Genomic DNA, 57,671 nt, shown 5'->3' on the forward strand with positions numbered 1-57,671 from the left:
CGCCGCGGAGATCGGATCGGCTGTTGCGGCCGCGGTGTCCACGTTGCCGGTCGAGTTGCGCATGGAGGCGGGCACGAAGTTCGCCAGTGAACTCACGCGCATAGGCGCTCATGAAAACGCCCGGTCTGGAAATCAGGACTGGAAAATATCGACAGGACAGGCGCGATGAGTGATTACTGGGGCTGGTTCGGCGTGCGTGGGCGCATGGTGCCGATCAAGGGCGCGCAGGCAGGGCTTCCCGTGACGCCCTCACGGGAGGGGCGAGCATTCGTTCCTCCGCGAGGGCTGCCGAGGTATCAGGTCGCCCCGCACGCTGCGCGCTCGTGGGGCATCACTCTGTCGCGCTGGTCGGATCCGTCGCTTGTGTCGCTGCTGCGTCACGCGGCGATGGGGACGTTGCTCGATCCGTGCTACCTCTACACGGCCGACTCGGCTGCTGTGAACCTACTGTCAGATTCGGTCGCCAATCCCTATGCGCTCGATAACCCTCTGGGGGCCTCACTCGGGGGCACATCGATCCCTCTGCGTGAGGGCGACCAGCGGGTTGCGGTGTGGACGCGCGGGGCAGCGTCGCCGTGGACCGAGGTTCCGATCCTGCCGGGCGTGCAGTATCAACTCTCCGCCACGACGGACGGGTCGGGCGCGCTGTTTGACTATGCGTTTTACGGCAGCACAAGCGGCCTTGGATCTGGATCGCTTTCGTCGGCATCGGCCGGGTCGTTCCACCGATCGAGCGTGCAGTTCACCTCCCCTGCGGGCGTGGCGTACATGCGCCTTCGTCGGGCGGCCGGTTCCTCGGCGATGGTGAGTGGCCCGCGTCTGGTCGAGGTTGGGCGCATCGAGGCTGGGGACGACTGGTACGAGCCTGGCATGGGCGTGCCGATGGTGCAGGTAGAAGATCCGCAGTACGTCATCCAGTCCACCGCTGGCGGCCGCGTCAAGGTCGATTTCACTGTTAATCTGCGGGAGGTGCAGGCGTGACAGCCCAGCCAATAGCAGAGGTCACGCTCGACAACGGTGCCACGGTCGACGCTTTCGAGCCGAGCGCCTGGGACGTCTCGCGCTCAGTCGCGGCGTGGGGGCTGCCCGGTCAGGCGCTCGTGCCGACTGGGGTTGGGACCGGCAGTGGCTCGTGCACGATAGAGGATCTGGCGGCGCCCGGTCTGTGGGGCATGTCATGGCTCGTGCGCCCTGGCGTCGCGGTCAAGGTGCAGGGCTCGCACGACACCTTTGGGCTCGTGTCAGACGCTCGATGGCCACTACTCAGCGGCGTCGTGCGATCCCTGTCTGCCGATGGGATTGACTCACGGGTTCGCACGCTGGCAATCGAGGACGAGACTACGGCGCTGAATCGACCGGCGTTGGTGCGCGAGGCTTTCGTGGCTGGTCCCGCCGGCTCTGTGATCGATGCTGCGTACCTGGTGGATCAAGCGGTCCGCAGCGCCGGGTATCGGCAGGCACCTCCGACACTCGGGTCCACGTTGCTATCACTGCCAATGGCCGGATGTGCTGCCCCTGAAGTCGGCACATCGGACGCTGGCACCACGGCGGCGACATGGACCACAGTCGCAGGGCGTATCGCGGTCTCTGGTTTCCCGGAGAATGCCTACACCTTCGCCGGACCGAATCCGACAAGTGTCCCCCTGCGGCTGTCGGTCATCGCGGCCGGACAGTGCCAGTTCGGGCTGTACGCCTACACCTCCACAGTGCCGACCACGCCGACCGTCATTCTCCGGCGCGGATATGCCGGCGACACCTGGCAAGCCTCGCGCGACGGCGGATCAACGTGGCAGATCATCGATGGCGTTGCTGATGGCGGGCTCACTGAGATTCTGATTACCTGGGTCTCATCCACGCAGATCCAGGTCAAATCGCGCAGTTATGGAAACTACAGCGAGGTTCAGTCGGCGCCCGAGTGGGGAACGACATGGACGCTTACCGGCGCCGCAGTCACGGGCAATGCCTGGCGCAAAGCCACTGCATCCGGCACATTCTCCGGCCTGCAGATCTTCACCGGGGACAACATCAACACCTGGACGCCGCCGACCGCGATCATTGAAGCGTCCGGCGTTGGGTTGAGCGCGGCACTGATACCCAAGGACATCAAAGCCTGGGATCTCGCACAGCAGGTCACCAAGGCGTCGGCGGCGGCGCTGTGGCGGGACGAACGCGGGAGGGTGCGGTTCCGGCCCCGCTCGTCGATCACCTCGCAGGCATCGAGCGAGACCGTCAATGCCATGACAGACCTCGGCGAATTGTCGTGGAGCGCGTCCGTCGAGGATCACGCCGACCGGCTCGAAGTCACCTACACCCCGCCGGTCACCGCTACGGTCGCCAATGGCTCGCTACCCGTCTGGGAGGCAACCGAGGTTATCGTCGTCCCCGCTGGCGGCACAGTGGTCATCGAGGAGGCGCTGGAGGTCGCGGCGAAGAGCCTCGCTGCCTGGGCCATGGCACCCATCACGCCTGGCTCCACAATCCCCTCAACCGGCTCGGTTTGGGGCGCATCGGACGCGCCAAAAGGTGGCACGCGAGTATCAAGCGGCATCACCGTCACATCGACGCTGATCTCCCCACAGCGACTGCGCGTAACGATCGTCTCGACTCGCGGCACCCCGACGTACATGTGCGACATCAACGGCTCGCCCGTGCTGATTCAGCGGGCGAATCAGACCATCGCAGCGGGCGATAGCGCCACCTACTCACTCGGCGCTACGGCAATCGATGCCCAGGTGCCGGCATCAATCGACGGCGGGCTGTTCATTCAGTCGGCTAGTGCTGCGACAACGTTCGGGGCGGACATTTGGGCCGCACTACAGGCCGGGGTTAACCGCCCGGTGTTTCAAGGTCTCGAAGTGTGGCCGCACGCTGGCCGGACGCTACTCAGCATCATCACCATCACCGACAAGGCGACACCGAACACCGCATACATCTGCCTCATCATCGGCATCCGGAACTCAGGATCTGCCGGCGTGTGGCAGCAATATCTCGATCTAGCCGTCCTCGCGACGCAGACCATCTAGGAGGCCCTGGTGGGCACATCTAATCCAGGCCGCATGGACGAGCGGGAGATGACTCGCAACGCCAAATCAGCCGCAGCCGACGCGCAGGCAACAGCCGACGCTGCCCAGTCCGCAGCCAGCGCTGTGACAACCCTCGCCGAGGGTCTCATCACGCGCTCGCCCCTGCCCCCATCGGGCGACGGCGTGGCAGATGGCGCGCTCTGGCTCGAATACGGCGCCGAGGGTGTCATCACGCATCAGTGGGACGCGGACTCGGAATCGTGGGAGATTCCGAGCGCCGATCCGGTCATGCTCGCCTCGGCCATCATCGGGCATCTTGCAGCCGGGGTCATCGACACCACCGAGGTGACAGTCAAGTCTGGCGACTCCGGTGCCCGCATGCAGATGCTCGGGAACCTGCTGCGGTTTTTCGATTCGACTGGCACGCTGACCGCAGAGATCGGCGGGAACGACGGACGTGCAAGTCTGGGAAACGCATCGGTTGTCGGGGATATATGGTCTGGTGGAGGCGTTGGTATCCCGGGCACGAGCATGGGTCTAGTCGAGTTCCGAAGCGCGCCCATTGTCGGCGCTCTATATGCGAGGATCCTCGCGGATTCAGCGTCATTGCTAATCCACTCACTCGCGGGCGATCTCGGTCTTAGAGCGGAGGGCCGGGTTAACATCGGCGGACCAGCCGGCGTTGAGATCGATGGCGAGAGCTCGGGCGTGAATATCAACCACCCGATCCTCGGCGGCACGCTTGACATTTCCGCCATCACAAACAAGGACGCCATCCGAAACTCACTCGGCCTCGGCAACACCACCGGCCCTGTCCCGGTAGCAAACGGCGGCACCGGCAACGCGACCGGCCAGGCACCTTCAGCCACCGTCCTCGCCACCTCGCGCACGATTCAGACCAACCTCGCGTCCACGTCCGCCGCGAGTTTTAACGGGTCTGCGAATGCCACTCCGGGCGTGACTGGCACCCTCCCGATCGCGAATGGCGGCACCGGGGCGACGACGGCGGCGGGGATTCGGGCGGCGATTGGGGCCGCCGTGCAGGAGGCTGACTTCTCCGGCACCATCACGCTCACATCAGCGGCCGGTGGACTGAGCGGGGTTTTCACGCTCCCCTCGGGCATGACGCAGAGCAACACCTTGATTCATGTCAGCAAGCAGGGCGGCGGCCTGGCGAAGTACATCCCGTACGTCAACTGGGTTTCCTCAACGACATTCCAGATCGGTCTCTACTCCGGCGACGGCACATCCGCGTCGGGAAATGTGGCCGTCGCCGCCTACGCTCGGAGGATTTCGTGACCGACGCTGTGGCAGTCCAGACCATAGTCACCGTAGGCGGCATCGTGATGCTGCTCATTCAGCAGCGCCGTCAGGGCAAGCGGATTAGTCGCATCGACGATCAGACCTCGAACTCGCACTCGGAGACCGAGTTCCCGAACCTGCGCGACGAAGTGACTGCGATCCGCGAGGACACTAGGGCGACACGCGGCATCGTGCATGGCCTCGAACGCAGAGTCGGAGGGGTCGAGGCCCACTTGCAAGACCTCGGACGGCACGACGACTCAATCGAGGACACCATTCGTCGCAAGGAAGCCGCCGCGTCGCGCGACCTCAAAGCCGCCGTCGAGGAACGCAATGCTCAGATCGCCGAACTCACGCGCACCATCCCGATCATCGTCCGCGAGGCCATCGGCGCCCACGTCGGCGCGTGTCCACTGAGGCATCCCGGAGACGACATCCCCACCGCCTAACCCAATCCGCCACCGAGCGGGTTTTTTTATGCCCAAGGAGGCAAGCGTGGCAGTGTCCATGAACGGCTGGAAAGTCGACCCCCTCATCACCCGCATCACCGCAGCAGGCAAAGCGGCATGGGTCCGACGTGGCGACGTCGCTCGCCTGATCCGCTGGCTCGGCATCGCCTACGCGCTCGAGGTCGAACCGCTCCTGAGCTTCAACGGGTGGCGGTCAGCGGCCCTGAATGCGAGCACCGGCACCCCGGTGCAGAACAGCAATCACCGCAGCGCCACGGCCATCGACATCAACGGCGGCAAGTACCCGTACGAGTACACGCACCGCCCGTCGTGGAAAGATCCCGTTCCAGCCGCGATTAAGGCCAAGATCCGCAAGGTGCTCGTGCGCGTCCCTGAGATCGGTTGGGGTGCCGACTTCGCCAGCCCGTACCGCGACCCCATGCACTACGAGATCCGCAATGGCGTCTCGGCCGCGAAGATCAAGGCCCGGCTCGATGTGCTCGGAGTCGGCTGGTGGCACGTGCATCAGGCGACCACCGGCAACGCGAAAGCCTGCCTCTACAAGACCCGCGAGACCGGCAAGGCCAACATCACCCGGCGCCGAGGAATCGGCCGCAACCTCTACATCGTCTACGTCACCCCGGATCGCGTCTGGGCCATGACGAAAAAGGGCGACTGGATCAAGACCTCAAAACTCACGAAAGGCAAGAAATGACCCCCATCTGGCTCCGTGCCGCAGCAATCCGCGCCACCAAGACCATCGCGCAAACCGCCGTCGCCCTCATCGGCACCGGCGCGATCGGCGTGCTGGACGTGAACTGGACCGCTGTCGTTTCCGCGTCGGTCCTCGCCGGCATCGTCTCCCTGCTGACGTCGCTGGCCGGGCTCCCCGAGGCGCCGGACGGGGATAGCGTCTGATGCTCTGGTCCTACGCCCTGGCCGCAGTGGGCATCACCGGCATCTGGCTCGCTGGCCGCCGCAGTTTCTGGGGTTGGGCACTTGGAGTGGCAGCACAAGCGCTCTGGATCATCTACGCCGTAGTCACTGGACAGTACGGATTCATCCTGTCCGCACTGGCCTACGCCGCGATCTACGCACGCAACTGGTTCTCATGGTCAAGGAAGGCGCCCAGCGATGCCGACGCCTAACGACCCTGAGCCCTACGAGTGCCCCGAGTGCGGCGAGCCGTACAGTTCCTACTCCGCCGCTGATGCTTGCTGCCGGGATTGACTGCCTTCCGCGCGATGAGTGACATTGTGCGCCGAGATCATCACTGATCGCGGACTTCGCACACAACCGCCCCCACCTGGCTTCGGCTGGGTGGGGGCGGTTTCGTTATCCCCGAAACTTCTCCACAACCCCGCTCCCACCGCGCGCACCCACTCGCCCGCACGCACGATCGACCCATGGACTACCTGCTGCTGCTCAGTGACCGCATCGCCGCCGACTGCGATGGATGCGTCGAGGAGGTCGACTTTGCGTTGTGGGAGTGGGAGGTGGGTTAGGCCTCGATCTCGGGTAGCGCCGCCGACAAGGCTGCGGACATCGCTCGCTTGATCTTGATGCCTCGACCCGGCATGAGGTGCCCATAGCGGTCATATGTCGTCTGAATCGACTCATGGCCGAGCGCGTACTGCACCTCTTGAGGCGTCGCCCCGCTGGCGATCATCCACGACGCGGCGGTGTGGCGAGCGTCGTGGATGCGCAGTGGCTTGCCAATCTTCATCGACTTTTCTGCGGGCTGCAGTCCGTGCCACATCGTCCCGCGAGCGGGCTCCCATTCCGCTGGGCGATCAGGCCATCCGCGGAGTCCGTTTGCCAACCTCACCGCCGGCACCCACACGTCTGGGTAGAACGTCGAGTGTTTAATCCTCCCGCCGCGCGCCGTCGTGAAAAGCAAATCAGACGGCGCTTTCGACTGCCGAGCCTCCTCACAGTAGGCAACTAATGCATCGGGCATTTCGACCGTTCGGCGCCCGCGCTTTGTCTTAGGCGGGCCGACAATCCATCCTCCCGGCACCTTCTTCCACGCCCTCGATATACGCAGCGACTCGGACTGCGAGTCGTAGTCGCCCACCTGAATCGCCGTCGCCTCAGAGAATCGCATCCCCGTGCCGAAGAGCGCCGCCGTGAATGCGTGATACTGCACCGGCATGCATCCCAGGAGGACGGCGAACTCGTCGGGCGTGAGGAATGACATCTCCTCCTGAACGTCGTCCTTGCGCAGTTGAGAGTGCGCGCAGGGGTTGGACGATAGGTCAACACTCGAGTCGCGGACTGCGTGCTCAAGCACGGATGACAGCAGGCCGTGTTTGTTGCGGATTGTCTTAGCAGATGCACCAGCTCGCTCGAGGTCGCGCAGCCATTGGCGCACGGAGCGCTCGGTCACCATGTCGATCGGGAGTGCGCCGATCTTTCGCCAGTCCCGTCGAATCTCGCGCTTGTAGCGGTGCCGAGTGCCCTCGCCAATGCCACTGCGCTCCTCGATGTTCGCGAGCGCATACTCGCTCAGGGTGACGGTATTCGTCCCGCCATCTTCTGTAGCCTCCAACACCTCCACGGCGGCCTCGATGCCGATGTTGTCTACGAGCTTGATCCATCGATCGCGCGCCGCGGCGTCGGGAAACGTCGCTGACCGCTGTTTCTTGCCAACCCGGAAAAGAGCCTGCCAGGCGACAGTCCCATCGGCCCGCATCCGCTGTCTTGGTGATGCCATCCCAATCCCCTTACCTATGTTGACGGCGTCAACACTTTCGCCGCGAAAGACGGCCAAATACCGTCTGAAACAACCGCAGAGGGTTGGCGGGTTTGGCTTGATATCTAGCGTAATCCGGCGCGTTGACAGACTCAAGTGGATAGGGGTTCGAATCCCCCATCCTCCGCAGATGGTCATGACCCTGGGCATGCTTTTCGCCCAGGGTCATGACCATTTTTGGGTGCTGCGGGATTCGGGAGGAGCGAGCGTCAGCGAGCGACGGCTCCCCCATCCTCCGCAATGTGATGAAACCCCGCCTTGTGCGGGGTTTCGTCACATATTGGGTTGAGCGGGATTCGGGAGGAGGGCCGTCAGGCCCGACGGAGTCCCCCATCCTCCGCAGATGGTCATGACCCTGGGCATGCTTTTCGCCCAGGGTCATGACCATTTTTGGGTGCTGCGGGATTCGGGAGGAGCGAGCGGATCCCGCAGAGCACCCGTTAGGGCTGCCCGACACCCGATACATCGTGTGCTCAACAACCACAACCGGCGCTCCCATCGTCCAACACGCGGCTGCACGCGTATCCAGATCCACGAGAGACACGCAGCCGGATACACGAGGGGTAAGGGACCTACGGCGTATTGGGCTGCCCATGCGGGACACCACAATGTGGGAGTACATTTCACACCAAACGCTCCCGATGAAGTGAGGCGACCATGGCGAGTTCGAATTCTCGCGTGCTGACAAACCGGATGGGCCATTGGCTCTCCTCTTTCGGCAACGCCGTCGTGAGGCGCAAGCCGGTGGAGCAGTCGCTCCTAGCCATGCAGGATCCGACCCGATCCCTCAAGCGGGAACTCACCGCGATGGACCTCGCGATCCTCGGTGTCGCGGTCGCGGTCGGCGCGGGCATCTTCTCGGTCGGGGCGACCGCAGCGGCCAACTACGCGGGCCCCGGCGTCATCCTGTCGTTCGTGATCGCAGCGGTCGTGTGCGGCCTGGCGGTAATGTGCTACGCCGAGTTCGCGTCCACGCTGCCGGTGTCGGGCTCCGCCTACACGTACTCGTACACGACGATGGGCGAACTCATCGCGTGGATCATCGGATGGGACCTGATCCTGGAGATGCTGCTCGCGGGCTCGGTGATCGCCAAGTTCTGGGGCGTGTACCTGGCGGACGCATTCCGCCTCTTCCACGTGGAGATTCCGCTGACCTTCACAGTCTTCGGGATCGAGGCGACGTGGGGGCCGATCCTGATCGTGGGCATCTTCACGACTCTGCTGGTTCTGGGCACCAAGCTCAGCACGCGCGTGACGAACATCTTCACGATCATCAAGGTCGGCATCACGCTGTTCGTGATCGTCGCGGGCATCGGATACATCAAGGTGGCGAACTACACGCCGTTCATCCCTGCGTCACAGCCTGCCGAGCACAAGTCGACGCTCGAACAGCCCCTCTTCGCCTTCCTGTCCGGCCTGAACCCATCCACGTTCGGGTTCGTGGGCGTGCTGTCGGCAGCGGCGCTCGTGTTCTTCGCGTTCATCGGCTTCGATGTCGTGGCCACCACCGCCGAGGAGGCGAAGGATCCGCAGCGCACCCTGCCCCGGGGAATCCTGGGCGGGCTCGCGATCGTCTCAGTGCTCTACATCCTCGTCACGCTCGTGGTGACGGGCATGGTCTCGTACAAGGATCTCGCCGCGAGCGGCACCCCCTCACTGACGACGGCCTTCGAACTGGTCGGCGCGACGTGGGCGGGCAAAGTTATCTCGATCGGCATCCTGTTCGGACTGACCACGGTCGTGATGGTGCTCCTGCTCGGCCTGACGCGCATCGTCTTCTCGATGAGCCGCGACGGCCTGCTTCCTCGTGGCATGTCCAAGACCTCGGAGCGCTATCGGACGCCCGCTCGTCTGCAGATCGGCGTGGGCATCATCGTGGCGCTGATCGCCGGGGTCGCCAAGGTCGAGTTGCTCGAGGAGATGATCAACATCGGCACCCTGTCGGCGTTCGTGCTGGTCAGTTTCGGCATCCCGATCCTGCGGCGTACGCGTCCCGACCTCAAGCGCGGATTCCGAGTCCCATTCTCGCCGTGGCTACCGATCGCCGCGGGCGTGGCCTGCCTGTGGCTCATGACGAACCTGACGGTCGTCACGTGGGCTCGCTTCCTCGTCTGGCTCCTCGTGGGCTTCACCATCTGGTTCTGCTATGGGCGCCGCCACTCCGTGGCAGGCCAGCAGGACATGGCCGCATCAGGACGCCCCTCAGAGGTCGGCTGACCCTCGGGAATGGACGCTACTCCTCGAAGTAGGTCTGCAGGATCAGCGTGGTCTGCGTCGAGACGGGAACGGTCGAGTGAATCTCGTTGAGCAGTTCTTCGAGCTCGGTCGGAGAGCCGGTGCGCACCAGCAGCATGTAACTGGGCGCGCCTGCGATCGAGTAACACGATTCGACGCCGGCGATCTCGGCCAGCTTGTCCGGTATCTCCGACTGCCGTGAGTAGTCGAGCGGCGTGATGGAGACGAACGCCGAGATAGGCCGCCCCAGAGCCTCGTGGTTGACGACCGCCCGGTAGCGCTCGATCACCCCGCGGCGTTCAAGTTTCTGCACGCGCGATTGCACGGCGGACACCGACAGCCCTGTTTCCTGCGACAGTTTCGATAGCGTCGCCCTGCCATCGGCGACCAGTGCCGAAAGGATTGCGCTGTCGATCTCGTCCACGGAACCCTCGGCCGCGCTACGCTGCGGACGGGCGGGCTCGGAAGTGCGGGAGGCCATGCCGGAAGCCTACCGGCTGGGGTCGCCGAGCGATCGGGCGAATTCCACGATGCGGGCCATCCCGCTCGCGATGTCATCCTCGTTGCCGGCGTAGGAGATCCGGACGAACCCGTCTCCGGCGCTGCCGAATGCCTCGCCGGGGATGACCGCGACGTGGAACTCGTCCAGGAGGCGTTCGCTGAATTCGCGCGATCCAAGGCCGGTCCCGCGCACGTCGACGAACGCGTAGAAGGCGCCCTCGGGGGCGACCAGGCGCAGTTCGGGGCAGTCGCGTAGCGCGTCGATCACGATCTGGCGGCGCCGCGCATACTGGGCGCGCATCTCGTCCACCTCGGTCTGCAGGCCTGTCAGTGCAGCGACGGCCGCATACTGGGCGGGTGCGTTGTTGGACGAGTTGATCGTCTCCGCGATCTTCGACGTCTCGGCGATCAGGTCCGCCGGGCCGAGCATGTAGCCGATGCGCCACCCCGTCATCGCGTAAGTCTTGGAGAGCGAGTCAACGACGACGGTGCGTTCCTTCATCCCTGGGATGGCGGCGATGCTGGCCGCGCTGGGGGTTTTCCCGAGGGCTTTCGAGGACGAGTTCTCCGTCGCTTCACCGTAGACGAACGGGTGGTAGACCTCGTCCGATATCACCCAGAGGCCATGGTCACGGCACACGTCGCCGATGCGGGCCAGTTCGCTGGCGGGAGTGACGGCGCCGGTGGGGTTGGAGGGCGAGTTGATGATGATGGCGCGGGTGCGATCGGTGATGGCCGCGGCGATGTCGTCGGCGTCCATCCGCATAGCGTTCTCGGCGCGCAAGGCGACGTGCACGGGCGTGGCCGAAGCAAGGACGATCTGCGCGTCATACGAGGCGAAGTGTGGTGTGCAGAGAAGGATCTCGTCACCGGGATCGGCGATGGCACGCAAGGCCAGGTAGAGGCCGAGGGTAGCCCCAGGTACGGCCTGGATCTCGCTCGCCGGATCGTACGTGAGCCCTTTGACTCGCTGGGAGTAGCCGGCGATGGCGCGGCGCAGTTCGGGAATGCCGAGGACGTTGGTGTAGTGGGTGCGTCCCTGGCTGATGGCGACCTGGCCCGCCTGCGCCACGTGGTGTGGCGCGGTGAAGCTCGGCTCGCCCACCGCGAAGGAGATGACGTCCTCGTAGCGCTCCAGGCGGTCGAAGACGTCGCGGATGCCGGATCGGGGTGAAGCAGATGCCGCGGCGGAAAGACGGGCACGCTTCGGAGCCTTTTGCAACATTCATTCCCCCTTGATCGAGGTTTACCGTATTATTTCCTTCCCTAGGTTACTACTGACGTATTTCTTGCACGTTACGCTGCGGCGTTGATCGCATCACACTTCGGGCACGATCCGCGCCCTCACCCCCGAATGGAAGAACCGGGCTGAGTACAATCGCCGTATGATCTTCCGTGCGATCGGCGAGGACCGTCCTTACCCCGACCACGGTCTGTCGACGCCGCGGCAGTGGTCCGACGTCGCCCCGCGACAGGTGCGACTCGACCAGTTGGTGACGACCAAGCGAACCCTCGATCTTGATACGCTTCTGTCCGAGGATTCCACCTTCTATGGCGACCTGTTCGCCCACGTGGTGGAGTACAAGGGAGTCATGTACCTCGAGGATGGGCTACACCGAGCGTTGCGCGCTGCGCTTCAGCAGCGGCAACTGTTGCACGCTCGGGTGCTCGTGCTCGACGCACGCTAGTAGGGAGTTTGGTGGCCACCAACGACAAGCAGCCCGTCGACCCTGTGGTTCGGGCGCGCCGGCAACGCATTCGCCGTAAGCGAGCGCGCCAATCGGTCGTCTTCGGTGTGCTCATCGCGGCCATGGCGCTAGCGGCTCTGGGCGCGGTCGCCATCTACAACGGTGCGGTATCGATGCCGTTCGCGCGGGGCTTCTCGTCCACCGTGATTCCCGCCGACGATCCGATCGTGCCGGCGTGCCTCGTCGAGGGCAAGGAAAAGCCGATCGGCTATAAGAAGGTACGCGTCCGCGTCTACAACGCCTCCGAACGCCGCGGGCTCGCCGCGACTACAGCGAAGTCGCTGGAAGAGCGCGGCTTCACGATCCTGGCGACTGGCAACGTGAAAACCGGCGTGCAGAACGCCAAGATCGCCTACGGTGCCAAGGGTGTTGGCCGCGCCTACACGCTGGCCGCGCAGATCCCCGGCGTCGTGCTGCAATACGACGCCCGCACGAACGCGCAGATCGATCTGACCGTCGGGCAGGGATTCGACGGGCTCATCCCGGAGGACGAGGTCAAGCTCGAGACCGGCGTGCCCATGAACAACCTCCCGGGCTGCCAGCCGCTCGCCGAGTTGACCCCGGCGCCCGCACCCGCATCCGCCGCGCCGACCGAGGACGCCACCGCCAGCAGCTGACGCGCCATCCGCCATGAGCCCGGGACTGCGCCGGGTTAGGCGCCTCATCGACTCAATCTCACCGCATGGCCCGGATTCAAGGCGGGCATTGCGGAGCGTCCATCACGCCAACCTCGCATCCCGCGCCGGCGATACTACGGGCAAACAGGGTGTCGATCGGGACGTGCGATCCGCATGCGGGCACACCAACGAACCCGACCGGGCCGCAGCCGGGCCACCGAGCCACACCCGCGAGCAGCTACACCACCGGCATGAAGGCCGCACCTACCACCGGCCCTAACACCGACACGCGCGACAAGACGACCCACACCCGCAACAAAATGACAAACGCCCGAACCCACGTTTCGTGGGTTCGGGCGTCCGGGATGTCCTGCGACATCGCAATGGCGGTAGCGGTGGGAGCCGTCACTCGCTGACGCTCGCTCCTCACATTTGGCGGGCGCTCTGCAGAACAGTCGGAACGAGCAAGTGTGGCGACACGTCAAGCAACTGATACTTCAGTTCAAGAGCCAGGAAGTGAACCCTGTCTAGCCTGAACCTTCGTCACGGCTCATTGTGCGCACCTAGTAGCGATCCTTCCTGGAAGAGCGGCCGCCGTCCGACAGGCGCGTTTCTATCGAGATCCCTGCGGGCTCACCGGAGCCTCACGCCGTCGACGGACTGGCTTGGTGTTGAGCCAGAAGCCTTCGATAAGGACGAAGCATCCGATAACTGATTGCATAGCACCGATGGTCACCCAATCTGCGTACGCAAGTGTCACGAACACCGCTACGACGGCACTGACGATCATGGTGGCAATAACGCTCGAACGCTCGGCGGCTCGGCTACGCGCAAGCAGTGGTACTACCACTAGGTGCACCACTGAAAGGACTGCCAGTAGCAGTAGGTACGTGCGAGGAACGTGCGTTGCGATGAACGGCAAAATAGCCGGTAAGACTACGGCCGTTCGGATCAACGCAGCCCATTGGACCCAAGTCATCATTTGCAGTAACCACCCGACTAGATGTCCGGAACATAAGCGATAGCATGAATGTACTTCACTTTGAGACACATCCCGCGAATATCGGCACGGTTCGCCTGCTCGACGATCGCGCCGATTGCCAAACTGCAGGTGGCTCCACCCGCTTTCGTAATTGCTCCGATCGCTACATTGGCACCGAGCGCTCCCGCGCTCGGGTCTGTCCGATATACGGTGTGTGGGTCCGGCGGTTTTCATTAGTGAGTGGTTCTCTCGAACCGTCCGGCGAAGGTGATCGGATGCGCGTTGAGCGCTGGTTTCCACCTGATCACCCAGCGTGCTCTCCCGCCGCCGGTGGGTTCAAGCGACCTCGTCACGAGATAGAGACGTTTCAGCGCAGCAGCCTCGTTGGGGAAATGCCCGCGCGCCCGGACCGCGCGCCGGTACCGGGCGTTGATCGATTCGATCGCGTTCGTGGTGCAGATCACTCGGCGGATTTCGACATGTATTCCAGGAACGCACGCGTTCTCCGCCCAGGACGATCACCCGCTCGAAGGACCCGTCACGATCTCCAGGAACCATGATCTCCACGGGCCCGATTTCGGTGAGCAAGGTCTTCACGCGCGTCCCGTTGCGCATATCCTCCGCGATCGGGGTCCCGCCGTGCTCATGACCGAGATGCTCGGTCAGCTCCGCTTCCAACGCCGTCTCGAGCACACTGTTCGTGAGCTGGCTGAGCATGCCACCCGGCCCGGCAAACTCACACCCTATTCCTTCGCTTGCGCGAGCAAACGCGCCGCGAGCTCCTTCTGATCGATGATCTCCTCAGTCACAGGATCAATCATCTCCTCGTCAACGACGATATCGGTCGTGTCAGCCACGGCCATCTCCTTTCGGATCAGACCGGACCCTCACACACCGTTATTAAGACAGTCCCGAAACCAGAGGTCACGCCCACGGCAACCTCAAGACGCTAGGAGACGAGAAAACCCCCGGCGAACTTGCGTTCACCGGGGGTTCCAACGTGTACTACTTGGCGGTAGCGGTGGGAGCCGTCACTCGCTGACGCTCGCTCCTCCCAAATCCCCCTCCGTCAGATAAATGTGAGGAGCCCGCCCCTGACGGGACGGGCTCCTCACATTTGGCGGTAGCGGTGGGATTTGAACCCACGGTGGACTTTCACCCACACACGCTTTCGAGGCGTGCTCCTTAGGCCGCTCGGACACGCTACCTTGCGCCCGCTAGACTACCGCGAAACCCCTCGGAATTCCCAATCGACCATCTTTCAGCCCTCTGCAAATCGGCTAGACCTGCGAAAACGGCTACGTTCGATGCTCGGAGAAGAACTCGCGGAGCAAGGAGGAGCACTCGTCCTCGCGCACCTGGGCCACCACCTCGACGAAGTGATTCATACGGCGATCGCGTACCAGATCCCACACCGATCCGCAGGCGCCCATCTTGTCGTCCCACGCGCCGAAGACAACCCGCCGAACCCGCGATAGCAGGATCGCTCCGGCGCACATCGCACAGGGTTCGAGGGTCACGACCAGCGTGGCATCATCGAGGCGCCACGTGCCGCGCACGGCGGCGGCTTCGCGCAGTGCGACCACCTCGGCGTGCCCCGCCGGATCGTGAGCCGCCTCGCGCACGTTATACCCGCGCCCGATCACCTCGCCGTCCGCCGCCACCACCACAGCACCCACGGGGACATCCCCCTGAGTGGCCGCTGTCCGTGCCAGCGCGAGGGCCTCGTCCATAACGGCGCTCTGCATCCCGCCATCCGCACCCAGGTCCGCCGAAGTCACCACACAAGTGTGACACCGGCCCAAAGTCGCGGCGGCGGGGGCGCGCGGGGCGGTACGGTTGACGCATGGAACTTCACGTGGCCGACCACCCGCTCATCGCCCACAAGCTGACCGTCCTGCGCGACGTCAACACGGATTCCCCGACATTTCGCCGGCTCGTCGAGGAGCTCGTGGCCCTCCTCGCCTATGAGGCAACGCGCGAAGTGCGGGTCGAGACCGTCGAGGTCACCACACCCGTTGCGACGACCACCGGAACCCACATCTCCACGCCGCGACCGCTGGTCGTACCGATCCTGCGCGCGGGATTGGGCATGCTCGAAGGCATGTCGAAACTCCTGCCGACCGCGGAGGTTGGCTTCCTCGGCATGCTCCGGGATGAGACGACCCTCGAGGCCGTCACCTACGCCAACCGCCTACCGCAAGACATTACTGGTCGCCAGACCTTCCTCCTCGACCCGATGCTCGCCACCGGCGGGACGCTGATCATGGCGATCGACTACCTGCTCGAACTCGGTGCCAAGGACGTGACGGCCATCTGCCTGCTCGCCGCGCCGGAAGGTATTGACGCCGTGCGGCAGTCCGTCGGCGATCGCGCCGAGGTAAAGATCGTCGTCGCCGCTGTAGACGAGAGGCTGAACGCGAAGGGCTACATCGTCCCGGGCCTGGGCGATGCGGGCGACCGCCTGTACGGCGTGGTGGACTGAGGGGCTGGACGAGTTCCCCCGCGCGCCCAGCCGGACGGCTCGGTCCGCCACGGGGTGCCCAATCAAGACGGCACCCCGGAGGGGCTCGACGACTCACGTCGTCTCCACCTCCGGGGCACCATCAATATTGAACCACGAAACACTTCTCAAGAATTAGCGAAGGAAATGGTTCCCTAATTCGTGGGATGTGCGCCGGGAGTTCTTAGCGCGTCTCGAATGTCAGACAGCCCGCGTGTGTAACGTCGTCGGGGCCGGCGCCGATCCGAACGGTCGAGGCGTGGCACTCGAGCGAACTGTTGTGAGTGCAGTTGGAGCGGTGGCACGCGCCTACCTCGGCCACCACGCGATCCAGGCCGCCTTTGATTCCCAAGGGGATGAAGGTGGCGCACGACGTCGATCCCGACGACTGCGCAATGGTCACCGCACCCGCGTGGCACGAGTGCTCGCTGTTGTACGAGCAGCCGGCGACAGAACACTCTGAGATGTGGGGAAGATCCGCGACAGTGGACATGATTGCCTCCTGGTTGTTCGACATATGACGATCTTTCAACCAAGATAAACCGGTATTCAAATTCCCGCTAGGAAGGTAGGCCGCACTAACTTTCCGCAAAATATCAACGAAATACGCGACGCAATTGTTGCGTAATTGCGAAATTAACCCTCGCCGCCTAGTCGCGGCGGCGCGCTTCGCGATGCGGGTGCGCCTCGATGACGCCACGGATCGTGACGCGGCGTGTCCGCTTCTGCTGCTCACTGCGCAACACCGTCACATCACCCTGGGCCCCGGCCTCGAAGATACGGCTGCCGGGTTCGCGCGTGAGCAGCAAATCGATGTGGCCGCGCAGGCGTGCGACCTCCGATTCGAGGGCGAGGATGCGTCGGATGCCCGCCAGGTTGATCCCCTCGTCCTTGCTCAGTCGCTGGATTTCCCGCAACGTGGCCACGTCGCGCAACGAATAGCGACGCCCTTTGCCCGCGGTGCGGCGCGGGGAAACCAACCCCAGCCGGTCGTACTGGCGCAGTGTCTGCGGGTGCATTCCAGCGAGTTCCGCGGCGCGCGAGATGACGAAGATGGGAACGCCGAGCTGCTCGTCCGAAAAACGCACGCCGCCGTCGGGCCCGAACTGATCGGGCCCGCGGCGGCTGTCATCGGCGTTCATCAGGTCACAACCGAGCTTGCTCTCGCAACGATTCACGGACATCGGTACCGTCCGTAGCGGCGGAGAACTGCTCTATCGCCTCGCGTGCCGCATCGTCGAGGCGCTGTGGCACGACGATCTGGACGGTGGCGAGCAGGTCGCCAGTGCCCTTCGGCGTCTCGATTCCGCGGCCCTTGACACGCAGCACGCGACCAGATGGCGTGCCCGGCGCGACCTTGACTTTGACGGTCTTGCCGTCAAGCGTCGGCACCTCGATGGTCGCACCCAGCGCAGCCTCCGGGAACGTCACGGGGACGTTCACGCGCAAATTGCGGCCCTCGATAGAGAACACGGGGTGCGTCTCGACACTGACAGTAATGATCAGGTCGCCCGCGCCGCCGCCGTTCCGTCCGGGCTCGCCCTTGCCCCGCAGGCGGATCTTCTGGCCATCGTGCACTCCGGCAGGGATGCGCGCCTTGATATTGCGGCCGCCGACGGACAGTTCCGCTGTCGAGCCCGACACGGCCTGCCGGAACGGCAACGTGACCCTAGCCGTCAGGTCGCGGCCGTTCTGGGGCGGCGCGGCACGGAAACCGCCACCAAAGCCGCCACCGCCGAACATGCCACCCAGGATGTCCTCGAAGCCGCCGCCACCGGAGGTGGAGAATCGGACGTTGCCGCCCTGTCCCCCGCCGCCACCGCCGAACATGCCGCCGAGGAAATCCTCGAATCCGGCACCTCCAGCACCACCGGCACCGCCCGGACCGGCAGCGAAGCGCGGCCCGCCCCCGGCCATCTGGCGAACGGCGTCGTACTGCTGGCGCTCCTTCTGGTCGGAGAGCACGGCATAAGCCTCGGAGATGTCCTTGAACTTGGCCTCGGCCGCCGTATCACCCTGATGCTGGTCGGGGTGATACTTGCGGGCGAGTTTGCGGTATGCCTTCTTGATGGCGGCATCGTCCGCATCCCGCGAGACGCCCAGCGCGGCGTAGAAGTCCTTCTCCAGCCAGTCTTGCCCGGTCATGGCGCCTCCCTTCCATTCACTTCACCAGCGAACGCGTTGTCCTGTTTTATCACTGTTGCGGGCCGGATACCGCCACCTGGGCGGCACGCACGACCTTGTCTCCGATCTTGTATCCGGGCGCGATCACGTGGGTGACGGTGATCGCCGCAGCGTCCTCGTCCGGCTGGTGCATGAGCGCCTCGTGCAGGGTCGGATCGAACTCCTCCCCCACCGCGCCGAACGACTCGACCTCGAACTTGCCCAGGGCTGCGACCAACTTGTCAGCGATCGCCGCGAAGGGGCCCTCGAGTTCCTCGTGCTGCCGCGCCCGCGCAAGGTCATCGAGCGCCGGCAGGAGCGCAGTCAGCACGTCCTCGACCCCGCGCGTGCGGGCCGCCTGCTGGTCGCGCAACGAACGGTTGCGGTAGTTCGTGAAACTAGCGCGTTCGCGCTGCAGGTCCTCAAGGAGCTCGTCCGCGCGCTGCTGCGCGGCGGCCAGTTCATCCGAGGGTGGCTCGAAGTCGAGGTGTTCGATGGAGTCCTCGTCCACCTCGCCACCGCCCGGGGCGGACCCGGCCTTATCGGCCGAGCCCGCGCCCTCGCGTACGTCCCCCGTCTCGGGGTCGAAGCGGCGGTTGTCTACGAAGTGGAACGGAGCCTCGTCCTCATTGGGGTCGTGGCCCTGGTTCTCTTCACTCACTTGGACTCATCCTCGTCATCGACGATCTCGGCGTCCACGACGTCCTCGTCCGAGGCGAACCCGGCACCGGCCGCAGCCGAGGCATCGGCATCTGCCGCGCCCTGGTCGCCAGCCGCCTGCTCGGCCTCGGCGCTGGCGTAGAGCGCCTCGCCGATCTTCTGCGCGGACGTGCTCAGCGCCTCCGCCTTGGCCTTGATGGCCTCCGCGTCGTCGCCCTCAAGAGCCGTCTTCAACTCGGCGATGGCGGCCTCGACCTCGGTCTTGACGTCGGCCGGGATCTTCTCGTCGTTGTCCTTGATGAGCTTCTCAGTCGAGTACGCGAGCGCCTCGGCCTGGTTGCGGGCCTCCGCTTCCTCGCGACGCTGCTTGTCCTCGGCCGCGTGCTCCTCGGCCTCCTTGACCATGCGGTCGATGTCTTCCTTCGGCAGCGCCGAGCCACCGGTGATCGTCATCGACTGCTCCTTGCCCGTGCCACGGTCCTTGGCGGACACGTGCACGATGCCGTTGGCGTCGATGTCGAAGGTGACCTCGATCTGCGGCATTCCGCGCGGCGCCGGGGCGATGCCGGTCAGGTCGAACGTGCCGAGCGGCTTGTTGTCCCGTGCGAACTCACGCTCGCCCTGGAACACCTGGATCAGGACGCTCGACTGGTTGTCCTCGGCCGTCGAGAAGATCTCGGAACGCTTGGTCGGAATCGCCGTGTTGCGCTCGATCAGCTTGGTCATGACGCCACCCTTGGTCTCGATGCCGAGGCTCAGGGGCGTGACGTCGATGAGCAGCACGTCCTTACGCTCACCCTTGATGACGCCGGCCTGCAGGGCAGCGCCGACGGCGACGACCTCATCGGGGTTGACGCCCTTGTTGGGCTCCTGTCCGCCGGTGAGCTCCTTGACGACCTCGGTCACGGCCGGCATACGGGTCGAGCCACCGACGAGCACGACGTGGTCGATGTCCGACACGGAGATCCCTGCGTCGCGGATGACGGCGTGGAACGGCGCCTTCGTGCGCTCGATCAGGTCCGCGGTCAGCTGCTGGAACTGCGCGCGGGTCAAGGTCGTGTCCAGGTGGATCGGCCCGTTCTCGCTCATCGACAGGTACTGCATCGAGATGTTGGTGCTCGTGGCGCTCGAGAGTTCCTTCTTGGCCTGCTCGGCCGCCTCGCGCAGACGCTGCAGCGCGATCTTGTCCTTGGACAGGTCGACGCCGTAGTTGTTCTTCACTTCCTTGATCAGGTGCTCGACGATGCGGTTGTCCCAGTCGTCGCCGCCGAGGCGGTTGTCACCCGAGGTCGCGCGGACCTGAATGGTCGAGAACTCGTCCTCGTCCTTGCCGACTTCGAGAAGCGAGACATCGAACGTACCGCCACCGAGGTCGAAGACCAGGATGAGCTCGTCCTCCTTGCCCTTCTCCAGGCCATACGCGAGCGCTGCGGCGGTCGGCTCGTTGACGATGCGCAGGACGTTGAGCCCGGCGATCTGTCCGGCGTCCTTGGTGGCCTGACGCTCGGCGTCGTTGAAGTATGCGGGGACGGTGATGACCGCGTCCGTGACGGGTTCACCGAGGTATTCCTCGGCGTCGCGCTTGAGCTTGCCGAGGACGCGCGCGGAGATCTCCTGCGCGGTGTAGTTCTTGCCGTCGATCTCCTGCGACCAGTCCGTGCCCATGTGGCGCTTGACGGAACTGATGGTGCGGTCGACGTTGGTCACTGCCTGGCGCTTGGCGATTTCGCCGACGAGCACCTCGCCGGTCTTGGAGAAGGCCACGACGGACGGGGTGGTCCGCGCGCCCTCCGCGTTGGCGATGACCGTGGGCTCGCCGCCTTCGAGTACTGCTACGACCGAGTTGGTGGTTCCGAGGTCGATTCCTACTGCACGTGCCATGTGTGTTGCACTCCTTCTTTGTGGGCCCGGGGGTGAATTGGGCCGCCCTGCGTTTCGCGGGCGACATCCCGGGCTCCTTGAGTCTCCATCACTCAACCTACGCCTTGAGTCTAACGGGCGCAAGTTTCGCTACTCAAAACTTGAGTCTATCTGGCTCAACCTTGCGATGGCCCGGTTTATTCCGTTATCCACAGGCTCATTTTCCTCGCGCGGAACGGCGCGGGCGGCGCATAGACTTCCCGCATGCCGTTACCGACGCCGTGGTCCGCCATCCTCCCCGACGCGCGGCGCTACCCATCGCCGCACAACTCGCAGCCGATCAAGGTTCGCGTGATCGATCAGGCCGTGGCGCGTGTCTACTACGACCTGGACCTGGGACTGCCGGCGGAGAACTTCGGCATCCCCTTCGCGCACGTCTGCGCGGGGGTGTTCCTGGAAACCCTCACCGTCGCGGCCGCCGGGCACGGGTATCGCGCAGCCATCCAGATCGTCGATCAGGAGATGGACTTCGGCGCCACCAGCCGGCTCCATCCCCTCGCCCTCGTTACGCTTTCCCCTGAAGCGGCGGAGCACTCGTCCACGGAAAACCTCACAGCGCTGCGTACCCGCCGGACCTCGCGCCGCCCCTACCAGAACCGGCTCGTCGATAGCGCCGTCATCGAGCGCGTCACCGCGCTGGCGGCCGCAGCGGGGCAGTCGTTCGACACCACGAGCGATCAGGCGACCGTCGACACGATCATCCGCGTCAACCAGGAAACCCTGTTCGACGACCTGCAGAACGACGCGGTGCACGAGGAGATCCTCACCTGGATCCGCACGTCGAAATCGCGCGCGGCAACTACCGGCGACGGCCTCAGCGCAGAGACCATGCTCATGCCGGGGCCGATCCTGGGGTTCGCCATGCGCCACCGCGAGATCTGGCAATGGCCGCTGATCGGCGCGCTGATTCGCGGGATCTACCTGCGCACCATGCGCGGCGTCCGGCAGCTCGGCTGGCTGACGGGGGACTTCGGCGGCCCGGCGGACTACATGCGCGCCGGACGCGCGTTCATGCGGATCTGGCTCGCATTCGAACGCGCCGGGGTGTCCCTCCACCCCTTCGGCACGGTCATCACCAACCCGAAGTCGCACCACAACTTCGTCACAACCGTCGGCGCGGACGAGCCCCCCGGCACGCTCGTGTGGATGCTGTTCCGGTTCGGCTACTCCAAGACCCCGCCTCTTGCCCATCGCAGGCCTCTCGAATCGATGCTCATCGAACACGATCCCGGCCCGCTCCCCGACGAACGGATGGCCCCGCTGTGAAACCCCTCATCTACGCATTCGTCTGGGCGCAGGACATCGTCGTCAAATCCCTCACCTATTCGGTCTACACGCACAAATTCCTGTTGGCACCCGGCATTGAGCCGTTGCGCTGGCGCCTGGGGCGGTGGCGCGCATTTCGCACGTTCGAACTGACCGCCAGGAAGTCGCCCGCCTACGCCGACTTCCTCAGGCGGCGCGGAATCACCGGCCGCCTGCCGTTCTTCACGGGCCGGGACGAGGCCTTCGCCGCCATTCCCGAAATGGACAAGGACAACTACATCCGCGCATATTCGATCCCCGACCGTTGCCTCGGCGGGAAACTGCCTCGCCGCGGGGTGGTCGTGGACGAGTCCTCCGGCTCCTCGGGAACCCCGACGAGCTGGGTGCGCGGATCCGCGGAGCGGCGCGCCACGCGCCAACTGCTGCAGGTCGGTTTCGCCCGCACGGCCAAGCGCCTCACCAAGCAGCCGTTCGTGATCAACGCCTTCTCGCTGGGGGCGTGGGCCACCGGCATGAACGTGTCCGCGAGCCTCACCGACATGACGCTCATCAAGTCGTGCGGGCCGGATCGCGACAAGATCATCGCGACGATGAAGGAGTTCGGGCCGAACTTCACGTACATCATCACTAGCTACCCGCCCTTCCTCAAGGGTCTGCTGGAGGACACGCGCCTGGACTGGGCCGAGTACGACGTGGTGTGCGCATTCGGCGGCGAGGGGATCTCGGAGTCCATGCGGGATCGCATCATGGAATCGGCGAACGCCGTCTTCGGCTCCTACGGCGCCAGCGACCTCGAGATCAACATCTCCATCGAGACCGAGTTCACCATTGCCCTGCGCCGCGCCATCGCGTCAGATCCCGCGCTCGCCGCCGAGCTGACGCTCATGGACGAGTACGGCGTCCTGCCGAGCATCTTCCAGTTCAACCCGTTCGACTACCTGATCGAGACCAACGATGCAGGCGAGATCGTCGTCACCATCACGCGCAAGGAGAACATCAACCCGCGCATCCGGTACAACATCCACGACCGCGGGCACGTCGCTCGAATGCGCGATGTCGTGCCCGTCCTTCGCAAGTACGGTCACCAGGAGGTGATCGCCGAGAAGTTCCTGGACCTGCCGATCCTCTTCCACTACGGGCGATCCGACCTGTCCGTCGACTACAACGGCGCGGTCGTGCCGCCCGATGCCCTGCGCGATGTCATCAACGGCGATGCGGAGCTTCTGCCGGCGGTCGAGAATCACCGGCTCGTCTCCTACGAGGACTACGCCGGGAATCGCCAGCTCCACATAGCGCTGCAGTTGTCTCCGGGCGGGGTTGTTGTGGACGAGTCCTCCGCCGCGGCGCGCGTCTTCGCGGCGCTTCGCGCGGAGAACGGCGACTTTAACAACGCCATCAAGACCAGCGCCCCCGGAACGGAGCCGACTCTGGCGTTCTACGCCTTCCGCACGGGCGTGTTCGCCGAGGACGGCGCCAAGTTGAAGAACGAATACGTGTGGCATCTGGATGCTGCCGAGGCAGCCGAGGTCGGCATGCGCGCGGGGGTCACGGCAAGCCGCGACTTCCAGCGGCCAACCTCGTAGCGTTCCGTTATCGGGTGCCGCGCCGGATGGCATCCGGGTGCTGGCCGGTTCACCCACACATATTTCAGTTCACCGCGGTGTATTTCACACCCCGAACGGAACTTTCATGGGGCGAACCGGCGTTCGCCTCGGCACGCCGGCTTCGTCGAGTAATCGGGCAAGCCGTTTCAGATCACGAAGATCGGCCCACGTCGCACGGATCACGCGTATTCCGAGGCTACGAATGCGGTGCTCGCGACGCCGTTCCTCGACGAACACGTCGTGCGGGGCCTTGCCTGCGAGCATTCTGGCATCCGCGTACTTGGCCATGCCGTCGAATTCCAGGAGCACGCGCACGTCCTCCCAATAGAAGTCTCCGCGTCCAATGAAGCCGTCGCCGTCCATGAACACCTGTTGCAACGACGGCGCCGCGAAACCTAACAGGTGAATCATGGCCCGGCATATCGACTCACCGCCGGACTCTGAACGAGGATCGGCCAGTTCAACCACCTTCCTCGCCGTGACGATTCCCTTGCGCCGCGGATTCCGCTGAACGAGGTCGCGTAGGGCGTCGTCCGTGGCCGGCAGTTTGCGAAACGCCGCATCAGCGCACGCGAGCCCGATCCACAGAGGTCGATCGCAGGCGACATCCAACAGCGTCTGCGCCATCGAGGTGACCCGGACACCGTCAACAAGCACGCTCCTGCCGTCGCTGGGAACATTCCGCGTTTGAATCAGACCCGTGGAATAGGCCTTCTTCGCGCCCTCGACCAGTGTCTGCAGTCTCCTCGGTGGACGACCAGACCATGGCAGTCCGTGCAGGATCGCCGCCGTCGCGTGGTTGAAGCACAGGCGCGGGTTCCTCAGCGCGACAGCGCGCGCGAGTGCCGCATGCCGTTGCGTCCTCGTCATGTCGTTCCAACGTTTCGTCCATGCGTAGTACCCATGGGCAACTCGCACGAGTGTTCTGTGTTTCACCAGCGAATCGATCGCGACGCGCTCCGTCCGTCTTGTCACCAACTCGGACACGTGCACGATCGGACGTTCCGCTGCATCAAGGATCGCCAAAACCTGATCCGAAGCAGGGTGCTCTGCGCGACGGTTCGCGTTTCTGTCGTCTTTCTCTGCCATCTCACCAGAATCGAGGCTCACTGCTGTCAACCCGCGCCTTCGAGACCAGATGTGGACAACTTCAGCGTCATCGTCGTCAGCGATCGCTGCAGCATCCGCTGGCTAGGGGTGCCTTTTGAATGCCCTCGTCCCGGTCCACCCACACAAATTTCAGTTCACCGCGGTGTATTTCGCACGCTCAACTGAAATTTCATGGGGTGAACCGCGACGAGAGGACCGCGGCGAGAGGACCGCGGCGAGAGAACCGCGACTAGAGGACTGCGACGAGAGGACTGCGACAATTGACCCATGACTCGCGTATTGGTTCGCCGTCCATCGCCCGCTCTCGCCGAAGGCGAGCTCACGCACTTCGAGCGCGTCCCTGTCGACTACGATCTGGCCCTGCGCCAGTGGCAGCAGTACGTCGCCGCGCTTGACGCAGCAGGGTTCGCGCCCATCGAACTGGCACCGGCAGACGATCAGCCAGATGGCGTGTTCGTGGAGGATACGGTCGTGCTGCTCGGCTCCGTAGCCGTGCTCACCAACCCCGGCGCTGACAGCCGCAAAGGCGAGATCGACTCGATGGCGAACGCACTGTCGGACCTCGGCTTCGAGATCCACCGCATCTCCGCTCCCGGTACCCTTGAGGGCGGGGACGTCCTCAAGATCGGCAAGACGATCTACGTCGGAAGGAGTTCGCGCACCAACGACGAGGGCATCCGGCAACTCGCCGCGATCGGCTCCGCGAACGGCTACGAGACGATCACTGTCCCGGTCACCAAGACGCTCCACCTGAAGAGCCAGGTCACGGCGCTGCCGGACGGCACGGTCATCGGGCACCCCGACATCGTCGACGCGCCCGAATCATTCGCCACCTACCTGGACGTCCCTGAGATCGAGGGAATCGCCGTCGTCGTCGTGGGCGATGACGCCGTCCTCATCTCCGCATCGGCGCCCCGCACAGCCGAACTCCTGCGCTCTCGTGGCCTCAACGTAGTAGAAACGCCGATCACGGAGTTCGAGAAAATGGAAGGCTGCGTGACGTGCCTATCGGTCCGCGCCCGCGTCCTCGATTAGGCAACCCGCGACGCTAGTCGTCGTCGCTGGCGAGCGCGCCTGGTCGCGGCGGTGCTTCGGACGCGGCCTCGGGTGCGGTCGGCGTTTCGCCGGTCTTGCGGCCTTCGAGTTCATCCGCCACGGCCTCGGCGCCCACGGTATTGCCGAACAGCAACTCGGTCACCATCACGTGCACGCGCTCGACGTGCGGCACGTCGGGCAACGACAGCGGCTCCTCGGCGGCCGTGGTGAACACGAGCGTCCCGCAACCCAGCACACGGTCGATGATCGATCGGTCGTAGGTGACGTTGTTGATCCGCGTGAGCGGCACGTCGTGCCCGGTTTTGTTCAGGATGCCCTGACGCGTGATGATCCGCCGATCCGTCAGCGTATACGTGGCATTGAGCCAGCGCAGGAGCGGCAGCACGAACAACCACACGAATCCGATCAGCGAGAGAGCGCCGATCACCCAGTGGCCCCAGGACCGCCAGTCGTCGGGAATGATGACCACGAGCGCGGAGGTGACCGCGAGCACGGCGAGGAACCCGATGATCGGCAGGATCATCGCCTTGCCATGCGTGCGCATCGTGATGATGACGCGTTCGTCCTTACCCAGGAACTTCCGAGGAATTGCCATGGGTCTATGGTGACATGGACTCGGGGTTTCGACGAGGCCCGCGCCGCGATTGTCCGCCGCGCTAGAGGGTGGGGATGAGCTCGTCCAGGAAGGCCGCCGTGTCCTCCCAGCCGTGCACGGCGTGGCAGGGAACCCCGAGCGCCTTGACGGGGTAGTCGTTGCCATCGGGGTCGAGGCGGTCGCCGACGAACAGCATGTCATCGAGCGGGATGCCGGTCAGCGCGGAGAGCTTGCGCATGCCGTACGCCTTGTCGATGCCCTTGCGGGTGATGTCGACGGACGTGGAGCCACCGGAGCGCACTTCGAGATCGGGGACATCGGCGGCCACGGCGTCCCGCAGCGCGGACTTCTTGGCACCGTCCGGATCCCAGGCCGACTTGGCGTCGACGGGTGCCTGCTGGCCGAGTGCCGAGAACGTGATCTGGCTTCCCCGGTCCTCCAGGATCGGGCCCCAGGTCTCGGTCTCCCACAGGCCGAGTTCCTTGGCGCGTGTCTCGACGGATGCGAGCGCGCGTGACTTCTCGTCCTGCGTGAGGTCCTCGGCGTAGATCTGGTCCCAGCCGTTCGAGGAGTGCGTGTAGTACTGCGTGCCGCAGGTAGGCATGAGGTGCAGGCGCGCGAGCGCCGCGTCGTCCGCACCCGCAAGGTTGTCGATGACCTGCATCTTGAACTGACCGAGTTGACCGCCCGAGATGATGCACACGGGAACGCGGCGCAGCAGGTCGATGAGGAGCCCGGCCATGCGGGGGTCGAGCGGCGACTTCGAGGGGGCGAGCGTGTCGTCGAGGTCGAAGGCAACGAGTCGGGGTGTGCGCGAGGCGCCATTGTCTGCGGTAGTCACGCCACAATGCTACACGCTATTCGCCGAAACGTTTCGGCCTTGGGGCTGGGGTGGAGTCCTCTCCCGATGTAGCAGCGACAGCATCCAAGGCTCGTGCACCCATGTGGGCCTACAGTTATAGGAGCAACCGGTCAGCTCACGAAGAGGATTGCCATGATCACCGCCATCGTCCACATCGACACCGAGCCGGATCAGATCCCCGAGATCGCCCAGATCCTCGCGGACCTCGATGGCGTGTCCGAGGTCTACTCCGTGACCGGCGACATCGACCTGATCGCCGTCGTACGAGTGCGCGAGCACGATGCACTCGCCGAGGTCATCGCCGGCGGCATATCGAAGGTCCCAGGCGTACTGCGCACGCAGACGTTCATCGCCTTCCGCGCCTACTCGCAGCACGACCTCGCCCGGGCATTCGATCTGGGTCTGGACGACTAGCCGCCTTGCTGATCCTCGCCGCGCTGGCAACGGCGCTCATCGTCGGCTGCCTGCTGCCCGTTCAGACGGCGATCAACACCCGACTGTCCAGAGTCTTGGCATCCACCTGGCTCGCCTCGCTCACCTCCTTCGCGATCGGCACGGTCGCGCTCGGGGTCGCGGTGGCGATCGCCCGCCCTTCCCTGGACGAGTTCTCCGCCGCTGACCAACCCTGGTGGCTGTGGATCGGCGGTGTATGCGGGGTCGTGTACCTGACCTTGAACATGGTGCTGATGCACCACCTCGGGGCCGCCACCGCCGTGGTCATCCCGGTCGTCGGGCAGATCGTGGGCGGCGTGATTATTGACGCGTTCGCGCTGGTCGGTGCGACACAGCACTCGCTCAACGCAGTACGCGTGATCGGGGCGGGGCTGGTGATCGGCGGCGCATGGGTCTCGTCCAAGGCCATCGCCGAGTCGGATGGGAAGGCGCGAGCGAGGCGCGCCTGGCTACTGCCAGTGCTCGTCGCCATGGGCATCGGCGGCGGCTTCCTGTCCTCGATTCAGACGGCCGTCAATGGCACGCTCGGCGTTCGAGCAGGATCGCCGATCTTCGCCGCCCTCGTCTCGTTCCTGGTCGGAACGGCCTGCCTGCTCGTCATCAATCTCGCGGCACGCACCTGGCGTAGCGTCGTTACCGCTGACGCCGAACGCCCGCGTCCTGCGCTGTTCGCGGGCGGCCTGCTCGGGGCATTATTTGTTGCGGGTGCCGCCTACGCGGCGCCGACGCTCGGCACCTCGATGACCGTAAGCCTGGTACTCCTGGGGCAACTTGTCGCGTCGCTGCTGATCGACCACTTCGGCTGGCTGGGTGCGCGTCGGCGCCCGGTGACGAGAACCCGGCTCATGGGGGCTGGCATCGTCCTTGTGGGGGTCGCGCTGGTCCGGCTGCTGGGTTAGTCCCGCCGCCGTGGCCACTTGCCGGAACGAGTGGCGGGAGCTGCCCTAGTGAGCGACGACCTTACCTAACTCGGCGCATCGCCCGATCGCCCCACGACCCCGGCATCGCCGAGCTGGTCCTCGGCCACGCGGATCTCCGCACTCAATTCACGGACCGTGGCCCGCAGCGCCTGCTCCGGGTCGTAGCCCTGCGCACGGGCGGAGGAGACGAGCGCGAGCAACATCCTGCCCAGCTGCTCCTCGTCGTCGAACGGGAAGGTCGCAGCGGCGGCCTCGCGCGTGCCGAGCAGGCCCAGCGATTCACCGCGAGCTACCACCTTGGCCGCGAGCGCGAGCGCGGGAAGGGACTGTGGAACGCCGTCGAGCACCGAGGTGCGTTCCGCCTTTTCCTCGTCCTTGAGCCGCTTCCAGCTCGCTTCGATCTCGTCGATGTTCTGCGTTCGCTGGGCGGGATCACCGAACACATGGGCGTGACGGCGGCGCATCTTCTCGTTCGTCGCGGCGGCCAGCGACTCGATGTCGTATCCCTCGCCATCGCGCCGGGCGATCTCGGCGTGGAAGAGCACCTGGAACAGCACGTCGCCCAGTTCCTCGGCCAGTTCGTCGTTATCGCCTGCGGCAATCGCATCCAGGGCCTCGCACGTCTCCTCCAGCAGGTACTTGGCCAGCGTCTCGTGAGTCTGTTCGCGGTCCCACGCGCAGCCATCCTCCCCGAGCAGGGTGCGGACGGTCTGGACGAGTTCTTCCAGCGCGGACGAGGACTGCGGCGAGTTCGAGAACAGTTGCGACATGACAACCAGCCTAGTTGTCCCTGAGGGCGTTCCCATGGCACTCATCTAGCGTTGCCGGGCAGGTCGAGGCTGGCTGGCCCGTGTCACCCGCGGTTCACCCCATGATATTTCCGTTCGCGGTATGAAATGCATGCGGGTCAACTGAAAAAGAATGCCCCGAACCGGAACACCTGGCGGCGGCTAGATCGAGTACGGGTCCACCTCGGGTTCCGGCACGACCACGGTCGGGGTCGTGGGCACGCTGGCGACCATGCGAGTACCGTCCGCGCGGCGGCTGCCCTCGATGTCGCGCACCTCGGGCGAACCGATGAGGCGGGGTGCCTCGGGCAGGCTGACAGTGATCGGGCTACCCGCCTCGACCCTCACCTCGTCGCCGCACACCGTGAGGGTGGCGTGCTCGCCGTCCTCGACGGTGAGCACGGCCTGGCCGGCAGTGAGTTCGACGCGCACCCGCGTGCCCTTGAGAGTCACCCGGAACGTCAGGCCCTCCCAGACCTCGGGCAGGCGAGGTTCGAGCGAGAAGTTCCCGAGATAGTCTCGGAACCCCCCGAACCCGCACACCAGCGCGTTCCACACCCCGCCGATCGAGGCGACGTGCACGCCGTCGGACGCGTTGTGGTGCAAGTCCGCGAGGTCCACGTAGGCGGCCAGCCGGAAGTAGTCGAGCGCCAGTTCCTGGTAACCCACCTCCGAGGCGACGATCGACTGCACCACGGCGGACAGCGTCGAGTCGCCGGTCGTGAGCGGATCGTAGTAGTCGAAGTCGGCCAATTTCTGCGCGAGGGAGAACTCGTCCCCCTGCAAGAACAGCGCAAGGACGACGTCCGCCTGCTTGAGCACCTGGAAGCGGTAGATCACCAAGGGGTGGAAGTGGAGCAGTAGCGGCCGCTTGTCCGGGGGCGTGTTGGGCAGATCCCACAGCTCCTTCTCCAGGAACTGCGCATCCTGCGGGTGGATGCCGAGCCGCGAGTCGTAGGGGATCGCCATGTGCTCGGCGGCCCGGTGCCACTCGGACAACTCGTCCTCGGTGATCCCGAGCCGGCCGATGGCGGCGGCGAGCCCGTCGGGATGGTCGCGGCGCAGCAGTTCGATCGCGCGCAGCGCACCGCGCAGATTCGCCCGCGCCATCACGTTGGTGAACATGTTGTCGTTCACCACGGTCGTGTACTCGTCCGGTCCGGTGACGCCGTGAATGTGGAACGTGTCGTCGCCGTTCTCGCGCCAGAAGCCCAGGTCGGCCCACAGGCGAGCGGTCTCGACCAGCAGGTCGATGCCCTCGCGCGCCAGGAAGTCCTCGTCCCCCGTCGCGTTCACGTACTGCCGCACCGCATGGGCGATGTCCGCGTCGATGTGATACTGCGCCGTGCCCGCCGCGTAGTAGGCCGAGGCCTCCAGCCCGTTGATGGTGCGCCATGGGAAAAGCGCGCCGTCCTGGTTAAGCTCCACCGCGCGGGCACGCGCCGCGGGCAGCATCGTGTAGCGGAAGCGCAGGGCATTGCGGGCGAACAGCGGCGAGGTGTAGGTCAGGAAGGGGAGCACGTAGATCTCGGTGTCCCAGAAGTAGTGGCCCGAATACCCCGAGCCGGTCACGCCCTTGGCCGGGATGCCGTTGCCCTCCGCCCGGGCCGTGGCCTGCGCGAGCTGGAAGAGGTTCCACCGCACCGCCTGCTGCAGTTCCGGCTGCCCTGTGATCTCGACATCGGATCGGGCCCAGAAGTCGTCCAGCCAGGCGCGCTGGCGAGCGAACTCGGCGTCGGCGCCGCGCTTACTGGCGCGATCCAGGGTGAGTTCGCAGCGGTCGATAAGCTCACGTGCGGGCACGCCGCGGGACGTGTGATAACTGACGAGCTTGGTGACCTTGATCGGGACTCCGGCGCGGGCGTGCACCCGGTAGACGCGCTTGCACAGATCGGCGTCGGCGCTGGCGAAGACCTCGTACGAGTTCTCCGTCTCGATCTCGTGCGCCGCCATCACGCCGATCGTCATTCCCGACGACGTGGCGCGATAGCCCAGCGCGATCCGCCCGTCCTTTTCCCAGCTCTCCTCGGGTTGCAGCACCCGGCCCGCCAGGGTCTCGGACTTGCGCGGATCGAAGCCCTCGCCCATCGCGGCCCCCGGCACGTGGTACTCGTCCTGCCCGTCCTGCCGATTGAGGATCTGGCACGAGATGGACAGGGGGACCTCGTCCCCATCCAGGACCGTGACCTCGTACGTCATCACGGCGAGATGCCGCTCCGTGAACGACACCATGCGCGTCGATGTGATGCGCACGCGACGACCGGACGGCGTCTGCCAGACGAGCGAGCGGGTGAGCACGCCGGAGCGGAAGTCGAGCGAGCGCTCATACTCGTGCAGGTCGGCGACCGAGAGCAGCAGCGGTTCGTCGTCCACGTAGATGCGGATGACCTTGGCGTCGGGCGCGTTGATGATCGTCTGGCCCACGCGGGCGAAGCCGTAGGCCTCCTCCGCGTGCCTGATGGGCCACGTCTCGTGGAAGCCGTTGATGAAGGTGCCGTGCGCGAACGAATCGCGCCCCTCCTCCAGGTTGCCGCGCAGTCCCAGGTAGCCGTTGCCCACCGCGAACAGCGTCTCCATCTGGCCGAGGTCGTGGCCGCTGTAGCGTGTCTCGCGCAGCGCCCAGGGGTCGGCGGGGAAGCGGGAACGGTCGAGCGGGTCGGCGGACGGGGCCGTTCCGTGACTCATGCGCGGTTCCCTTCGAATTGCTGCAGTGCGATGGCGACCGGCAGGAGGTCATCGACGACCTCGTCCGCTCCGTTCTCAAGCAATTCCGCCGCGCCCGCCCCGCGATTGACCCCGAGCACGAAGCCGAAGTCTCCGGCGCGGCCCGCGGCCACGCCAGACGGCGCGTCCTCGACCACGATCGCCCGCTCCCGCGGAACGCCCAGAAGTTCGGCGCCGTACAGGTAAGTGTCGGGGGCGGGCTTGCCGGGAATGTGCTTCGCGGCGGCGAGCAGGCCGTCCACGACCACCTCGAAGTAGTGGTCGAGTTTCGCCGCCGCGAGCACCGGCACCGCGTTGCGGCTCGAGGAGACAACGGCGATCTTCAGTCCCGCGGCGAGCGCCGCCTCGATCAGGGCGATCGAACCCGGATAGGGCGCCACGCCCTCGTCCCGCAGGACGGAGGTGAACACCTCGTTCTTCCGGTTGCCGAGCCCGCACACCGTGAGAACGTCCGGCGCGTCGGTCGGATCGCCCGTCGGGAGCACGATCCCGCGCGAGGCCAGCAGGTCGGCGACGCCCGCGTAGCGCGGTTTGCCATCGAGGTGCTCGAAGTAGTCGGCGTCCGTGTAGGGGCGCACTGCCCGCGATTCGAAGAACTCGGTGAACATGAGCGCCCAGGCGTGCATGTGCACCTCGGCCGTCGGCGTCAGCACCCCGTCCAGATCGAACAGGTACGCGTCCAGGCCAAGGTAAGTTCGGGCGTCGGTCATGGCACTCCCCTCGATGCGTGGCGGTGAGCACGTTCCGCGGCCTCTAGACCCGAAATGGCGCTCCCCACCGGAATCTCGATCGTAGTGGACGCATGTAACAGTTACATGACGGGCGGGCGCGGTGACCGCAGACGGATGGCCCGTCACCGATTGCAGGTGCCCGCAGGCAGGTCTATCGCATAGGCGATGACGGAATCGTCCTCACCTCCTGGTTGAATTGGATCCATGTATTCTCCCGCCGACGTAGCCGACCTGGTCGGTCCCGCAGCATTCGCTCGCGGCTCGGTCTACGTGGCGCAGGAGAGAATTCGCGGCCTGGCCACACGGCCCGCGAGCGCGCGCATCCGCCAGACGATCGGGGCCACGACCCAGTTGGTGGCGCAGGTCATCGGAACCGCGAACGTGCCCTATATCGCGATCGTGAACCTCGCGAACGCACGCGGCGAACTCGAGCTCCTATCCGGCGAGTGCACGTGCCCTGTGGGTTCCAACTGCAAGCACGTCGCGGCCACGCTGCTCCGTTATCTGGACGAGTCCTCGTCCGCGTCCCCTTCTTCGCGTGGGGGCGATCGCCGAGGAATCGCGGCCGTCCCGGCCAACTGGGAGGACGAGCTCTCCGCCCTGACCAACTCGGGTCGGGCCCAGGTCGGGACGGGCCAGCAGCAGATCGGGTTACAGGTGGAGGTCTCGCGGGGCCACAACACCGCGACGATGTATACCGCCCGCCGCGGGAGCGCCTCGTCCACGGTGACCCGCGTCGGACTGCGACCGCTCACGCGCGGGCGTAGCGGCCGGTGGATCCGGACCGGGATTTCCTGGCAGGAGTTGAGTTACCAGTTCTCCTACCGGCAGAGCCCCGAGCTGAACGTGCTGCGCGCCCTGTACGCCCTCGCGGTCCCGACGTACCAGTACACGGCTCCGGCCCAGATCTGGCTCAATGACGCTCCCGGTTCGGCCGTGTGGTCGCTACTGGTGCAGGCCGCTGCGCTGGGCGTGGCGTTCGTCGACGCTGCGGACAATCGCTCGGAAGTGCTGGTGGTGCCGGGGCCGGTCAGCACCGAAACGACGGTGGCCGCTACCGGCGAGGGCGCACTCGAGGTCGCCACGCGACTCGTGAGCATAGACGGCGAGATCGACCGGGCGCTCGCCGATGGGGCGGAGCCGATCGGCGTGCCGGCGCACGGCATCGTGACCGTTCTGAAGCGCGATGGCAGGGACCAGCTGGCGCTCGTCCCGACGGCGGCAGCCATCGATCAGGGCGTGCTCGATCTCATCGCCCGCCCCGCACCCATCACCATCCCGGCGGCGGGTTTGAGCAAGTTCTACGCGACCTGGCTGCCCGCGATCAGTGCGCGCGTCGATCAGGTCTCGTTCGCGCAGGATGCCGCGGGCGCCGCCCCCACTCCCGTACTGACCCTGCTCACGACCGCGCTCGGCCCGCACCGCGTCATGACGACGCTGCGCTGGCGCTATGTATCCTCCGGACTGGTTGTGGCGGACTATCCGTTCGCGCTCGCCCACGGGCAGTCGGCCGGGTTACGCGACCTGGAGGCGCAGGCGCTCGTGTGGGCCGATCTCGGGACGATTCCCGAACTCGCCGACATCGCCCGCCAGGTGGAGAACTCCCAGGACGGGGCGTGGCTCACGGACGGCATCGAGACGGCGACGCTGCTCGCAACGACGGTCCCGCGCCTGCGCGAACTGACGGAGGGGAACGAGTCGTTCCGCATAGAGCAGGTCGGCGACATCGCTGAGTACCGCGTGACAGATGCGCTGGAGGTCTCGGTCTCCTCCGAGCAGAGCTTCGACCGCGACTGGTTCTCACTCAACGTGCGCGTGCATGTAGCCGGCCGGGAGGTGCCCCTGTCGGAGGTGTTCGCCGCGCTGGTGCGCGACGAGGAATACCTGCTGCTCGATGACGGCACGATGGCGCCGCTGACCGATCCACGACTGGAGCAACTGCGCGAGGCGATCGAATCCGCCCGCCTGCTACAGGACGAGCGCCGCGAAGGGCTGCGCGTGGGGCGCTACCAGGTGCGGTTGTTCCAGCGGCTCGACGAATTGGGGCTCTTGGGCGAGGAGGCCGTGCAGTGGCGCGGCGTGGTCGCCTCTTTGGACGAGTTGTCCGCTCCCACCGCCCTGGCGGCCCCGCCACGGCTGAACGCGTCACTGCGCGGCTACCAGCAGCACGGCTACGAATGGCTGTCGTACCGCGTGCACCACGGGCTCGGCGGAATCCTGGCAGACGACATGGGGCTGGGCAAGACCCTGCAAACGCTCGCCATGATCGACCATGAACTGTCGATCGCGACCGAGCCCAAGCCCTTCCTCGTCGTCGCGCCGACCTCCGTGGTCGGCAACTGGGCGAGCGAGGCCGCAAAGTTCGCCCCGCACCTGCGGACGGTGACCATCGACGCCACAGCCAAGCGGCGCGGGGAATCGATCGGCTCGATAGCCGGTCGTGCCGACATCGTGGTGACGTCGTACGCGCTGTTCCGGCTGGAGAACGACGCATACGCGGCGACGGACTGGGCCGCCCTGATCCTGGACGAGGCCCAGTTCGTCAAGAACCACCAGAGCGTCGGCTATCGCAGCGCCAAGGACCTGCCGACTCCCGTCAAGATCGCGCTCACGGGCACGCCACTCGAGAACAATCTGATGGAACTGTGGGCCATCATGTCCATCGTCTGCCCCGGCCTGCTACCTGATGCCAAGACTTTCACCGCCAAGGTCGAACGGCCGATCGCGCGCGGCCAGGGCGGGGACCTCATCGAACGCCTGCGGTCCGTGATCGCGCCGTTCGTCCTGCGCCGCACCAAGGAGGTCGTCGCCGCCGATCTGCCCGCGAAGCAGGAAAACATCACCGAGGTCACCCTCAACCAGCGGCACCGGAAGGTCTACGACCAGTACCTGCAGCGCGAACGAAGCCGCGTCCTGGGGCTCGTGGACGAGTTGGACAATCACCGCATCGAGGTCCTTCGATCGCTGTCGATCCTGCGGCAGGCGAGCCTCGACGTGTCGCTCGTGGACGAGGCCCACGCAAGCATCGGATCGTCCAAACTCGAAGTGCTGTTCGACATACTGGACGAGATCCTGGCCGACGGGCACAACGTGCTGATTTTCAGCCAGTTCACGAGGTTCCTCGGAAAGGTGCGCGACCGCCTGATCGAGCGCGGTGTTGAGCACGCCTACCTGGACGGGCGCACGCGGCGGCGGGCCGAGCAGATCGAGAAGTTCTCCTCTGGTGAGGCCTCAGTATTCCTCATCTCGCTCAAGGCGGGCGGGTTCGGCCTGAACCTCACTGCTGCCGACTACTGCATCCTGCTCGATCCGTGGTGGAACCCCGCGGCAGAGGCGCAGGCCGTGGACCGGGCGCACCGCATCGGGCAGACCCGGCAGGTGATGGTCTACCGCCTGGTCTCGCAGAACACCATCGAGGAGAAGGTGATGGCGCTCAAGCGCGAGAAGTCCGCCCTGTTCTCGCAGATCATCGACGGCGGCGACGCGCCGGCCACGAGCCGGGTCGGGCTCACTGCCGACGACATCAAGGAACTGCTCGCCTGAGTCACGGCCCACCGCGCCAGCCGGAACCTCGGCGGAACACCTCACTCGACCTTCGGCGGAGCACCCCCGCATCCGCCCGCGCCTCCGCGGAACACCGGTTAGGGCTGTCGCGCACCCGCTATACCGGGTGTCCCACAACCACAACCGGTGCTGTGCGGGCGACAGGCGCCGAGGTTTGGCATCTGGCGACAGGCGCGCGACACTGGAGAGGGAGGGGACAACGAGTGCGCCCGGAATTCGGGCGCGGACGAGGAGTACCCCATGACTGAGCAACAGACCCACAGCGACCCCAATCCCTACGCGGACCTCGAGTACGCGGCGCGGGTGGCCGACGCGCTGAAGCCCACGAGCCCCGACCAGCCGGTCATCATCAACAATCACGAGAAGCCCGAGGATGCTGGGCTCTTCCACGTGAATGTGAACGTCCTGAACAAGGAAACCCTCGAGGACGCCATCGAGCACCCAGATAAGTACCCAAACCTGACGGTGCGCGTATCCGGCTACGCCGTGAACTTCGTGAAACTCACCAAGGAGCAGCAGCTCGACGTCCTCAACCGGACCTTCCACAACCACGCGTAGCACGCGAGCCGAACCGTTGCCGTCGCGCGGGCGGTAGGGCTGGCCTTGCCCATTCGGAGGTGACGGGATCGAGGAGGACGGTGCGCCCGCGGTGGACCGCTCGCAGGAGCGCCGCGGGCGCCTCGTCCATGCCCGCGCGCCAGCGAGATCACGGCGGAGGCGCGCCGTCGAGATCACAGTGGCTCGCGCGCCGTCGAGATCACAGGGGAAGCGCGGGAACTCGTCCGAAACCGCTGACGACTAACCGAAGATCGCCTGCCAGAGGTCCCGCACCCAGCTCCCGATCGGCGAACTGCTGCCGCGGACGAGCGGAAGGAACCAGGCAAGCACGAGCTGCGCCAGGGCAGATCCGATGATGAGACCCTGCCTCCTGCGCGAGGGCCGCATCGGGCTGAGCACGACGATGTAGAGCAGGATCATCAGCAGGTACGAGTGGCCGCCGGCGCTGCGGACGCCGAGCCACAATGCGAGAACCATCCCCACGACCGCCACCGTCGGCGCCACGAGGCGCCGCAGTTCGCCGAGCCGCAACCTCATCGTGTACGCCACCAAGAACAGCGGCGAGGACGCGAGCGAAAAAACGAGGGAACTACCCGCCGCTCTCGCCGAGCCGCCCACACCGCCGGGGAACCAGGGGTCGGCGAACCCCCGTAGCACCCCAAGCGCATCCGCCGTGAACCACCACGAGACGAAGATCCAGAACCCCAGGGCCGCCAATGCGGGAAAGCTCAGGACGATCGCCGTCGCACCATGCGATCCCGGCCCCAGGTGACCGGAACGCTCGGCGATGAACGGTCCGATGGCGGCGATGATGACGACGAAGACCCACATCGAGGGATCGACCATGACGGCGACGCCGAGCGCGATCCCCGCCCAGAAGCCGTGCTCGGTCGACCTGTTGACGACGAACGTCTCGAGGCTGTCGAGGGCGAGTAGCAGAAGAGCGAGTCCGAGGATGGACTGCAGGTCGCGGGACGCCAGGAAATACAGCGCGGGGCTGAGCCAGATCGTCGCCAGAACGGCGAAGGTAGCGGGCCAGCCGAACTGTCGGCGGCGCAGGACTCCCATGGCCCGCTGGCTGAGCAGTCCGATGACCAGCGCCGCAATCGCGAGCATGGCCAACCCGTTGCCGCGGATGATGGACGAGAGTGCCGCCGACAGCGGCGGGAACACCTTAGCTACCCAGTACAGGTCCGAGGCCCCCCACACGATCAGGTCGCCGCGAGCGGCAAGCCGATCATTCGCTGTGTTGGCCAGGGGCAGGATCTGGGTCACCCAGTAGAGCAACGCGAACGTCGGCACCGCGACGCCCAGCCGCAGGAGCCAGCGGTACAAGAAACTCGATGGCCACACGTTGACGGCGTTCGCGCGCCTGCGCATGCCGCGCTGCGGCACCGCCACGGCTGTCACGACACGCTCCCGACGCGCTGAGGCTCAGGCTCGGAGGAGGATGTGAGCCCGTGCTCCGTTTTCTCCCAATAGTGCGGCTTCGTGATGAGCTGCCACAGCCCCTTGTACGCCGCGATGGAGTGCAGGATCCAGTACACGGGATTAAGCAGCGCCCACGGCACCAGCCGGTATCGGTGCCTACGGAAGGCGCCCATCATCGAGACGTAGACCATCATGGCGCTGCCGCAACCGAGGTTAAACAGGTTGAGCCACAGGAGCCAGCCGGGGAAGTAGTCGCTCAACACCTCCGGCCCCAGCAGGATCGAGACGATGAATGACAGATAGAGCAGGGGGACGGTCAGGAAGGTTATCGGCGTGCCCGCCACCAAGAAGATGAACGACAGCGCCTGGCGCGGACCGGCGATCTTCAGCAGATGGGTGGGCCTGCGCAGATGGACGAGAACCGTTTGCAGATATCCCTTGATCCACCGCGATCGCTGCCGGATGAAGTTCGGGATCGAGGTGTTCGCCTCCTCCCATGTGGTCGAGTCGATCACCCCCACGCGCATGCCGGCGCCGGATGCGCGAATGCCCAGGTCGGCGTCCTCGGTCACATTGAACGGATCCCAACCGCCGAGGGCGCGCAGCCCCGACATGCGGAAGTGGTTGGACGTGCCGCCGAGCGGGATGGGAAGCCGCTCGAAGTCGAGCCCGGGCAGCATGTAGTCGAACCAGAATGAGTACTCGAGGGTGAACATGCGGGTCAACGCGTTCTCGTTGGCGTTGAAGTAGTTGAGCGCTGCCTGCACGCACACCAGGTTGTCGTCGTGCGCGCGGAATGCCGCGACCGCCTTGCGCAGCTGATCCGGATCGGGGCGATCCTCCGCATCGTAGATGACCAGGAAATCGCCGGTTGCCAGTTCAAGTCCGACATTGCACGCCTTGGGCTTGGTCTGCGGATTCGAGGCGGGCACGACGACGAAGGTGAAGTTCTCGGGCGGGTCGGCGGCCATCGCGGCCGCCAGCGTCTCGGGATCCGCCTCCTCGACGAGCACGAGGATCTCCAGCTTGTCGGCCGGATAGTCCAGTTGGCCGAGGTTGCCGACCAGTTGCGCCACGATGTTGGCCTCGCGGAACACGGGCACCAGAACGGTGTAGCGCGGCAGGTCCTCATCGGCGATGCGCGGGGTCTCGGCGACGGAACCGTAGTGGGATTCGACGCGCGCGCCGCGCATTGAGCTCCAGAACTTGAAACCGACGGAGATCAGAAAGCTGAGGCCCACGGCGGCGACGACCGCTATCAGGCTGGCCCGCGGCCAGGCGACAATGCATGCGACCAGAGCGAGGAGGACGATTATCCCGACGACCTTCTGGCCTCGCGACAGCACCACCCGTGCGGACAGGCTCGGGTCCGCTCGCCAGAGTCCGAGAGTCGCCCGGTCCGTCATCGCATCGCGCACGGCCTTCGCCTCTGCCTCGGGCAACCCGTCGCCGGGCACGAGCACCGTCGCTCGACTGGGCGCCGATGCCCGCGAAAGTGAATCGGACATCGCTGCCTCCGTCCATTCGTCCTGGCATTCAACTTTAACCGCAAGGCGAGGTCTTCGTAGCCGGAATGGAAATGGGCCCGAGTTCACCCTTGATGCCCGGCTTTCGGGTCTCTTCGGGTGAACTCGGGCCTCATTCGCGCCGTCCTCGTCGCTCCACGCCGAGCCACTGGCCTGCGACGTGGCAAAGCCCTAAGGAACTGGGCGGGCAAGCAGCGAGGGGCGGGAGGGACCTACGCGTGCAGCGGAGTCAGCTCCAGGTAGTCCTCCAGCGTGCCATCGTTCAGGCAGACCTCGATGATTGCCCGGCCACGGGGATCGAGGTCATCGGTCAGGAACTGCTTGAGTTCGGACTTGAAGAAGTCAGTGAGGATCTTCGCGCCGGCGTCGTAGGCGTCCACCCCGACCTTCGACTGGAACTCGGGGGTGAGCAGCGTCGGGCGGACCTGCTGGCCGTCGATCTTGAACTCCTTGAGCGCATACCCGAACAGGGCGCAACGGGCGGGAGTCAGCAGGTCGTCGCGGATCTTGCCCTGGCCCCGGCGGGCCAGGTATTCACGCGTCAGCCATTCGGCGGCGAAGCCAACCCGGTAGGCACCAATGTGCTGGTTGGGCGTCAGCACGTAGCGCGTACGGGGCGCGTCGAGGATCTGTTCGAGCAGGAGGTTGGCGGCCTTGACCTTGGTTCCAGTCGAGAACGGCCAGAAGGACCCGACGCCCTCCGCGACCATTCCGCCGTGCTTGATGGTCTCCGCCTCGGACGCGGTCGCGCCGATGGACGGGTTCTTGTCGCCGCGCGGGGCGATCAGGCGCCATAGCCAGGCGAGCGAAGGCGGTATCACGTGGCAGATGCCCATGATCCCGTAGGTGGGCTTGTCGGTGGTGCAGGCGGGCATGCGCACGCCGAAGGTGCGGACATCGACCTGCTGGGGCTCGTTCACGATGCCGTTGATGTGGCTACGCGGGATGACGACGCGCGGATTGGAGCAGGGCTTCCCGTTCGAGTCCAGTTCGTGCTCCCACGGGAGGCAGGTCGCGCCGGGCACGCCATGGATGTTGAAGAACACCAGCGGCTCAGGCGGGTGGATACACGCCCGCTCGAATGCCGGGTCCTCCCCGTACTTGGTCAGGCCGTCGACGCGAACGAACCAGCCCTCCTCGGCGTCGGCGACCGTGAGCAGCCCATCGGATCGCTGCAGATCGCGGTGGCAGAGCGTCATGTCATCCGTGATGGGGGCGAGCTTGGAGGTCTCGGACAGGGTGATCGCGTAGGGCTCGTCTGTGACGATGTTGTAGCCCAGCAGCACGCGACCGTCTTCCTCGCGGCGCATCTCCTGGCACATCTCGGACTTACCGCCGCCCGATGCGCCCTCGTGCATGATGATCGTCTCGTTCTCGTACGGGGTGGTGACCCGAACGGACGACGCGTGCGCGGTGAGCCAGTTCTCGGACTCGCCGATGTCGAGCAGCGCAGAGAACACGCCCTTCTTGGCGCTTGGCCCGGGGTAGAGGTTGTAGGCGAAGATCTCGTGCAGCGACTCGGTGCGGTCGTGGACCACGATCTGCTTGCCGTCGAAGTGGGTGTGCCTAAACGGCGGGGCCAGATACAAGATCGCGCGCGGCGAGAATTCGGGCAACTCGTCCAGGGTCACGAAACCCTGAAGGTCGACGAGCGCCGTCGCGAAGAACGCGGCGTTGCGCGGCACGATGGCCAGCGAGGGGTAACCGAACTTCAGCGAACCGGCCTTGAAGGGGACGACGAGCAGTTCCTGCTCGGACAACCACGTGAGTGTCTCGGCCTTGATGGGTGCGAAGTCCTGCCCGTGGCGATCGGCGAAGCGCGGCTTGTCGGTGGGGAGGTCGTCCGCGATGCGCATGCAGTCGGGATCGCGGCGGCGGATGTAGTCCTCGGGGTAGTTGACGGCGATGCCGTTGGTGCACCGGACCACGTCGGCTTCCTTGAAGGCGCCCTTGCCCGGCACGTCGTAGACGACATCGAACGTATCGACGCCTGGGGCTCCGAGGCTGAGTTCGTACAGTTCCTGGCGCGTCTGCGGGATCGTGATGCTGTTACACGCCTCAAGCGCTGCCGCCACGTCCGCGGGCAACGTGACTCTTCTGAGCAGATCGTTCATCGTGACTCCTCTTGGCGGGCCCGGGTGGCCGCACCGATCCAAGGCGGATCTCAGGCATGTCACGTGAAACTCTCCACACGAGCACGAGCACGAGGCGAATACCTGACCGCTTCTTTACCTTGAACCTACGCGAGGGTGACGATTTTTTCTAGGACCTTCGGCCGGAATCGTTGAAAATACTGGCCTCTCACCGAGGCGATGACTCACTTGTGCACGACGACGGTGGACCCGATTCCGAGTTTGCCCTTGCCCCAGAGGTAGTCCATGGCGGCGTTCGCGATTCGCACGCAGCCGTGGGATGCCGGGTACGCGGGGATGTTCGGCGAGCCGTGAATCGCCCAGCCGCCGGAGCGGAAGTACTGCGGTCGATACATCGGGCCGAGCTTGGCCACGTGCATGTAGTCACGCTTGAGGAAGACCTTGAAGGTTCCCGTCGGCGTGTGGGCGTAGCCGCGCACGCCGTTGTCGAAGTAGTTCCGGTTCGATCCCGTCGAAATGTTGAAGGTCCACAACACCTTCCCGTCCTTGACGACGTTGAGGATCTGACGCGACAGGTCCACCTCGAACACCCGCTTGTCCTTGGACTTCGATTTACTGATGTCGGTTTCGACTCGGGTGCCGAGGTAGAGCTCGTACCAGACGCCCTGCGTGGCCCGCCCGGTGCGGGCCCGCCCCGTGGCCTTCTGGACCGCCATGACGGCCTGCTGAGTCGAGTGGCCGTACTTGCCGTCGGCCTTGCTGACCCAGAATCCGCGCTTGCGCAGGAGCTTCTGCAGCGTGGCGACTTGCTTACCGCTGGACCCGGAACTCAGTTCGGGCTTGGCCTTGGCCTTGGCCCGTGCCTTCTTTTCCGCGGCCTTGGCCTGCTTGGCGGCAAGCTTCGCGGCCTTCTTCTTGGCCTTCTTCGCCGCGGCTTTCTTCTTAGCCTTCTGCTTGGCTTTCTGTGCCTTGGTGGGTGTCTTCGGCGCATTCTCGCCCGCTGCCGGCGAATCGGAGTTCGACGCGCTCGTCGTTGCCGCGGATACAACGGGGGAAGCAGTGGCGGAGACCGCAGTGGGCACGAGCAGCGACAACGCCACCGAGCAGGCGAGCAAGAACTTTCCGAACTTCACCACGACTAGATCCCCCACCCGAGTTTGCGTTGCTGTGCGCCGCCTAGTATCTCAGATCCGCCTGATGCATCAAATGTCCCGCCCGCGTAGCCTATCGAGTTCGCGCCGCTCGCGTTTGGTCGGGCGCCCCGCACCGCGCTCGCGCACGGCGACGGGGATGCTCAACTCGCGCGGGGGCGGGGGCGGGCTGTGGTCCTCGTAGCACTGGGTCGCGACGGGCGCGCCGACGCGCTTATTGATGATCTTGGTGACGACAACGATCCGTTTGAGGGCCCCGCCCGTGATCTCGATCCGGGCACCCGGCCGGACGTGCGCGGCGGGCTTGGTACGTTCCCCGTCCACGCGCACATGCCCCGCCTTGCAGGCGGATGCCGCAGCGCTGCGCGTCTTCGCGAGGCGCACGGACCACAGCCAGACGTCGATTCGCGCGCTTTCTTGGCTTTCCATGCCCACCCCTTTCGCGTTTTCTGCGGACGAGTTTCCCGTCGTCCCAAGGCCACTTCGTCGCGATCACCGCTCAGGTCAACAATAGGAGACGCGACAGGAACGCCACCTTTGACGGGCCCGCCGGGCGTACGGTGGTTGAGGGAAGCCATCCGTCTGCCGATGCTGGAGGATCCGTGAACGCACAGAGCAACTCGTCCACAAAGACCGCGACCAAACCCCGCCACTACCTCATGACCCGGCCGACGCACTACACGGTGGCGTACGAGATCAACCCCTGGATGCACCCGGAGATAGCGACGGATACCGCGCGGGCGCTGGCGCAGTGGCAAGAACTGCACGACATCTACGTCGAACTGGGTCACCGCGTCGATGTCATCGACGACGCTCCGGGGCTACCGGATATGGTCTACGCGGCCAATGGCGGACTGGTGGTCGGCGGGAAGGCCATCGCCGCGAACTTTACGTATCCGCAGCGCCAGCCCGAGACGCCTCTGTACAACGCCTGGTTCGAGCAGGCGGGCTTCCCCGTATTTTCGACGAGAGGCCGGAGCGAGGGCGAGGGCGACATCCTCACCGTGGGCTCCACGATCCTGGCCGGAACCGGCTTCCGCACGGCGCTGAGCGCGCACGTCGAGATCGCCGAGATCACCGGCCTCGAGGTCGTCTCGCTCGAACTGGTCGATTCGCGCTACTACCACCTGGACACGGCGCTGTCGGTGCTCTCGCCTGAGTTGATCGCGTACTACCCGCCGGCGTTCTCCGCGGCCTCGCGCGCCGTACTGGAGGCGCGTTTCCCCGACGCGGTCATCGCCGAGGACGAGGACGCCGCCGCGCTCGGGCTGAACCTGGTCAGCGACGGTACGCACGCGGTCATGGCGCCCCAGGCCAGGCGTCTGGGGGACGCGGTGCGCGAACGCGGGTTCGAGGTCATCACGGTGAACACAGACGAGTTACTCAAGGGTGGCGGCGGCATCAAATGCTGCACGCTGGAGATCCGGGCGGCTTAGGGCCCGGCGCGCTCCGGTCAGCGGTCTGGATGCTCCACTTTTTGCCGCCTCCGCTCTCCACTTTTTGCCGGATAAATCCTCCACATTTTGCCGCCTGGGTGCTCCCCCGACCCGGCATGCCTCCGATCCCTTGAACGCGTGGGGCGGTTGATTCCTCACATGCTCGAGCACAATAGTCCGCTCGGCGGGGAGCAGGCGCGTGCCAGAATTCTCGCGCTATAGCCCGCTCATCGCGACGACCGTGTCCGCCACCGCGTCCGCCTCGCTGCGGTCGTGCGTGACGAAGAGCGCCGTCGTCCCGGTGCGCGTCAGAATGTCGCGCAGGTCACCGGCGAGCCGGGCGCGCAGGTCGGCATCGAGTGCGGAGAGCGGCTCGTCCAACAGAAGTAGCCGAGGGCTGGGGGCGAGGCTGCGGGCCAGCGCGACGCGCTGGCGCTGACCGCCGGACAACGTGGCCACCGGTCGATCAGCGAATCCGGGCAGACCGACCAGATCGAGCAGCTCGGCTACGCGCGCGGCCCGGTCGGCGCGCGGCATGCGGGAAGAGCGCAGTCCGTACTCGATGTTGCGCGCCACGTTCAGGTGCGCGAACAACTGCCCGTCCTGGAACAGCAGCCCGAAGCCGCGCTTGTGCACGGGCACGCCAGCGAGGTCCTCGCCGTCGAAGAGCACGCGTCCGTCGCGTAACGGTTCCAGCCCGGCGACTGCCCGCAGTAGGGTCGATTTGCCGGAGCCGGACGCGCCGAGCAGGGCCGTCGTCGTGCCCTTCGGGACGCGCAAATCGACGCCGCGCAGGACGTCGATCGCGGGGGCTCCGCGCTGTGCCTGGTACGACACCGACACGTCACGCAGTTCGAGTCCCTGAGTCATGGCAGATCCCTTTCGCCTGGCACCCGCATGGCGCCGATAGCCTCCCACTGCTGATCCAGATGCCTGTCGCGTGGCGGGACGCCCTGGCGCCCCGCGGTACTCAATACACATCAAAAATCCACCGCCTGGGCGCTTCGGAACCTCTCGGCGATCATCATCACGGCAGTGGTCGCGGCACCCAGCACCACGGCGGCGGCCATCGCCATGCCGTAGTTGTCCGCCCCCGCCCGGCCGAGCAACTGGTAGATCACGACCGGCAAGGTCACCGTATCTGGCCGCACGAGGAATGCACTCGCGCCGAATTCACCCAGTGAGGCGGCCATTGCGAATCCGGCGCCGAGCCCGATGGAGCGGGCGGCGACCGGCCAGTCGACAGTGCGCAGAATTCGGCCGGGGGTCGCCCCGAGCGTGGCGGCCGCCTCGCGCTGGCGCGGGTCGATCGAGCGGACTACCGGCAGGACGATTCGAACGACGAGCGGGATGGCGACCAGCGCCTGGGCTATCGCGATCAGCCCGCCCGATGTTCGCAGGTCGATGGGCAGGCCAAGAGGGTTGTGCATGGTGATGAGCAGCCCGAACCCGATGGTGACGGCCGAGACGCCGAGCGGCAGCATGACGAACGCGTCGAATGCCGCCTGAGCGCGGCGCAGCGCCCGCGAGCGCGGACGGCGGGAGAGGATCGCGACGATCGTGACCGCCACCGCGAGCGCGATCAGCGTTGCGATGACGGCGACGCGTAGCGAGGCCCCGAGCGCCTGCCACACGGTCACCGTCAGCACGTTCCGCGTGCCCGTGGTCGACAGCAGGGCATAGTTGCGTAGCCCCCAGCCCTCCGTCGTCTGGAAGGACCGGACGAGGAGCGAGACGAGCGGCAGCCCCTGTAGCCCCAGGATGACGGCTCCGGTCAGGGCCACCACCGGCAGGTCGCGGCGGCCGATCGGCCGCATCCCCTCCCGCGCCGCATGGGCACCGGCGGCCGCATCGCCCCGGCGCCGCAGCCGCGACACCGCGAACAGCACCGCGGAGATCATCACGAGTTGGACGATGCAGAGCACCGCTGCGACGTCGAGGTTCAGCAACTGCGAGGTCTGGCGGAAGATCTCTGCCTCGAGGTTGGCGTGCTTGCGCCCGCCGAGCACCATGACGATGCCGAACGCCGTCGAGCAGAACAGGAACACGATCCCGGCCGCCGAGGCGATGGCCGGCGCGAGCTGCGGCAGCGTGATGGTGAAGAACGCGCGCACCGGAGATGCCCCCAGCGTTCGAGCGGCCGCCACCTGCCGCGGATCCAGCCGCTCCCACAGCGCCCCTACGGTTCGCACCACCACGGGGTAGTTGAAGAACACGAGCGCCAGCACCACGGCCATCAAGGTCTGGTCCCAGCCGAGGAACCCGAGCGCCCCGCCGTCGCCGAGCAGTGAGCGGAACGCGCCGCCCACCACCACGGTGGGCAGGACGAAGGGGATGATGATCCAAGCGCGCAGGAGGCCTCGTCCTCGAAAACGAAGCCGCGAGGTCACGTACGCACCCGGGATGCCCAGCGCAACGGAGACGGCCGTGCCGATCAGCGCCTGCTTGAGGGTCTCGCCCACCACCTGCCAGGTGCGGTCGTCGGCGAGCACCTCACCCGCGCGCGTCAGATCGAGCGCGCCGTCCGCGACCAGGCCGCGACCAAGCAGGGTCGCGACCGGCCACGCGAAGAACAGGGCGATGAACCCGCCGGCGAGCGCGCAGGCGAGCGCCCAGCCCAGCATCTGCCGGGCCGGAGCGCCGCGCCGCACGCTCAGCACCTAGGTCAGCCCGCCAGCTGCGACCAGGCGTCGAGCCACTTGGTGCGACCGGCGGAGAGATCCGCCGGGTCGAGGTCGATGGACGATTCAGGCAGCGGCGCCCACTTGTCCCACTCGGCAGGAACCGCAGCGTCGATCACCGGGTACATGTACATGGTCTCGGCGACCGTGTCCTGGAAGTCCTGCGAGACCAGGAAGTCGATGACCGCCCGCGCGCCCGCCGGGTTCTTGGCACCCGCGAGCACGCCCGCGTACTCGATCTGGCTCGTGCACGTGTCCAGGAGGGCCGATGTGGACGAGTCCTTCGCCCCTTCCGCAACCGTGTACGCCGGGGAGGTGTTGTACGACACCGTGATCGGGTACTTGCCACCCTCCCCTGCGCCGGAGAAGTCGGTGTAGTAGGCATCGGACCAGCCCTGATCGACGCGGGCATCGTTTGCGAGCAGGTCGGTCCAGTAGTCCTCGTAGCCGTCCTCACCGAATGCGGCCACGGTGGCGAAGAGGAAGGCCGCGCCCGGGCTCGACGCCGTGGGATCGATGACCACGGTCAGGCCCTTGTACGCCGGATCCGTCAGATCCTCGAACGTTGCGGGGGCGGCGATCTTCTTCTCGGCGAACCAGGCGTCGTCCACGTTGACGCAGACGTAGCCGTGGTCCACGGGGGCGACCGAGCCGACGGCGTCGGCGTCGAATCCGGCCGCGTCCGCGGGCAGGGACTGCGGGCGGTAGGGATCGACCACTCCACCATCGATCAGTGCGCTGATGAACGAGTTGTCCACCCCGAAGAACGCATCCGCGAGCGGTGCGTCCTTGGTGAGCGTGAGCTGGTTGGCGAGCTGACCGCCGTCACCCGACTGTGTCACCTTCAGCGTGTAGCCGGTCTCCTGCTCGAACTTCGCCAACAGGTCGTCGGGGAAGGTGAACGAATCGTGCGCGATCAGCACGACCTCGCCACCAGCCTGAGCGTCGGGCTCGGTGGTGCCGTCAGCACTGGTTCCCGGCGTGGTGGGGCTGGGCACCGTCGGGCTGGCCTGGGAACAGCCCGCGAGGACGAGGACTCCGGCGATGGCGAGACCTGCGAGCGGGCGCAGGCGTGGATGGTTGGACACGATAGCCTCCAGTGTTCTCCGCATGGCGGAATAGTGGGAGGGACATCACGAATGATGTGAGCTCGACTTCCTTGCGCCGGTACTAACCGGATCAGGTTCGAGGGTCTGCGGTCTTCCGCACTCTCAGCGCCTCATGCGCTCCCCTGTCGTACTTTCATCGTAGCGGGTGTGTACGGTGGGAACAGACAACCTCGCAACGAAAGGTGATCGCGATGAGCGAAGACACAGTGAGCGAAGAGACCGAAGAGACCGACACCATCGGCTTCAAGATCGTGACGGGCGTCGCCGCGCTGGCGGCAGGGTGGGTGGCGCAGAAGACACTGACCACGGCGTGGAAGTCCATCACCGGCAACGATGCGCCGGAGGACCCCGACGACGACACCGCCTCCACCGTGGCGGTAGTCATTTTCGCGGCGACGGCGGGAGCAGTGTCCGCACTGGCCCGCGTTATCGCCACGCGTAGCGTTCGCAAGGTGGCGGCTCGCTCCGCAGCGCGCCGCTGAGGTGCGGTTCCTCGCAGACATATCGCCCCTGCGCGAATCCCCGGATTTCCGTCGCCTCTGGTGGGGCCTCGGAATCTCCGCTATCGGCCACCAGATAACGGTGATCACGGTGAGCCTGGAGGCTTACCACCTGACCCGCTCGACTTTTGCTGTCGGACTGATTGGGTTTAGCGAACTACTTCCGCTGGTGATCTTCGGGCTCTACGGCGGAGCGATCGTGGATCGCGTAGACCGTCGACTGGCGGCGCTGGTCGCCTCGTCCGTGCTGTGGCTAACCGTGCTGGGGCTCGCGCTGCAGGCCGCGCTAGGGGTGCAACGCGTAGGTGTGCTGTATCTGCTCGTCGCGGTTCAGGCGGCGGCGTTCGCCGTGAACTCGCCTGCTCGCATGGCGATCACGCCTCGGCTCGTGCGCCCGGAGAAACTCCCTGCGGCAAACGCACTGCAGGGAGTGACCGGCAATCTCGCGATGACGATCGGCCCGGTCGCGGGCGCTACGCTCGTCGCCGCGAGCGGATTCGTCGCGTCCTACGTCCTCCACCTGATCCTGATGGGTGCCGCGCTCTGGGCGATCTGGAAGCTGCCGCCGATCCTGCCCATGCCGAGTCCCGATGGATCGTTGGAGGGCAACGCGCCGAGGCGGTTCGCGGGAGTCGCCGCCGTCATGGACGGCCTGCGCTACCTCGCGACCAGGCCCAATGTACGTATGACATTCCTCGTGGATCTGTGCGCCATGATCTTCGCCATGCCGCGCGTGGTGTTCCCCGCGCTCGGCGTGCTGTATCTGGGCGGCGGCGAGACGACGAGCGGGCTGCTCGTCACCGCCATCGCGGTGGGCGGCATCCTGGCCGCGGTATTCTCCGGGCCCCTAGGACGAGTTCACCTCCAGGGTGTCGCGATCTCGTGGGCCGTCGCGGGCTGGGGAATCGCCATCGCCCTGTTCGGCGCCGTTGTCGTCACGGCGGGTGAGACAACGCCGCCTTCCCCCATCTGGTGGGCGATCGCGCTGGCCTTCCTCGCCCTCATGGCCGCTGGCGCGTGCGACTCGGTGAGCGCGATCTTCCGCCAGTCGGTGCTGCAGAGCGCGACGCCGGACGACATGCGCGGGCGTTTGCAGGGCGTGTTCATCGTGGTCGTCGCCGGCGGGCCGCGCCTCGGGGATCTCGTCCTGGGAACGGGCGCGCGGTGGGTAGGCGAGGGCTGGGTCGTGGTGATCGGTGGCATCCTCTGCGTGGCCGTCCTGAGCGTTCTGCTGCGCAAGGGACGACGCTTCCTCGCGTATGACTCGCGTCACCCTGAGCCGTAGGTGTCGTCAGGCTGGCCTGCGTTGCCTGCTCGCAGGCGTGACGAAGGCGCAAAGCAACCGGTCAGCAATCCCCCGCTAGGAGGCGCGGCGGCCTTGCTCCGGCTCGACGCCGTAAATCCGGGCCGGTCGCAGTTCGCCAATGATCGGGTTCGGGTGCACGCGCCAGAACTGGCCGTAGCGAGTGACCAGGTTGGCGAAGGTCGCGAGCCGATTGCGTCCCCCGAGGAGCTGGAAGATGTGGACGACCGCCCAGCTGTACCAGGCGAAGGGTCCGGTCAGCGGAGGGATGCCCTTGATCTCGGCCACGGCGGCCCGGCGGCCGATGGTGGCCATGGTCCCCTTGTCGCGGTACCTGAAGGGCTTGGACGATTTGCCCGCCATGTCGTCGGTGATGAGCCTGCCGACGTAGCGTCCAGCCTGGATCGCGGGTTGGGCGAGTTGCGGCAGGTCGAGGTCGTTCAGCGCGATGTCGCCGATTGCGAACTCGCTTTCCTGTCCCTTGACGCGCATTTTCTCGTCTACCACGATGCGGCCGCCCCATCCCTGTTCGAAGCCCCATTCGGCGACCTCGCTGTGCGCCGTCACGCCGGCCGCCCAGACGACGAGATCGGCCGGGATGCGGGTACCGTCGTTGAGTTCCACGCAGTCCGCGTGCACCTCGCGCACACCCTGGCCGAAGCGCAGATCGACGCCCCGTTTCTCCAGTGACCTGCGTGCGTAACTGCGCAGCCGCTTGGAGAACGGCTTAAGCAGCTCACTGCTGCGTTGCACCAGTGTCACCTGGATGTGGTCGTGCTCGATCTCCGGGTATGCGAAGAACAGTCCTTGGTTGCGCAGTTCGGCGAGGGCGCCGGCCATTTCAACCCCCGTCGCGCCGCCGCCGACGATGACGACGCGCAGACCGTCGACCGTCTCCGGCGTCGCGGCCGCTTCCTCCAGGTGGCGGAAGACCAGGTCGCGGATTCGCAGTGCCTGGCTCCTCGTGTAGATCGCCTTGGCGTAGGTGCGTGCGCCGGGGGTGGAGAGGTAGTTCGTGGTGACCCCGTTGGCAAGAATCAGGTAGTCGTAACTCAACTGCCCACCGTCGCGGAGCGTGATCGAGCGGTTCTCGGTATCGACCGAGGCCAGCAGGCCCTGCCGGTAGTTGACGTTCTTCTGCCGGTATCGCAGCGCGCGCAGGAAGTACGTGACATCGCCGGGGTTGAGACCAGCGGTCGCCACCTGATAGAGCAGCGGCTGGAACATGTTGTAGATGTGGCGGTCGATGAGCGTTACCCGAACGTTTGACCTGCGCAGGGCCCGCACTGCGGCGACTCCTGCGAAACCCCCGCCGACGACGATGACGTGCTTGCGACGCGAATCGGCTGACGCCGCATTCGGCGAACTGTTCATTTATTGCTCCATTCGGGCCTGACCACACACTCACCGTACAAAACTTTGTCCCGATTTGTGACACCCGTAGCGTTAAACCTTTGCAGCAGCAGTTGTCCACATAGCGTCATTCCTCTAGCAGTACCGCGTCGTGAACGCTAATCTTGTCGCGTAGTTGCAGTGCATCGCACGTCCACTTCGGTTTCGACCCGCTTGATGCTCATCAAGAGTTGACGTAAGAACACCGTGACGAGCAGCCCCGAAGGGCGGGGCTGTCCGACCACCTCTTGAGGGAGTAAGTAAGCATGGCATTCGGAACCGTGAAGTGGTTCAGCCCGGAGAAGGGTTTCGGGTTCATCGCACCCGACGACGGCGGCGCGGACGTGTTCGCACACCACACCGCCATCCAGACCTCGGGTTACCGCACGCTGGAGAACGACCAGCGCGTTGAGTTCGAGATCACCAACGGACCCAAGGGTCTGCAGGCGGAGAACGTCCGCCCGGTGTGATTCGCGTGCTGTGAGTTTGCACTGACTCAGGCAAACTACACGTACTTGAACGAAGGTGGGGACCGGCAGTTGATCTGCCGGTCCCCACCTTCTTGTTTCACTCCCCCACGCATGTTGGACGCCGCGAGTACGCGCGACACCGGTTGCGGTTCCCGAACACCGGTTATTTCGGGTGTCGAGCAGCCCTAACCGGTGTCGGCGGGGTGCCTGCGCGGGGTGTCGCGAGGTGTCGAGCAGCCCTAACCGGTGTCGGCGCGGTATCGGCGCGGGCTGTCGGGCGGTATCGACAACTCACTCGGCCTGCTACCTCGAGTCTGACGCTCCCGCCTCGATGGCCGCGCGCCCGGCTTCAAGCCTTGCGACCGGCACGCGGAACGGCGAACAGGATACGTAGTCAAGTCCGACGGCGTGGAAGAACCTGATGGATTCGGGGTCGCCGCCGTGCTCGCCGCACACGCCCATGGTCATCCCTGGCCGGGCTTTGCGCCCCTCCTCGACCGCGATCTGGACGAGTTTCCCCACGCCGCGAGCGTCGATCGTCTCGAAGGGGGAGACGGCCAGCACGCCATTGTCGGTGTACTCGGCGAAGAACGCGCCCTCGACGTCGTCGCGGGAGAATCCCCATGTCGTCTGCGTCAGATCGTTGGTGCCGAACGAGAAGAACTGCGCGGCATCGGCGATGCGTCCGGCAGTGAGCGCGGCGCGCGGCAATTCGATCATGCACCCGACGGGGATGTCCAGCGAGACATCGCGCTCGCGCGCAACGTCCGCCATGATCTCGCGGGCCTCGTCCCGAACCAGGTACAGCTCCTGCACCGATCCGACGAGCGGCACCATGATCTCCGGGTGCGGGTTTCCGCCCGCAGCCAGCCGCACGGCAGTCGCCTCGCAGATCGCGCGGATCTGCAAGGCGAACAGTCCCGGAACGACCAGCCCAAGTCGCACTCCCCGCAACCCCAGCATCGGGTTGGCCTCGTGCATGCGGCGCACCGCCGCGAGCAGTTCGATGTCCTCAGGCGTATCCTCACCTCGCTCGGCCGCGAGCGCGACCCGCACGGACAACTCGGTGAGGTCGGGCAGGAACTCGTGCAAGGGCGGATCGATCAGCCGGATCGTCGTCGGCAGGCCGTCCATCTCGGCGAGCAACTCCTCGAAGTCGGAGCGCTGCAGCGGCAGGAGCGCGTCGAGCGCGTCTTGCCGCTGGGTGTCGTCTTTCGCCAGGATCACCCGCTCGATCAGCACGCGCCGATCACCGAGGAACATGTGCTCGGTGCGGCACAGCCCGATTCCCTGCGCACCCAGCGACCGGGCGCGCGCCGCATCCGCAGCGGTATCGGCGTTCGCCTCGACGCGCAGGCGCCTGATCGCGTCAGCGTGAGTGAGGAGCCTATCGACGGCCCGCACGAGCGCGCGGGTGTCCTCGTCCTCCCCCGCCTGCTCGAGCGCAGCATCGAGGCCCCGCTCGAGGTAGGTGGTGGCGGGCGAGGGCACGACCTCGACGGCGCCGAGGAACACCTCGCCGGTGCTTCCGTCGATGGCGATCGTGTCGCCCTCCTTCACCGTCCTCTTGCCGACGGTGAAGGAGCGCGTCGCCAGGTCCACGTCGATCTTCTCGGCCCCGACCACGCACGTGCGGCCCATGCCGCGAGCGACGACGGCGGCGTGGGACGTCTTGCCGCCGCGTGCCGTGAGGATGCCGACCGACGCGATCATGCCGCCCAGGTCGTCCGGGTTCGTCTCGCGCCGAACCAGCACCACGTCCTCCCCGAGTGCCGCGCGCCGCACGGCCTCCTCTGAGTCGAACACGGCTGCGCCCACCGCGGCTCCCGGCGACGCCGCCATGGCCTTGGTGAGGAGCACGCGCGAGGAGTCGTTGGCGTCGAAGCGGGGGAACATCAGCTGGCTGAGCTGCTCGCCGGTGACGCGCGTGAGTGCCTCGTCCATCGTGATGAGGTGCTCGTCCACCAGTTCGCAGGCGATGCGGAATGCGGCCGGTGCGGTGCGCTTCCCGACACGCGTCTGCAGCATCCAGAGTTTGCCGCGCTCCACGGTGAACTCGACGTCGCACAAGTCGCGGTAGTGCGTCTCCAGGCGGCGCATCGCGGCGCGCAGATCGGAGAAGCTCTGCGGGTCGACCTGCTCCATGTCGGCGAGCGAGAGGGTGTTGCGGATGCCGGCCACCACGTCCTCGCCCTGCGCGTTGACCAGGTAGTCGCCGTACTGCCCGGGCTGGCCAGAGGCCGGGTCGCGGGTGAACGCGACGCCCGTGCCCGAGGTCTCCCCGAGGTTGCCGAACACCATGGTGCAGATGTTCACGGCGGTGCCGAGATCGTTCGGGATGCGCTCCTTGCGCCGGTACAGGCGCGCGCGGTCGGTGTTCCACGAGTCGAAGACGGCGACGATGGCCATGTCGAGTTGCTCGCGCGGATGCTGCGGGAAGGGGTAGCCGGATTCAGCGAGAACGATGGCCTTGAACTCGTCCACGAGTTCGTGCAGATCCGCGGCCGTGAGGTCGGTGTCGGACGAGGCCCCCCGCGCCTCCTTCTTCGCGTCGAGGGCGGCAGCGAACACATCACCGTCGATGTCCAGCACGGTCTTGCCGAACATCTGGATGAGCCGGCGGTAGGAGTCCCAGGCGAAGCGCTCGTCGCCGCTGATGGCCGCGAGGCCCTTGACCGAGGCGTCGTTAAGCCCGATATTGAGGACCGTCTCCATCATCCCCGGCATCGAGAACTTGGCGCCGGATCGGACGGAAACCAGCAGCGGGTCGTATGGATCCCCGAGCTGGCGCTCGACCTCGTCCTCGAGGCGCCGTAGCGCCATAGTGACCTCGACCCTGAGCTCCGGCGGCACCTCGCCGGTCGCCATGTAGGCGCGGCAGGCCTTCGTCGTAATGGTGAAACCCGGTGGAACGGGCAGCCCCAGCCGCGTCATCTCCGCCAGGTTGGCGCCCTTACCGCCCAGCAGGTCCTTCTGATCCTTGTCGCCCTCCGCGAAATCCTGCACGTACATCGCCATCGTGGCACCTCCGCATCGTCGGGCCACGCGTCGTTGCGCGGCCCGTCACTCCAGTGTGACCCCAATCACACTATTTCGGGCCGGGACGAAGGACCCTTTGACGCGGCACGTCACCGTGATCACGTAGGCCGGCTTCGCGGTACGCGAACTCCGGCATCTGAGAACGTTGGAAAGCGACGCCAGGGACATGGCGACGGCCTCGATGGCCGCACCACGTCCCTGGCGTGATCCGATGGCCTCAGCGCGGTTTCACCGCTGCCGACGCTTCACTTGACGTCCACGAGTCAGCGCAACCGCACGGTGCGCTTTTGCGACGCCTTCTTCAGTGCCTTGTTCCCCTTGAACGTCACGGTCACCTTGTGCTTGCCGATCCCGGCGCGCAATTTCACGGTGACCGCCTTCGTCCCCGAGGCCTTGACCTTGACCCGCTTGATGACCTTCTTGCCGTCTTTGACGATGACTTTGCCTGCACGGCTGAGTCCCGGCGCAGTCACCTTCACTTTGACCTTGAGGATTCGGGAGGCGGTCGACTTCTTGATCGTGACCTTCACCTTGGGCTTTGTCTTGGTGACCGTGATGATCGCAGGCCTGGCCACGGACGGCTTGACGGTCGCGGAGGCGAGCATCTGTGCCGCCACGACGATCTTGCCCGCCTTCTTGGGCGTCACAGTCAGCGAGCCCTCGCCTGCCGAGTTCAGCGTGATCGCTCGATCAGCCTTCACCGCGCCCGTCACCGCTATCCCAGCGGTGCCGGGCCCGCTGGCCTTGACCCTTACCACGAAGGCCTTGCCTGCCACGGCCTTCGCCGGGGCGATCACGCCAATGTACGAGTCCTTCGGCCCGGTACCCGGATCGATCCTCGGCGTGACGGAGAATGCCGCAGTGGTGGCAGTACGCACCGACTCCGCACCCGAAAGGGTGAGCGAGTAGGTACCAGGGGTGGTAGTCGCAGGGATCACGACGCTGCCGCTCACATTGCCCTCGCCGTCAGCCTGCAGCGTCGCAATCGTCGCCGCCAGTTTCACATCGACGGACTCGTCCGCCAGGAACCCGCTGCCGCTGACGCCGATCGCAGATCCCGCCTCCACGGTGTTGGCGTCCACAGCCGCCCGCGCGCCCATACCGGCACCGCCGATGACCTGGCGGGCAATCCTAGCGGCATCCGCCACATCGTTGATCGGCTGCAACCGATACGTGTAGTCATAGTCCCGGTTGGCGAACAGCTTGTAATGATCGAGCACCTCGTGGTCGAAGCAACTGCCTACTCCCACGCCCATCTGAGCGTAGGACAGGCGCAGGACGGTGTTGTCACGGGGCGTGAGTTCGTACGCGTGCCGGGCTCCGGACAGGTCGTCCGGCCGGTAGTGCGAGGCATTGAACTCCATGGTGGACGCGGAGGTCGCGAGCAGCCCCTTGCCCTGGGCATTCGTCAGGGCAACCCACCTGGTGTCGGTGCGCTCACCCTGCTCCTGCGGACGAAGGTTGGTGTCACCCATCGTGCTCACGGTGCCCTGATAGCGGCCTACGCGGAACTCGGTTCGTCGATCGATGTAGTTCTCGAACGGGCCCCGGCCGTAGTAGGTGACCTGCTCGAAGGACCCCGGCAGTTCCATGATCGTCCCGACCTCGGGGATGTAGCCGAGCGAACTGGAGCCGGGAAGCATCTGGTTACGGACGTCGATCGCCCCATTGCCATGCACCGTGTAGGTCGTGGAGTACGACGAGTTCGCCGAGCCGGTCGGGAGCATTCCCGAGACACTGACGACCACAGACTTGCCATCCCCAGCAGGTGTGACGGTGACATTGCTCACCGTACGGTCATCACCCGCGTAATGCCAGTCTGCGCCGTTTTCCTCATACTGGGTGTGCAGGTCGTTGTCGGTTGTCGCACGCCAGAAGTTCGGCTGCGGCCCCTCCTTGACGATGTCATCACCCTTCGACTTCCACGACGTGATGACTCCGGTTGTCTTGTCGATGGTCACGGAGAACGTGTTACCCGTGACTTCAACCTGCTGGGCTCCGTTGGAGACCGCGACGGGGCGGATAACATCACTCGGGACGTTGGGGGCCACCGGCACCGTCACGTCATAGGGCACCTGGGTGCGAGCGATCTCGTAACCGGCGGGGGCCCACTTCGTCGCAGACTTGAGCACGACATCGATGTTGAGCAGATACTCGGCTCCGGCAACGACGGTGGCGGGCAGCGTCACGGGGATGCTGACCTGCTTCGAAGCGAGCGGAGCGATATCGAGATCGGCAGCCGGCACGGTTCCGTGCGTCACTGCGACACCGTCCTCGAGGAGCGACCACTTCACCTCGTACTCGTTCACGTTCGTGAACAGGAACTCGTTCTTGAAGTTGACCAGACCGTTGGTCACGGTCTTCGACATCTGCACCGACTGGTACACGCCGCGGGTCTCCTCGGACTTGGCCGTCGGCTTCCGGTCAGCGCCCACGATTCCGTCGCCCGAG

General features: G+C 65.8%; 48 protein-coding genes, 1 tRNA gene, 2 pseudogenes and 1 riboswitch (1 of these 52 running past the window's edge). Of the genes and pseudogenes, 22 read left to right on the forward strand and 29 right to left on the reverse strand.

Going from position 1 to position 57,671, the window contains the following annotated elements:
* Positions 1-165: 165 nt before the first annotated feature.
* The 7 genes from FB461_RS10260 to FB461_RS10290 are packed head-to-tail and all read left to right on the forward strand — an operon-like array spanning position 166 to position 5,922.
* Positions 166-981, forward strand: a complete 816-nt coding sequence (locus FB461_RS10260) for a hypothetical protein (RefSeq protein WP_142121796.1) — start codon at positions 166-168, stop codon at positions 979-981.
* On the forward strand, positions 978-3,023 hold the full coding sequence (locus tag FB461_RS10265) for a hypothetical protein (protein ID WP_142121798.1): 2,046 nt from the start codon (positions 978-980) through the stop codon (positions 3,021-3,023). Before FB461_RS10260 ends, FB461_RS10265 begins: the two co-directional genes overlap by 4 nt.
* 9 nt (positions 3,024-3,032) lie before the next feature.
* Positions 3,033-4,322, forward strand: a complete 1,290-nt coding sequence (locus tag FB461_RS12170) for a hypothetical protein (RefSeq protein ID WP_211349904.1) — start codon at positions 3,033-3,035, stop codon at positions 4,320-4,322.
* Positions 4,319-4,774 (forward strand): hypothetical protein, encoded by a 456-nt coding sequence (locus FB461_RS10275; protein WP_142121800.1) that lies wholly within the window; start codon positions 4,319-4,321, stop codon positions 4,772-4,774. The genes FB461_RS12170 and FB461_RS10275 overlap by 4 nt, the downstream gene beginning before the upstream one ends.
* A 46-nt stretch (positions 4,775-4,820) precedes the next feature.
* A complete protein-coding gene (locus tag FB461_RS10280; RefSeq protein WP_170222715.1) occupies positions 4,821-5,489 on the forward strand; it encodes a M15 family metallopeptidase in 669 nt (222 codons plus the stop codon).
* Positions 5,486-5,692: a holin gene (locus tag FB461_RS10285; RefSeq protein ID WP_142121805.1), complete on the forward strand. Its 207-nt coding sequence runs from the start codon at positions 5,486-5,488 to the stop codon at positions 5,690-5,692. The genes FB461_RS10280 and FB461_RS10285 overlap by 4 nt, the downstream gene beginning before the upstream one ends.
* On the forward strand, positions 5,692-5,922 hold the full coding sequence (locus FB461_RS10290) for a nicotinamide mononucleotide transporter (RefSeq protein ID WP_142121807.1): 231 nt from the start codon (positions 5,692-5,694) through the stop codon (positions 5,920-5,922). The genes FB461_RS10285 and FB461_RS10290 overlap by 1 nt, the downstream gene beginning before the upstream one ends.
* A gap of 353 nt (positions 5,923-6,275) precedes the next feature.
* Here FB461_RS10290 and FB461_RS10295 read toward each other — a convergent pair whose 3' ends face one another.
* Positions 6,276-7,490, reverse strand: coding sequence for a tyrosine-type recombinase/integrase (locus FB461_RS10295; RefSeq protein ID WP_170222716.1), 1,215 nt, complete (start codon positions 7,488-7,490; stop codon positions 6,276-6,278).
* A gap of 732 nt (positions 7,491-8,222) precedes the next feature.
* Between FB461_RS10295 and FB461_RS10300 the strand changes: the two genes are divergently transcribed.
* A complete protein-coding gene (locus tag FB461_RS10300; protein ID WP_142122077.1) occupies positions 8,223-9,746 on the forward strand; it encodes an amino acid permease in 1,524 nt (507 codons plus the stop codon).
* A 16-nt stretch (positions 9,747-9,762) separates the two neighbouring features.
* On the opposite strand, the gene FB461_RS10305 is transcribed toward FB461_RS10300, so the two are convergent.
* Positions 9,763-10,245 (reverse strand): Lrp/AsnC family transcriptional regulator, encoded by a 483-nt coding sequence (locus FB461_RS10305; protein WP_142121811.1) that lies wholly within the window; start codon positions 10,243-10,245, stop codon positions 9,763-9,765.
* Between the two features lie 9 nt (positions 10,246-10,254).
* The gene (locus FB461_RS10310) at positions 10,255-11,490 is read right to left on the reverse strand and encodes a pyridoxal phosphate-dependent aminotransferase (protein ID WP_142121814.1); all 1,236 of its coding nucleotides are present in this window, start codon (positions 11,488-11,490) and stop codon (positions 10,255-10,257) included.
* A gap of 160 nt (positions 11,491-11,650) precedes the next feature.
* On the opposite strand from FB461_RS10310, the gene FB461_RS10315 reads away from it, so the two are divergent.
* Positions 11,651-11,953 (forward strand): type II toxin-antitoxin system VapB family antitoxin, encoded by a 303-nt coding sequence (locus tag FB461_RS10315; RefSeq protein WP_142121816.1) that lies wholly within the window; start codon positions 11,651-11,653, stop codon positions 11,951-11,953.
* Positions 11,954-11,964: 11 nt separating this feature from the next.
* A complete protein-coding gene (locus FB461_RS10320) occupies positions 11,965-12,630 on the forward strand; it encodes a LytR C-terminal domain-containing protein (RefSeq protein WP_142121818.1) in 666 nt (221 codons plus the stop codon).
* 1,215 nt (positions 12,631-13,845) lie between these two features.
* Here FB461_RS10320 and FB461_RS12355 read toward each other — a convergent pair.
* From FB461_RS12355 to tadA, 4 genes and pseudogenes are all read right to left on the reverse strand, one after another.
* Positions 13,846-14,094 (reverse strand): annotated as a pseudogene (locus FB461_RS12355) (transposase); the annotation flags it as partial.
* Positions 14,095-14,182: 88 nt separating this feature from the next.
* A pseudogene (locus tag FB461_RS12360) lies at positions 14,183-14,329 on the reverse strand (transposase); the annotation flags it as partial.
* Positions 14,330-14,730: 401 nt separating this feature from the next.
* A tRNA-Ser gene (locus FB461_RS10330) sits at positions 14,731-14,820 on the reverse strand.
* A gap of 90 nt (positions 14,821-14,910) precedes the next feature.
* On the reverse strand, positions 14,911-15,345 hold the full coding sequence (gene tadA, locus FB461_RS10335; protein ID WP_142122079.1) for a tRNA adenosine(34) deaminase TadA: 435 nt from the start codon (positions 15,343-15,345) through the stop codon (positions 14,911-14,913).
* A gap of 113 nt (positions 15,346-15,458) precedes the next feature.
* Here tadA and upp point away from each other — a divergent pair, with 113 nt between their 5' ends.
* A complete protein-coding gene (upp, locus tag FB461_RS10340) occupies positions 15,459-16,097 on the forward strand; it encodes a uracil phosphoribosyltransferase (protein WP_142121820.1) in 639 nt (212 codons plus the stop codon).
* 202 nt (positions 16,098-16,299) lie between these two features.
* On the opposite strand, the gene FB461_RS10345 is transcribed toward upp, so the two are convergent.
* The 5 genes from FB461_RS10345 to dnaK form a co-directional block, all read right to left on the reverse strand.
* The gene (locus FB461_RS10345) at positions 16,300-16,608 is read right to left on the reverse strand and encodes a DUF1540 domain-containing protein (protein WP_211349912.1); all 309 of its coding nucleotides are present in this window, start codon (positions 16,606-16,608) and stop codon (positions 16,300-16,302) included.
* Between the two features lie 157 nt (positions 16,609-16,765).
* Positions 16,766-17,134, reverse strand: a complete 369-nt coding sequence (locus tag FB461_RS10350; protein ID WP_246046226.1) for a heat shock protein transcriptional repressor HspR — start codon at positions 17,132-17,134, stop codon at positions 16,766-16,768.
* A gap of 127 nt (positions 17,135-17,261) precedes the next feature.
* Complete coding sequence (locus FB461_RS10355) at positions 17,262-18,260, reverse strand: DnaJ C-terminal domain-containing protein (RefSeq protein WP_142121825.1); 999 nt, start codon at positions 18,258-18,260, stop codon at positions 17,262-17,264.
* Between the two features lie 49 nt (positions 18,261-18,309).
* Complete coding sequence (locus FB461_RS10360) at positions 18,310-18,939, reverse strand: nucleotide exchange factor GrpE (protein ID WP_142121827.1); 630 nt, start codon at positions 18,937-18,939, stop codon at positions 18,310-18,312.
* Positions 18,936-20,819, reverse strand: coding sequence for a molecular chaperone DnaK (gene dnaK, locus FB461_RS10365; protein WP_142121829.1), 1,884 nt, complete (start codon positions 20,817-20,819; stop codon positions 18,936-18,938). Before dnaK ends, FB461_RS10360 begins: the two co-directional genes overlap by 4 nt.
* 243 nt (positions 20,820-21,062) lie before the next feature.
* On the opposite strand from dnaK, the gene FB461_RS10370 reads away from it, so the two are divergent.
* Positions 21,063-22,124, forward strand: a complete 1,062-nt coding sequence (locus FB461_RS10370; RefSeq protein WP_142121831.1) for a nitroreductase family protein — start codon at positions 21,063-21,065, stop codon at positions 22,122-22,124.
* Entirely contained in the window at positions 22,121-23,707 is a 1,587-nt protein-coding gene (locus FB461_RS10375) for a phenylacetate--CoA ligase family protein (protein WP_142121833.1), read from the forward strand. The genes FB461_RS10370 and FB461_RS10375 overlap by 4 nt, the downstream gene beginning before the upstream one ends.
* Before the next feature lie 84 nt (positions 23,708-23,791).
* Here FB461_RS10375 and FB461_RS10380 read toward each other — a convergent pair whose 3' ends face one another.
* Entirely contained in the window at positions 23,792-24,598 is an 807-nt protein-coding gene (locus FB461_RS10380) for a type IV toxin-antitoxin system AbiEi family antitoxin (RefSeq protein WP_142121835.1), read from the reverse strand.
* Positions 24,599-25,105: 507 nt separating this feature from the next.
* Here FB461_RS10380 and ddaH (FB461_RS10385) point away from each other — a divergent pair.
* Positions 25,106-25,873, forward strand: a complete 768-nt coding sequence (gene ddaH / locus FB461_RS10385) for a dimethylargininase (RefSeq protein WP_142121836.1) — start codon at positions 25,106-25,108, stop codon at positions 25,871-25,873.
* Between the two features lie 13 nt (positions 25,874-25,886).
* On the opposite strand, the gene FB461_RS10390 is transcribed toward ddaH (FB461_RS10385), so the two are convergent.
* Together FB461_RS10390 and FB461_RS10395 are read right to left on the reverse strand one after the other, a co-directional pair.
* The gene (locus tag FB461_RS10390; protein ID WP_142121838.1) at positions 25,887-26,489 is read right to left on the reverse strand and encodes a PH domain-containing protein; all 603 of its coding nucleotides are present in this window, start codon (positions 26,487-26,489) and stop codon (positions 25,887-25,889) included.
* Between the two features lie 61 nt (positions 26,490-26,550).
* Positions 26,551-27,330 carry an HAD-IIB family hydrolase gene (locus FB461_RS10395; protein ID WP_142121840.1) on the reverse strand — a complete coding sequence of 260 codons (780 nt, stop codon included), beginning with the start codon at positions 27,328-27,330 and terminating at the stop codon, positions 26,551-26,553.
* Between the two features lie 153 nt (positions 27,331-27,483).
* Here FB461_RS10395 and FB461_RS10400 point away from each other — a divergent pair, with 153 nt between their 5' ends.
* Both FB461_RS10400 and FB461_RS12055 read left to right on the forward strand, forming a co-directional pair.
* Complete coding sequence (locus FB461_RS10400) at positions 27,484-27,765, forward strand: Lrp/AsnC family transcriptional regulator (protein ID WP_142121842.1); 282 nt, start codon at positions 27,484-27,486, stop codon at positions 27,763-27,765.
* Between the two features lie 5 nt (positions 27,766-27,770).
* Entirely contained in the window at positions 27,771-28,703 is a 933-nt protein-coding gene (locus FB461_RS12055) for a DMT family transporter (protein ID WP_170222717.1), read from the forward strand.
* A gap of 65 nt (positions 28,704-28,768) precedes the next feature.
* Here the strand turns inward: FB461_RS12055 and FB461_RS10415 are convergent, their stop codons facing one another.
* From FB461_RS10415 to FB461_RS10425, 3 genes are all read right to left on the reverse strand, one after another.
* Complete coding sequence (locus FB461_RS10415) at positions 28,769-29,494, reverse strand: MazG nucleotide pyrophosphohydrolase domain-containing protein (protein ID WP_142121844.1); 726 nt, start codon at positions 29,492-29,494, stop codon at positions 28,769-28,771.
* 180 nt (positions 29,495-29,674) lie between these two features.
* Positions 29,675-32,197, reverse strand: a complete 2,523-nt coding sequence (locus FB461_RS10420; RefSeq protein ID WP_142121846.1) for a glycoside hydrolase family 65 protein — start codon at positions 32,195-32,197, stop codon at positions 29,675-29,677.
* Complete coding sequence (locus FB461_RS10425) at positions 32,194-32,946, reverse strand: HAD family hydrolase (protein ID WP_142121848.1); 753 nt, start codon at positions 32,944-32,946, stop codon at positions 32,194-32,196. Before FB461_RS10425 ends, FB461_RS10420 begins: the two co-directional genes overlap by 4 nt.
* Positions 32,947-33,171: 225 nt before the next feature.
* Here FB461_RS10425 and FB461_RS10430 point away from each other — a divergent pair, with 225 nt between their 5' ends.
* Both FB461_RS10430 and FB461_RS12455 read left to right on the forward strand, forming a co-directional pair.
* Positions 33,172-36,510: a DEAD/DEAH box helicase gene (locus tag FB461_RS10430; protein ID WP_142121850.1), complete on the forward strand. Its 3,339-nt coding sequence runs from the start codon at positions 33,172-33,174 to the stop codon at positions 36,508-36,510.
* Positions 36,511-36,771: 261 nt separating this feature from the next.
* Positions 36,772-37,089, forward strand: coding sequence for a glycine radical domain-containing protein (locus FB461_RS12455; RefSeq protein WP_142121852.1), 318 nt, complete (start codon positions 36,772-36,774; stop codon positions 37,087-37,089).
* A gap of 240 nt (positions 37,090-37,329) precedes the next feature.
* Here FB461_RS12455 and FB461_RS10440 read toward each other — a convergent pair whose 3' ends face one another.
* From FB461_RS10440 to FB461_RS10460, 5 genes are all read right to left on the reverse strand, one after another.
* The gene (locus FB461_RS10440) at positions 37,330-38,499 is read right to left on the reverse strand and encodes a hypothetical protein (protein WP_142121853.1); all 1,170 of its coding nucleotides are present in this window, start codon (positions 38,497-38,499) and stop codon (positions 37,330-37,332) included.
* A complete protein-coding gene (locus tag FB461_RS10445) occupies positions 38,496-40,028 on the reverse strand; it encodes a glycosyltransferase family 2 protein (RefSeq protein ID WP_142121855.1) in 1,533 nt (510 codons plus the stop codon). Before FB461_RS10445 ends, FB461_RS10440 begins: the two co-directional genes overlap by 4 nt.
* A gap of 230 nt (positions 40,029-40,258) precedes the next feature.
* Positions 40,259-42,160: a DUF4914 family protein gene (locus FB461_RS10450; RefSeq protein WP_142121857.1), complete on the reverse strand. Its 1,902-nt coding sequence runs from the start codon at positions 42,158-42,160 to the stop codon at positions 40,259-40,261.
* A gap of 203 nt (positions 42,161-42,363) precedes the next feature.
* Positions 42,364-43,275, reverse strand: a complete 912-nt coding sequence (locus FB461_RS10455; protein WP_142121859.1) for a L,D-transpeptidase family protein — start codon at positions 43,273-43,275, stop codon at positions 42,364-42,366.
* Positions 43,276-43,341: 66 nt separating this feature from the next.
* Positions 43,342-43,719, reverse strand: coding sequence for an RNA-binding S4 domain-containing protein (locus FB461_RS10460; protein ID WP_142121861.1), 378 nt, complete (start codon positions 43,717-43,719; stop codon positions 43,342-43,344).
* Between the two features lie 173 nt (positions 43,720-43,892).
* Between FB461_RS10460 and ddaH (FB461_RS10465) the strand changes: the two genes are divergently transcribed.
* Positions 43,893-44,726, forward strand: coding sequence for a dimethylargininase (gene ddaH, locus FB461_RS10465; protein WP_342776129.1), 834 nt, complete (start codon positions 43,893-43,895; stop codon positions 44,724-44,726).
* Positions 44,727-44,942: 216 nt separating this feature from the next.
* On the opposite strand, the gene FB461_RS10470 is transcribed toward ddaH (FB461_RS10465), so the two are convergent.
* The 3 genes from FB461_RS10470 to FB461_RS10480 all read right to left on the reverse strand — a co-directional run bounded on the left by FB461_RS10470 (position 44,943) and on the right by FB461_RS10480 (position 48,519).
* On the reverse strand, positions 44,943-45,596 hold the full coding sequence (locus FB461_RS10470) for an ABC transporter ATP-binding protein (protein WP_142121863.1): 654 nt from the start codon (positions 45,594-45,596) through the stop codon (positions 44,943-44,945).
* 110 nt (positions 45,597-45,706) lie between these two features.
* Entirely contained in the window at positions 45,707-47,377 is a 1,671-nt protein-coding gene (locus tag FB461_RS10475) for an ABC transporter permease (RefSeq protein WP_246046208.1), read from the reverse strand.
* Positions 47,378-47,391: 14 nt separating this feature from the next.
* Positions 47,392-48,519: a thiamine ABC transporter substrate-binding protein gene (locus FB461_RS10480; protein ID WP_142121865.1), complete on the reverse strand. Its 1,128-nt coding sequence runs from the start codon at positions 48,517-48,519 to the stop codon at positions 47,392-47,394.
* A gap of 26 nt (positions 48,520-48,545) precedes the next feature.
* A riboswitch (TPP riboswitch) is annotated at positions 48,546-48,650 on the reverse strand.
* A 57-nt stretch (positions 48,651-48,707) separates the two neighbouring features.
* Here FB461_RS10480 and FB461_RS10485 point away from each other — a divergent pair.
* Together FB461_RS10485 and FB461_RS10490 are read left to right on the forward strand one after the other, a co-directional pair.
* Positions 48,708-48,998 carry a DUF4235 domain-containing protein gene (locus FB461_RS10485; protein WP_142121867.1) on the forward strand — a complete coding sequence of 97 codons (291 nt, stop codon included), beginning with the start codon at positions 48,708-48,710 and terminating at the stop codon, positions 48,996-48,998.
* A 1-nt stretch (position 48,999) separates the two neighbouring features.
* On the forward strand, positions 49,000-50,301 hold the full coding sequence (locus FB461_RS10490) for an MFS transporter (protein ID WP_142121869.1): 1,302 nt from the start codon (positions 49,000-49,002) through the stop codon (positions 50,299-50,301).
* Between the two features lie 75 nt (positions 50,302-50,376).
* Here FB461_RS10490 and FB461_RS10495 read toward each other — a convergent pair whose 3' ends face one another.
* Complete coding sequence (locus FB461_RS10495) at positions 50,377-51,693, reverse strand: NAD(P)/FAD-dependent oxidoreductase (RefSeq protein WP_142121871.1); 1,317 nt, start codon at positions 51,691-51,693, stop codon at positions 50,377-50,379.
* 284 nt (positions 51,694-51,977) lie between these two features.
* On the opposite strand from FB461_RS10495, the gene FB461_RS10500 reads away from it, so the two are divergent.
* Positions 51,978-52,181: a cold-shock protein gene (locus FB461_RS10500; protein ID WP_142121873.1), complete on the forward strand. Its 204-nt coding sequence runs from the start codon at positions 51,978-51,980 to the stop codon at positions 52,179-52,181.
* A 303-nt stretch (positions 52,182-52,484) separates the two neighbouring features.
* On the opposite strand, the gene ppdK is transcribed toward FB461_RS10500, so the two are convergent.
* Positions 52,485-55,199, reverse strand: a complete 2,715-nt coding sequence (gene ppdK / locus FB461_RS10505; RefSeq protein ID WP_142121875.1) for a pyruvate, phosphate dikinase — start codon at positions 55,197-55,199, stop codon at positions 52,485-52,487.
* A gap of 284 nt (positions 55,200-55,483) precedes the next feature.
* Positions 55,484-57,671: the final stretch of a glycoside hydrolase family 2 TIM barrel-domain containing protein gene (locus FB461_RS10510; RefSeq protein ID WP_211349905.1), read on the reverse strand. The gene runs 2,522 nt beyond the window's last position; only the last 2,188 of its 4,710 coding nucleotides appear in the window; its start codon lies beyond the right edge, outside the window; it ends in the stop codon at positions 55,484-55,486.

Origin of the sequence: Rarobacter faecitabidus (assembly GCF_006716265.1) — a bacterium.
Taxonomy (GTDB): domain Bacteria; phylum Actinomycetota; class Actinomycetes; order Actinomycetales; family Cellulomonadaceae; genus Rarobacter; species Rarobacter faecitabidus.

Bases quoted from the DNA above. Each gene is read 5' to 3' on its own strand.
- FB461_RS10260 (WP_142121796.1), top strand. From the start codon at position 166: ATGAGTGATTACTGGGGCTGGTTCGGCGTGCGTGGGCGCATGGTGCCG.
- FB461_RS10285 (WP_142121805.1), top strand. From the start codon at position 5,486: ATGACCCCCATCTGGCTCCGTGCCGCAGCAATCCGCGCCACCAAGACC.
- FB461_RS10290 (WP_142121807.1), top strand. From the start codon at position 5,692: ATGCTCTGGTCCTACGCCCTGGCCGCAGTGGGCATCACCGGCATCTGG.
- FB461_RS10295 (WP_170222716.1), bottom strand. From the start codon at position 7,490: ATGGCATCACCAAGACAGCGGATGCGGGCCGATGGGACTGTCGCCTGG.
- FB461_RS10300 (WP_142122077.1), top strand. From the start codon at position 8,223: ATGGGCCATTGGCTCTCCTCTTTCGGCAACGCCGTCGTGAGGCGCAAG.
- FB461_RS10305 (WP_142121811.1), bottom strand. From the start codon at position 10,245: ATGGCCTCCCGCACTTCCGAGCCCGCCCGTCCGCAGCGTAGCGCGGCC.
- FB461_RS10310 (WP_142121814.1), bottom strand. From the start codon at position 11,490: ATGTTGCAAAAGGCTCCGAAGCGTGCCCGTCTTTCCGCCGCGGCATCT.
- FB461_RS10315 (WP_142121816.1), top strand. From the start codon at position 11,651: ATGATCTTCCGTGCGATCGGCGAGGACCGTCCTTACCCCGACCACGGT.
- tadA (WP_142122079.1), bottom strand. From the start codon at position 15,345: ATGGACGAGGCCCTCGCGCTGGCACGGACAGCGGCCACTCAGGGGGAT.
- upp (WP_142121820.1), top strand. From the start codon at position 15,459: ATGGAACTTCACGTGGCCGACCACCCGCTCATCGCCCACAAGCTGACC.
- FB461_RS10345 (WP_211349912.1), bottom strand. From the start codon at position 16,608: ATGTCCACTGTCGCGGATCTTCCCCACATCTCAGAGTGTTCTGTCGCC.
- FB461_RS10350 (WP_246046226.1), bottom strand. From the start codon at position 17,134: ATGCACCCGCAGACACTGCGCCAGTACGACCGGCTGGGGTTGGTTTCC.
- FB461_RS10355 (WP_142121825.1), bottom strand. From the start codon at position 18,260: ATGACCGGGCAAGACTGGCTGGAGAAGGACTTCTACGCCGCGCTGGGC.
- dnaK (WP_142121829.1), bottom strand. From the start codon at position 20,819: ATGGCACGTGCAGTAGGAATCGACCTCGGAACCACCAACTCGGTCGTA.
- FB461_RS10370 (WP_142121831.1), top strand. From the start codon at position 21,063: ATGCCGTTACCGACGCCGTGGTCCGCCATCCTCCCCGACGCGCGGCGC.
- FB461_RS10380 (WP_142121835.1), bottom strand. From the start codon at position 24,598: ATGACGAGGACGCAACGGCATGCGGCACTCGCGCGCGCTGTCGCGCTG.
- ddaH (WP_142121836.1), top strand. From the start codon at position 25,106: ATGACTCGCGTATTGGTTCGCCGTCCATCGCCCGCTCTCGCCGAAGGC.
- FB461_RS10390 (WP_142121838.1), bottom strand. From the start codon at position 26,489: ATGGCAATTCCTCGGAAGTTCCTGGGTAAGGACGAACGCGTCATCATC.
- FB461_RS10400 (WP_142121842.1), top strand. From the start codon at position 27,484: ATGATCACCGCCATCGTCCACATCGACACCGAGCCGGATCAGATCCCC.
- FB461_RS10415 (WP_142121844.1), bottom strand. From the start codon at position 29,494: ATGTCGCAACTGTTCTCGAACTCGCCGCAGTCCTCGTCCGCGCTGGAA.
- FB461_RS10420 (WP_142121846.1), bottom strand. From the start codon at position 32,197: ATGAGTCACGGAACGGCCCCGTCCGCCGACCCGCTCGACCGTTCCCGC.
- FB461_RS10425 (WP_142121848.1), bottom strand. From the start codon at position 32,946: ATGACCGACGCCCGAACTTACCTTGGCCTGGACGCGTACCTGTTCGAT.
- FB461_RS10430 (WP_142121850.1), top strand. From the start codon at position 33,172: ATGTATTCTCCCGCCGACGTAGCCGACCTGGTCGGTCCCGCAGCATTC.
- FB461_RS12455 (WP_142121852.1), top strand. From the start codon at position 36,772: ATGACTGAGCAACAGACCCACAGCGACCCCAATCCCTACGCGGACCTC.
- FB461_RS10445 (WP_142121855.1), bottom strand. From the start codon at position 40,028: ATGTCCGATTCACTTTCGCGGGCATCGGCGCCCAGTCGAGCGACGGTG.
- FB461_RS10450 (WP_142121857.1), bottom strand. From the start codon at position 42,160: ATGAACGATCTGCTCAGAAGAGTCACGTTGCCCGCGGACGTGGCGGCA.
- FB461_RS10460 (WP_142121861.1), bottom strand. From the start codon at position 43,719: ATGGAAAGCCAAGAAAGCGCGCGAATCGACGTCTGGCTGTGGTCCGTG.
- FB461_RS10470 (WP_142121863.1), bottom strand. From the start codon at position 45,596: ATGACTCAGGGACTCGAACTGCGTGACGTGTCGGTGTCGTACCAGGCA.
- FB461_RS10480 (WP_142121865.1), bottom strand. From the start codon at position 48,519: ATGCGGAGAACACTGGAGGCTATCGTGTCCAACCATCCACGCCTGCGC.
- FB461_RS10485 (WP_142121867.1), top strand. From the start codon at position 48,708: ATGAGCGAAGACACAGTGAGCGAAGAGACCGAAGAGACCGACACCATC.
- FB461_RS10495 (WP_142121871.1), bottom strand. From the start codon at position 51,693: ATGAACAGTTCGCCGAATGCGGCGTCAGCCGATTCGCGTCGCAAGCAC.
- FB461_RS10500 (WP_142121873.1), top strand. From the start codon at position 51,978: ATGGCATTCGGAACCGTGAAGTGGTTCAGCCCGGAGAAGGGTTTCGGG.
- ppdK (WP_142121875.1), bottom strand. From the start codon at position 55,199: ATGGCGATGTACGTGCAGGATTTCGCGGAGGGCGACAAGGATCAGAAG.